50 protein-coding genes and 1 tRNA gene are annotated in these 52,653 nt (G+C 52.2%); 23 read left to right on the top strand and 28 right to left on the bottom strand.

What is annotated here, in order from left to right:
- Positions 1-56: 56 nt before the first annotated feature.
- The 7 genes from ENI00_RS00480 to ENI00_RS00450 are packed head-to-tail and all read right to left on the bottom strand — an operon-like array spanning position 57 to position 6,200.
- Complete coding sequence (locus ENI00_RS00480) at positions 57-575, bottom strand: DUF2878 domain-containing protein (protein WP_304097217.1); 519 nt, start codon at positions 573-575, stop codon at positions 57-59.
- The gene (locus ENI00_RS00475; protein ID WP_304097215.1) at positions 572-1,846 is read right to left on the bottom strand and encodes an SAM-dependent methyltransferase; all 1,275 of its coding nucleotides are present in this window, start codon (positions 1,844-1,846) and stop codon (positions 572-574) included. Before ENI00_RS00475 ends, ENI00_RS00480 begins: the two co-directional genes overlap by 4 nt.
- Positions 1,834-2,718 (bottom strand): DUF1365 domain-containing protein, encoded by an 885-nt coding sequence (locus ENI00_RS00470; protein WP_304097212.1) that lies wholly within the window; start codon positions 2,716-2,718, stop codon positions 1,834-1,836. Before ENI00_RS00470 ends, ENI00_RS00475 begins: the two co-directional genes overlap by 13 nt.
- Positions 2,719-2,720: 2 nt before the next feature.
- On the bottom strand, positions 2,721-3,986 hold the full coding sequence (locus ENI00_RS00465; RefSeq protein ID WP_304097210.1) for an NAD(P)/FAD-dependent oxidoreductase: 1,266 nt from the start codon (positions 3,984-3,986) through the stop codon (positions 2,721-2,723).
- Complete coding sequence (locus ENI00_RS00460) at positions 3,983-4,783, bottom strand: SDR family NAD(P)-dependent oxidoreductase (RefSeq protein ID WP_304097207.1); 801 nt, start codon at positions 4,781-4,783, stop codon at positions 3,983-3,985. The genes ENI00_RS00465 and ENI00_RS00460 overlap by 4 nt, the downstream gene beginning before the upstream one ends.
- Complete coding sequence (locus tag ENI00_RS00455) at positions 4,780-5,247, bottom strand: nuclear transport factor 2 family protein (RefSeq protein ID WP_304097204.1); 468 nt, start codon at positions 5,245-5,247, stop codon at positions 4,780-4,782. Before ENI00_RS00455 ends, ENI00_RS00460 begins: the two co-directional genes overlap by 4 nt.
- Entirely contained in the window at positions 5,244-6,200 is a 957-nt protein-coding gene (locus tag ENI00_RS00450) for an acyl-CoA desaturase (protein ID WP_304097220.1), read from the bottom strand. Before ENI00_RS00450 ends, ENI00_RS00455 begins: the two co-directional genes overlap by 4 nt.
- A gap of 117 nt (positions 6,201-6,317) precedes the next feature.
- Between ENI00_RS00450 and ENI00_RS00445 the strand changes: the two genes are divergently transcribed.
- Positions 6,318-7,406: an NAD(P)/FAD-dependent oxidoreductase gene (locus ENI00_RS00445; RefSeq protein WP_304097202.1), complete on the top strand. Its 1,089-nt coding sequence runs from the start codon at positions 6,318-6,320 to the stop codon at positions 7,404-7,406.
- Here ENI00_RS00445 and ENI00_RS00440 read toward each other — a convergent pair.
- Positions 7,396-8,880, bottom strand: a complete 1,485-nt coding sequence (locus tag ENI00_RS00440; protein ID WP_304097199.1) for an HD domain-containing protein — start codon at positions 8,878-8,880, stop codon at positions 7,396-7,398. The two genes, ENI00_RS00445 and ENI00_RS00440, sit on opposite strands and share 11 nt — an antisense overlap.
- A gap of 113 nt (positions 8,881-8,993) precedes the next feature.
- Between ENI00_RS00440 and ENI00_RS00435 the strand changes: the two genes are divergently transcribed.
- The 6 genes from ENI00_RS00435 (at position 8,994) to ENI00_RS00410 (ending at position 13,480) form a co-directional block, all read left to right on the top strand.
- Positions 8,994-10,214 (top strand): PP2C family protein-serine/threonine phosphatase, encoded by a 1,221-nt coding sequence (locus ENI00_RS00435; protein WP_304097196.1) that lies wholly within the window; start codon positions 8,994-8,996, stop codon positions 10,212-10,214.
- 14 nt (positions 10,215-10,228) lie between these two features.
- On the top strand, positions 10,229-10,720 hold the full coding sequence (locus ENI00_RS00430) for an STAS domain-containing protein (protein WP_304097194.1): 492 nt from the start codon (positions 10,229-10,231) through the stop codon (positions 10,718-10,720).
- A gap of 63 nt (positions 10,721-10,783) precedes the next feature.
- A complete protein-coding gene (locus tag ENI00_RS00425) occupies positions 10,784-11,851 on the top strand; it encodes an NAD(P)H-dependent glycerol-3-phosphate dehydrogenase (protein WP_304097189.1) in 1,068 nt (355 codons plus the stop codon).
- Positions 11,852-11,876: 25 nt separating this feature from the next.
- A complete protein-coding gene (gene sixA / locus ENI00_RS00420) occupies positions 11,877-12,326 on the top strand; it encodes a phosphohistidine phosphatase SixA (RefSeq protein WP_304097187.1) in 450 nt (149 codons plus the stop codon).
- 33 nt (positions 12,327-12,359) lie between these two features.
- Positions 12,360-12,926 (top strand): DUF1285 domain-containing protein, encoded by a 567-nt coding sequence (locus ENI00_RS00415; RefSeq protein ID WP_304097184.1) that lies wholly within the window; start codon positions 12,360-12,362, stop codon positions 12,924-12,926.
- Between the two features lie 92 nt (positions 12,927-13,018).
- Positions 13,019-13,480, top strand: a complete 462-nt coding sequence (locus ENI00_RS00410; protein WP_304097182.1) for an FKBP-type peptidyl-prolyl cis-trans isomerase — start codon at positions 13,019-13,021, stop codon at positions 13,478-13,480.
- A 74-nt stretch (positions 13,481-13,554) separates the two neighbouring features.
- Here the strand turns inward: ENI00_RS00410 and ENI00_RS00405 are convergent, their stop codons facing one another.
- Positions 13,555-15,207: an electron transfer flavoprotein-ubiquinone oxidoreductase gene (locus ENI00_RS00405; protein WP_304097177.1), complete on the bottom strand. Its 1,653-nt coding sequence runs from the start codon at positions 15,205-15,207 to the stop codon at positions 13,555-13,557.
- A 540-nt stretch (positions 15,208-15,747) separates the two neighbouring features.
- Between ENI00_RS00405 and ENI00_RS00400 the strand changes: the two genes are divergently transcribed.
- From ENI00_RS00400 to ENI00_RS00360, 9 genes are all read left to right on the top strand, one after another.
- Positions 15,748-16,497, top strand: coding sequence for an electron transfer flavoprotein subunit beta/FixA family protein (locus ENI00_RS00400; protein ID WP_304097176.1), 750 nt, complete (start codon positions 15,748-15,750; stop codon positions 16,495-16,497).
- Positions 16,497-17,438, top strand: coding sequence for an electron transfer flavoprotein subunit alpha/FixB family protein (locus ENI00_RS00395; protein ID WP_304097173.1), 942 nt, complete (start codon positions 16,497-16,499; stop codon positions 17,436-17,438). The genes ENI00_RS00400 and ENI00_RS00395 overlap by 1 nt, the downstream gene beginning before the upstream one ends.
- A gap of 107 nt (positions 17,439-17,545) precedes the next feature.
- Entirely contained in the window at positions 17,546-18,388 is an 843-nt protein-coding gene (locus ENI00_RS00390; RefSeq protein ID WP_304097170.1) for a putative RNA methyltransferase, read from the top strand.
- 236 nt (positions 18,389-18,624) lie between these two features.
- Positions 18,625-19,866 carry a saccharopine dehydrogenase family protein gene (locus ENI00_RS00385; RefSeq protein ID WP_304097165.1) on the top strand — a complete coding sequence of 414 codons (1,242 nt, stop codon included), beginning with the start codon at positions 18,625-18,627 and terminating at the stop codon, positions 19,864-19,866.
- Between the two features lie 14 nt (positions 19,867-19,880).
- Positions 19,881-20,504 carry a class I SAM-dependent methyltransferase gene (locus ENI00_RS00380; RefSeq protein ID WP_304097162.1) on the top strand — a complete coding sequence of 208 codons (624 nt, stop codon included), beginning with the start codon at positions 19,881-19,883 and terminating at the stop codon, positions 20,502-20,504.
- Between the two features lie 139 nt (positions 20,505-20,643).
- Positions 20,644-20,730: transfer RNA gene (locus ENI00_RS00375), tRNA-Leu, on the top strand.
- 217 nt (positions 20,731-20,947) lie between these two features.
- Entirely contained in the window at positions 20,948-21,985 is a 1,038-nt protein-coding gene (locus ENI00_RS00370) for a nucleoid-associated protein (protein WP_304097159.1), read from the top strand.
- Positions 21,986-21,987: 2 nt separating this feature from the next.
- On the top strand, positions 21,988-23,493 hold the full coding sequence (locus ENI00_RS00365; RefSeq protein ID WP_304097155.1) for a hypothetical protein: 1,506 nt from the start codon (positions 21,988-21,990) through the stop codon (positions 23,491-23,493).
- An 85-nt stretch (positions 23,494-23,578) separates the two neighbouring features.
- Complete coding sequence (locus ENI00_RS00360) at positions 23,579-24,427, top strand: HNH endonuclease (RefSeq protein WP_304097153.1); 849 nt, start codon at positions 23,579-23,581, stop codon at positions 24,425-24,427.
- Here the strand turns inward: ENI00_RS00360 and ENI00_RS00355 are convergent.
- From ENI00_RS00355 to ENI00_RS00340, 5 genes are all read right to left on the bottom strand, one after another.
- The gene (locus ENI00_RS00355) at positions 24,402-25,643 is read right to left on the bottom strand and encodes a hypothetical protein (protein ID WP_304097151.1); all 1,242 of its coding nucleotides are present in this window, start codon (positions 25,641-25,643) and stop codon (positions 24,402-24,404) included. The two genes, ENI00_RS00360 and ENI00_RS00355, sit on opposite strands and share 26 nt — an antisense overlap.
- A 972-nt stretch (positions 25,644-26,615) precedes the next feature.
- The gene (locus tag ENI00_RS18680; RefSeq protein ID WP_414674183.1) at positions 26,616-26,822 is read right to left on the bottom strand and encodes a helix-turn-helix transcriptional regulator; all 207 of its coding nucleotides are present in this window, start codon (positions 26,820-26,822) and stop codon (positions 26,616-26,618) included.
- 111 nt (positions 26,823-26,933) lie between these two features.
- Positions 26,934-27,794 (bottom strand): hypothetical protein, encoded by an 861-nt coding sequence (locus tag ENI00_RS00350; protein ID WP_304097148.1) that lies wholly within the window; start codon positions 27,792-27,794, stop codon positions 26,934-26,936.
- 69 nt (positions 27,795-27,863) lie between these two features.
- Entirely contained in the window at positions 27,864-28,625 is a 762-nt protein-coding gene (locus tag ENI00_RS00345; RefSeq protein ID WP_304097144.1) for an OST-HTH/LOTUS domain-containing protein, read from the bottom strand.
- 182 nt (positions 28,626-28,807) lie between these two features.
- Entirely contained in the window at positions 28,808-30,007 is a 1,200-nt protein-coding gene (locus ENI00_RS00340) for a tyrosine-type recombinase/integrase (protein ID WP_304097141.1), read from the bottom strand.
- A 440-nt stretch (positions 30,008-30,447) separates the two neighbouring features.
- Here ENI00_RS00340 and ENI00_RS18830 point away from each other — a divergent pair, with 440 nt between their 5' ends.
- A complete protein-coding gene (locus tag ENI00_RS18830) occupies positions 30,448-31,341 on the top strand; it encodes a hypothetical protein (protein WP_304097138.1) in 894 nt (297 codons plus the stop codon).
- A gap of 186 nt (positions 31,342-31,527) precedes the next feature.
- Here ENI00_RS18830 and ENI00_RS00330 read toward each other — a convergent pair whose 3' ends face one another.
- Positions 31,528-31,665, bottom strand: coding sequence for a hypothetical protein (locus ENI00_RS00330; protein ID WP_304097135.1), 138 nt, complete (start codon positions 31,663-31,665; stop codon positions 31,528-31,530).
- A gap of 117 nt (positions 31,666-31,782) precedes the next feature.
- On the opposite strand from ENI00_RS00330, the gene ENI00_RS00325 reads away from it, so the two are divergent.
- The gene (locus ENI00_RS00325; protein WP_304097132.1) at positions 31,783-32,565 is read left to right on the top strand and encodes an enoyl-CoA hydratase; all 783 of its coding nucleotides are present in this window, start codon (positions 31,783-31,785) and stop codon (positions 32,563-32,565) included.
- Here the strand turns inward: ENI00_RS00325 and ENI00_RS00320 are convergent.
- The 3 genes from ENI00_RS00320 to ENI00_RS00310 are packed head-to-tail and all read right to left on the bottom strand — an operon-like array spanning position 32,562 to position 34,765.
- Entirely contained in the window at positions 32,562-33,059 is a 498-nt protein-coding gene (locus ENI00_RS00320) for a DUF192 domain-containing protein (RefSeq protein ID WP_304097129.1), read from the bottom strand. The two genes, ENI00_RS00325 and ENI00_RS00320, sit on opposite strands and share 4 nt — an antisense overlap.
- On the bottom strand, positions 33,059-33,820 hold the full coding sequence (locus ENI00_RS00315) for an ABC transporter permease (protein WP_304097127.1): 762 nt from the start codon (positions 33,818-33,820) through the stop codon (positions 33,059-33,061). The genes ENI00_RS00320 and ENI00_RS00315 overlap by 1 nt, the downstream gene beginning before the upstream one ends.
- 12 nt (positions 33,821-33,832) lie before the next feature.
- Positions 33,833-34,765, bottom strand: coding sequence for an ABC transporter ATP-binding protein (locus tag ENI00_RS00310; protein WP_304097124.1), 933 nt, complete (start codon positions 34,763-34,765; stop codon positions 33,833-33,835).
- Positions 34,766-35,007: 242 nt separating this feature from the next.
- Here ENI00_RS00310 and cls point away from each other — a divergent pair, with 242 nt between their 5' ends.
- Complete coding sequence (gene cls, locus ENI00_RS00305) at positions 35,008-36,438, top strand: cardiolipin synthase (RefSeq protein WP_304097121.1); 1,431 nt, start codon at positions 35,008-35,010, stop codon at positions 36,436-36,438.
- Here cls and ENI00_RS00300 read toward each other — a convergent pair.
- The 3 genes from ENI00_RS00300 to ENI00_RS00290 are packed head-to-tail and all read right to left on the bottom strand — an operon-like array spanning position 36,435 to position 39,441.
- Complete coding sequence (locus tag ENI00_RS00300; protein WP_304097116.1) at positions 36,435-37,901, bottom strand: PhnE/PtxC family ABC transporter permease; 1,467 nt, start codon at positions 37,899-37,901, stop codon at positions 36,435-36,437. The genes cls and ENI00_RS00300 overlap by 4 nt on opposite strands.
- 17 nt (positions 37,902-37,918) lie before the next feature.
- Entirely contained in the window at positions 37,919-38,569 is a 651-nt protein-coding gene (locus ENI00_RS00295; protein ID WP_304097113.1) for a phosphonate ABC transporter ATP-binding protein, read from the bottom strand.
- Complete coding sequence (locus ENI00_RS00290) at positions 38,569-39,441, bottom strand: putative selenate ABC transporter substrate-binding protein (protein WP_304097112.1); 873 nt, start codon at positions 39,439-39,441, stop codon at positions 38,569-38,571. The genes ENI00_RS00295 and ENI00_RS00290 overlap by 1 nt, the downstream gene beginning before the upstream one ends.
- 220 nt (positions 39,442-39,661) lie before the next feature.
- Between ENI00_RS00290 and senB the strand changes: the two genes are divergently transcribed.
- Positions 39,662-40,648, top strand: coding sequence for a selenoneine biosynthesis selenosugar synthase SenB (gene senB, locus ENI00_RS00285; protein WP_304097109.1), 987 nt, complete (start codon positions 39,662-39,664; stop codon positions 40,646-40,648).
- Between the two features lie 2 nt (positions 40,649-40,650).
- On the opposite strand, the gene selD is transcribed toward senB, so the two are convergent.
- The 5 genes from selD to ENI00_RS00260 all read right to left on the bottom strand — a co-directional run bounded on the left by selD (position 40,651) and on the right by ENI00_RS00260 (position 46,631).
- The gene (gene selD, locus ENI00_RS00280; protein ID WP_304097105.1) at positions 40,651-42,927 is read right to left on the bottom strand and encodes a selenide, water dikinase SelD; all 2,277 of its coding nucleotides are present in this window, start codon (positions 42,925-42,927) and stop codon (positions 40,651-40,653) included.
- Positions 42,927-43,529, bottom strand: coding sequence for a helix-hairpin-helix domain-containing protein (locus ENI00_RS00275; protein ID WP_304097102.1), 603 nt, complete (start codon positions 43,527-43,529; stop codon positions 42,927-42,929). Before ENI00_RS00275 ends, selD begins: the two co-directional genes overlap by 1 nt.
- A gap of 40 nt (positions 43,530-43,569) precedes the next feature.
- The gene (locus tag ENI00_RS00270; RefSeq protein WP_304097099.1) at positions 43,570-43,968 is read right to left on the bottom strand and encodes a hypothetical protein; all 399 of its coding nucleotides are present in this window, start codon (positions 43,966-43,968) and stop codon (positions 43,570-43,572) included.
- A 116-nt stretch (positions 43,969-44,084) separates the two neighbouring features.
- Entirely contained in the window at positions 44,085-45,605 is a 1,521-nt protein-coding gene (locus tag ENI00_RS00265; RefSeq protein ID WP_304097097.1) for a bifunctional GNAT family N-acetyltransferase/carbon-nitrogen hydrolase family protein, read from the bottom strand.
- Positions 45,606-45,716: 111 nt separating this feature from the next.
- A complete protein-coding gene (locus ENI00_RS00260) occupies positions 45,717-46,631 on the bottom strand; it encodes a hypothetical protein (RefSeq protein WP_304097095.1) in 915 nt (304 codons plus the stop codon).
- 243 nt (positions 46,632-46,874) lie between these two features.
- Here ENI00_RS00260 and ENI00_RS00255 point away from each other — a divergent pair, with 243 nt between their 5' ends.
- Entirely contained in the window at positions 46,875-47,429 is a 555-nt protein-coding gene (locus ENI00_RS00255; protein WP_304097092.1) for a PaaI family thioesterase, read from the top strand.
- A gap of 21 nt (positions 47,430-47,450) precedes the next feature.
- Here ENI00_RS00255 and recQ read toward each other — a convergent pair whose 3' ends face one another.
- Positions 47,451-49,319, bottom strand: a complete 1,869-nt coding sequence (recQ, locus tag ENI00_RS00250; RefSeq protein WP_304097089.1) for a DNA helicase RecQ — start codon at positions 49,317-49,319, stop codon at positions 47,451-47,453.
- 187 nt (positions 49,320-49,506) lie between these two features.
- Here recQ and ENI00_RS00245 point away from each other — a divergent pair, with 187 nt between their 5' ends.
- Together ENI00_RS00245 and ENI00_RS00240 are read left to right on the top strand one after the other, a co-directional pair.
- Entirely contained in the window at positions 49,507-50,700 is a 1,194-nt protein-coding gene (locus tag ENI00_RS00245; protein ID WP_304097087.1) for a 1-acyl-sn-glycerol-3-phosphate acyltransferase, read from the top strand.
- A gap of 36 nt (positions 50,701-50,736) precedes the next feature.
- Positions 50,737-51,402: an alpha/beta hydrolase gene (locus tag ENI00_RS00240; RefSeq protein WP_304097084.1), complete on the top strand. Its 666-nt coding sequence runs from the start codon at positions 50,737-50,739 to the stop codon at positions 51,400-51,402.
- 18 nt (positions 51,403-51,420) lie between these two features.
- Here the strand turns inward: ENI00_RS00240 and ENI00_RS00235 are convergent.
- The coding region (locus tag ENI00_RS00235; protein ID WP_304097080.1) for a TrkH family potassium uptake protein at positions 51,421-52,653 on the bottom strand (1,233 nt) is incomplete at its 5' end.

Below are 52,653 nucleotides of genomic sequence, written 5' to 3'. Positions count from 1 at the left end.
AGGCGCCACGATAGAAGCCAGGACAACGGCTAACGGTAAACAACCGAATTTGTTCATCACGTCAACTCCGGATAAAGGGATTTGCGGGCGAATAAAAGCAGTGGGAACACCACCAGCCAACCCAGGCCAAGGGCGATCAGGGAAGCCACCAGATCTGGCAGTACGACAACCCCGATTTTACTGGCCGACCAGTAGGCGAATGGGCCGGCGATAGGCGCGAACAAGAACGCAAGAAACATTTTTCGACTGATCCAGTTCAGGGAGTGGCTCAGGGTGGTCATGAAAATAGCCCAGATTGCGACCAGCCAGAGCGGCGTAATAAGCACGGTTCCGCTTCCGTCATCCAGTACTCCAAGGTAGAACCAGAGCCCGTCCAGCAGCGCGCCAACAACCGTACCCAGCCCGACAAACTGGAGTTCGGTAAAGCGATGCTGGCTAACGAAAACGAAGTGGATGGCCAGGAAAACCAGAACCAGAACGGGCCCGAGTAGGGTCGGGTAGGCCGCACACGCAAACCAACCGATTTGGAAGAGTATAAAATTCAGTATATTACGAGCGGTTTCTGAAGCAATCATACACTTAAAAGGTTCCGCCGTTTGTTACCGGGCTTGGCAAAAACAAGCTGCGATACGCCGATGGCGCGCTCGCTGAACCCGGCTTCACAATAACTGAAGTAAAAATGCCAGAGCCTGCGGAAGGTCTGATCATATCCCAGAGATTCCAGTTGTTCGGATTGGCCCATAAAGCGGAGACACCAGTCACGGAGTGTGCGAGCGTAATGAAACCCTGTGTCTTCTGAATGGGTGAGAACCAGATTCGACTGAGCGCGTACCGATTCCAGAATGGCGCCAAACGAGGGAATAAAACTCCCCGGGAAGATAAAGCGCTGAATGAAATCCACGTTTTTAAGGGCACGCTGATAACGTTGTTCCGGCATATTAATGGCTTGAACAAGCGCGAGACCATCCGGCTTCAGCAAGGCGTTGATCTGCCCAAAATAACTGTCCAGAAACTGTGGGCCAACGGCCTCGATCATTTCAATGGAGACCAGCTTATCAAACTGCCCTGCAAGATCGCGATAGTCGTCAAACAGCAGGGTAATGCGGTCTTCAAGGCCTTCACCACGAACGCGCTCCCTGGCCAGTTCCAGTTGCTCCTTTGAGATTGTCGTTGTGGTTACGTGGCAACCATAATGCTTAGCCGCGTGCACGGCAAAGCCGCCCCAGCCGGTTCCTATTTCAATCACCCGGTCGCCCGGACTGAGTTCCAGCTTGCGGCAAATCGTGTCCAGCTTGTGCACGGCAGCTTCTTCAAGCGTTGAATCATCGTTTGGATAAATCGCCGAGGAATACATCATGGTCGGGTCAAGAAAGGTTTCGAAAAGATCGTTGCCGAGATCGTAGTGAGCGCTGATGTTCTTTCTGGAGCCGTCTTTGGTGTTTCGATTAAGCCAGTGCAGACCTTTTAGCGCGGGCTTGGTTACCCAACTGAATCGGTCTTCAAATTCGTTCATGCGGTCGATGTTACGGGTGAAAAAACGAAGCAGGGCGACCAGGTCAGGTGACGACCAATCACCGGCCACATAGGCTTCAGCAGCGCCAACGCTGCCTCCGGTGAGCAAGTCTCGCCAGGTGCTTTGGTCATGAATAATCAATTCAGCCGGCTGAAGCGTTGTGTCGCCATCTCCGAAAATCAGATCATCCCGGCCAGCTTGCTTTACGGTGAGCGTGCCGTTGCCCAACTGCCGGAGTTGCTGCGTGACCAGAGTTCTGGCGACACGGTTAGCCACAGAGGCATTTCCCTGGGGTTTGGCGATAGGATCAGCCGATGTATTCATGTTCTCCATGAGCTTACCTTACCTCGGTTCTTGTTTGTGTCGTTCGCGCTGGTTACGTCAATACCCTGATCATCGCTTCCAAGCCGATGGGCAGGGTCGCTTTTGGCCAGCTTGTCTGGGTGGGTGTAAAACGGAGCGCCTTTGAATTTCAGTTTCAGGGCGTGCCAGTAGATACCGGCACCAACCTTGAGTGCCTCCACCGGAAACCGACGCAAACTGTGATGGAGAGTATTACGTGTAAGCGGGCCTCTATGGACTACCAGCGTGGCATCAAAATGCTTTTTTCCTTCTTCCACCACGTTCATGTGAATTCGCAATTCCGGCCCCCGGAAACTGAACGTCCACTCGTAATGCTGCGCCATGGTGTTAAAAGGCGACACATGAAAGCGCTTGGTGAATGCAAACTGTTCGGTACGCCAGCCGGCAGAATTGGCCTCGCTGCCGGTTGTTTCCAGGCAGTAAACATGTCGATCGTTCCAGGGTGTATTGGTAATCTGCGCCATAATCACGGCCGGTACGTCACCGTTATTGCCGTTTTCGCCGTGCCGGTAACAAAAGTAGAAACTGACCGGGTTGAACACATAACCGGCGTAGCGCGGGTGGGTAATCAATTCCACGGCCCCGTCCGGCCGCCAGCCTGTTGCTTCCTTGACCTGTTCACGCACGGCGTCTGAAAGAGCTCCGGCTTCGGGTCGAAAATAATCTTTGCGCTTCAGCGACACCCAATTGAAGCGTTCCAAAGAAAAAAACGGGCTTATATTGGTCACTTCATTCCACTCATCTGTGTCCAGCGCCAACATGCCCGTGTGATATTCAAATTCGTGCCGAACCGGGTACAGACGCCGGTGCCGAATTGAACCTTGCAACCATTGGCTGCCCATTATCAGAGCTCCACTCCAAAATCACCCGCTACCCGAAGTGCGCTGTGCACGCCATCTTCATGAAACCCGCTGAACCAGTAGGCGCCGCAAAAGTGAGTGTGGTTCTTGTTGCCAATTTCCTCGTAGCGTTCCTGGGCTTGCACCGCGTCGAGCGTAAATACCGGGTGAGCGTAGGTAAAACGTTTGATCACCTTGTCTGGCGCAATGTCATGGGTTCGGTTCAGGGTGACGCAGAACGTCTCTGGCGCCGTGTCGAAATTCTGCAGAATATTCATGTTGTAGGTCACAGAAACCGGCTCTGTGCTGTGTTTCGGGATGAAATAGTTCCAGGCTGCCCAGGCCCTGCTGTTATCTGGCAGCACACGTGTATCCGTGTGCAGCACTACGTCATTCTCCTGATAGGGGATAGCGCCCAGAATTTCCCGTTCCTGCTCGCTGGGGTCGGTGAGCATGGCCAACGCCTGGTCACTGTGGCAACCGAAAATGACCTGATCGAATTCATGAGTCTGGTCGTTTGCCGTCACGGTAACGCCACTCTCGGTTCGGGTGACCGCTTGTACAGGCGTGTTCAGATACGTGCGTTCTCCGAGCCGCTCCATCATCGCCTTGACGTACTGGGCAGAACCCCCGGAAATGACGCGCCAGGTCGGACGATCGTCAACGGATAACATGCCGTGATTGTTGAAAAATTGCAGGAAGAAATGCACAGGAAACTGCTCAAGTACGATTTCCGGCGCCGACCAGATAGCGGCGCCCATGGGCACTATGTAGTTATTTCGAAAATACCGGGAGTAGCCATTACGATTCAGATACTCGCCCACGGTTTCTTTGCTTCGAATGTTACCCGCCACCAGGTCGGCACGAGTTTCTTTGTTGAATCTCAGAATCTCCCGCACCATGTTCAGGAACGAAAAGTTAAACAGATTTTTACGTTGGGCGAACAGCGTATTCAGGCTGGTTCCGTTGTATTGCAGACCGGTCGTACTGCTGTCCACGCTAAAACTCATAGTGCTGACTTCTGACGGCACGCCCAAACGCTCCATCAATCGCATAAAGTTCGGATAGGTCCAGTCATTGAATACAATAAACCCGGTATTTACAGGCCAGGTACGCCCACCGACATCGACATATTCGGTGTTGGTGTGGCCACCGGCGTAATCGCCTGCCTCAAAAACGTGTACCTCGTGCTCTTCAGCCAGAAGCCATGCTGCGGTGAGGCCAGACACGCCGGCACCAATGACGGCAATACGCTGACGGGTTTTACTCATTCCTTTGTTTCCTGTTCGCTGGAGCCTTTGCGGGCCATGGAAGCCGCCATACGATCAATCAGTGTCTGGGGTAAAGCGCCCAGGCATTTCAGAATCCAGGTAAAGCGTTTTGGAAAAGCAATTTCGTGATGGCCTTTGGCCAGGCCGCTGACAATGCGCTCAGCGGCATCTTCAGCGGACACCAGAAACGGCATCGGGAAATCGTTGCGTTCGGTCAGGGGTGTTTTTACAAAACCTGGCGATACCAGCACCACATCTATGCCTTCGACCGAAAGATCCGCCCGCAGGCTTTGAGCGAAATAGGCCAATGCCGCTTTTGAAGCGCCGTAGCCTTCCGCGCGAGCAAAAGGGAACCACCAGGCCGACGACCCGACAATCACCAACGTGGCGGGCAAACCTTTGGCACGAGTGCGGCGCAAGGCCGGCAACGCGATGTCGATGCAGCGGGCGGTGCCAATCACGTTGGTTTCTATGTTTTTTTCGATTACATCGCTGTTGTAGTTTGCAATGTCGATGTATTCACAGGTGCCGGCGTTGAGAATCGCCATGTTGAGATCACCGTGGGCCTCCAACGAGGGCGCGATCTGTTGCAACTCATCTTTGCTGGTGGTGTCCGCTGTCGCCACCGTAATGCGCTCCGGTGCAAGAGCCTTCAATTGTTCAAGGGGCTCGGAACGCCGCCCGGTAACGATCAACTGGTGTCCGCCACGGATCAGTGCGCGGGTTACGGATTCGCCAATGCCGGAGCTGGCACCGGTTATCCAGATGCTGGATAAGGTATCGAGGCGCCCGCTCATCCCGCGTAACCTTTAACCCAACGGATAACGCCACCAACCACGGGCAGGTTTTCATAGAGCAACTGGCCGGCGTCGAAATAATCCCGGTGGTAACAGATTTTTCCCTGTCGGATTTCCAGATGGCTTATACCCGCCACCTGTATTTCGCGCCCGCCGAGAATCCGTTTGTGGCACAGGTGCATCAGCCAGGGGATGGTGGCGAAACTGTCTTGAACCACTGCCTCTTCGAAGTCAAAGTGGCAGGAAATAACATTGGCGTAAGAGCCTGAAAAATAGTGCGTTAATGCATCAAGCCCTTCCACAGAGCCCAACGGATCCTGAAATCGGATGTCTTCGCTGTACACAGCGGGCAGCTTGCTCAGGTTGCCTTTGTCGAGTTCATTAAACAGAACCTTGAATTGTTGCAACGTGGCGGGCACCGCGGAATTCGGGTGGCCTACTTCAATGGTTGGGGCAAAGTTCATTTACGCGCCCTCCTTGTTTGATCAAGTTGACGGGTTTCTTCTTGAACCTGCTGTGGTATCGGGTTCAGTTCCCATATGATTCCCAGTTTTGACAATACCCAGAGGCCATACCACGTCATATCAATCTCGTACCAACGAAAACCCTGCCGAACAGATTGGGGCCAGCGGTGGTGATTGTTGTGCCAGCCTTCACCCAGGGTCAGAAGCGCCAGCCAAAAGTTGTTGCGGCTGTTATCCGAGGTTTCAAAACGCCGCTTGCCCCAAACGTGGGAGAGCGAATTGATCGAAACCGTTGCGTGGAAAAGTACAACGGTAGAAATGAAAAAGCCCCAAACCAGCATCTGTAAGCCGTTCGTACCAAGCCCCGGCGCCCAGGCTGCAAGCGCTTCGCCCAAACCGTAGATCAATATCGCTGCCGCGGCCGGTATCAACGAGTCAAACCGGTTGATAAGCTTTAATTCCGGAAATTTGAGCCAATCGCGAATACGGCGCTCATCGGTGGCAAAGCCCGCATCGCAGGTAAACCAGCCCATGTGCGACCACCAGAACCCGCCTTGGTGAGGGGAGTGCAGATCCTGCTCGCGATCGGAATGCTGGTGATGATGCCTGTGATGCGCAGCCCACCAAAGCGGTCCCCGCTGAGCGGCACTGGCGCCAAGCACGGCAAACCCGAACTGCGCCCGACGGCTTGTTTTGAATGTCTTGTGTGCAAAATAGCGGTGGTAGAATCCGGTAATGGCAAACATGCGAGCTATAAAAAAGACGAATGCGAAACCCACCGCAAAGGCGCTTACACCGGTGTAGAAGGCCAGCAGGCAGGCCAGGTGCAACGCCAGAAACGGGATAACTCGCACGAAATTGAAAGATCGTGAGGTAACGTCTATCTGATCCGAACCGGCATCGGAATCGAACCACCTCACAATATTAATAAACAAGTTTTGCACTCGGGTCATACCCTGATTGCCTTTTTCTCTGAATGGAACCTGAACAACGAGGCATTCGGACATTCCGGGCTCTGATGTTCAACGACTTGTACGCTCTAACCACAGTATTTGGATGCACCATAAACCATGTTTAATCAGACATTTCATACAAATGATATACGCCGCATCGCGATTGTTGGTTCAGGTATTACGGGCCTGACGACCGCCATCAAACTGAAACAACAGGGGCACGACGTAACGATTTTTGAAAAAAGTCGAGGGCCCGGTGGCAGGCTGTCCGCAAAACGAATTGTGGGCGGCTCTTCCGACGGTTCGGTGGACATGGGCGCGCAATATTTTACGGCCCGCAACCCCGCATTCCTGCCTTTTCTCACTGAGTTTGCCGGCAAAAACTCTTTCAGCACCTGGAACGGGCGGCTCGGCTTTCAAGACAAAAACGGCCACTGGCAAACGTTCCCGGAAACGCCTCGGTATGTTGGCACGCCCAGGATGACCGCAGTTTCGCGTGCGCTGTCTGCCCACGCAACCCTTATCACCGGTACTCGCATTCAAAATATGGCCCGAACGGATACAGGTTGGGCGTTATCCGGTCGTTCTGATAGTTCTGGTAGTTCTGACAGTTCTGAGAGCAACGAAAAACCGGTAGGGGAGTTTGATAACGTCATCATTACCGCTCCGCCCGCGCAAGCGCGAGATTTGCTTACTCAGAGCGATCTTCCCGAGTTGGCGTCGCAGCTTGACGACGCTGTAAGCCGAGTGCTGCCATGCTGGGCGGTCGCCGTGGCGTTCGAGGAGAATCCCTGGCCGAGCCATGAGGGCATGCGTTGCCATCATCCGGTGCTGTTCTGGGTGGCCAACAACTCCAGTAAACCGGGGCGCGCAAATTCCGAACAAAACGGCAGCACATGGTGGGTACTTCACGCCACTCCGGATTGGACGGAGCGCAATGTGGACGCATCACAAGAACAGGTAGCAGCAGAGCTGATTGCGGCATTCAGGGAACTGACAGGAACCGGGGCGGTGGTTACCGATTCAATCACCCACCGCTGGTTGTACGCCCGTTCAGAGGGCGGTGCTAAACCTGGCTGCCTTTGGTTTCCGGAGCAGGGTATTGGCATTGCAGGCGACTGGCTTGACGGTGGCCGGGTAGAAGGCGCATTCAACAGCGCCTGTAGCCTTGTGGAGGCCTGCGCGAAAAACGCAGCTAACCGCTAATCGCAGGCCCCGAATCGTGGGTGATATCCGGGCGGGCATAGAAATGGGTGATGGTTCCGTCGCTGAACTTGCTGAAAAAGGCACTCACATCGGTGATCTTTTTCAAGGAGCGTGACCGGTCAATCGGATCACGAATCAGCACTTTGATGCCGTTGAAGTTGTCCTGGATGTTAGAAAAACGAGCCCACATGGAACAGGTCACAACGTTGACCGGGTTCAGTTCCATGGCCTCCGCCAGCCAGGCGCTATGACTCGCGATGCCGGCAGCTGAAAGATCTTCCCGGGTGTCGAGGTGATTCAGCTTAACGCGATTCACAATGCAAAAAGAGAAGCTGTTGGGGCGTTGGCGCGCAACCTTCCGAAAAGCCTCCCAAAAAAAGTTGTCGGTGAGCTCGGCAAAATAGCGCATGTTGCTCAGGCAGGTATCGATCCATTCAAAGCTTTCCGGGTCTTCCAGAACTTCGTTAATGGCCTCACGCAACAGCCAGTCAAACCCCAGTGCGGTTTTGTGGGCGTAGACTTTCCGGTACATCTGATAGCGGCTGTAAACAAAATCTTCCAGCGCGCCCAGGCCTTTCTGGGTGATTGCCAGGCCCAGCCAGGGCTCTGACTCGTCCCAACCGAAACGCAGGTTGCTCAGAAGGTGATCAAGGTTGAACCCGCCAATCGTGACGGACGAGTGAAAGCCGTCACGCAGCATGTAATCGGCTCGGTCGGCATCAATTTCCCCGGAGACAATGGATGAGAGCATATCCAGCACCAGCCGCGGAATGTTTTCGCTGATCAGCGATTCCGCCTCGGCATTTTCGCCGGCAATGAACCCCCAAAACGTTCGGGCATGGCGGCAGAAGGTTTCGCTGGGCGCAACCTCTGTGGTTTCCATAATGCCTATAACGTCGAGGGCATGGAGGCCGGCGCCTTCCAGATCAACCGCCTCCAGCACATCGTGAGCGACCCGAACCGAGTAATGCTCGTGCTCGAGCTCTTCCGGCTCTGCGCTGTGATAAGCGGAGTAATCGACACCCTCCCAAAGATCGGCGAACCGGCCAGGGCGCGACATAAGCTCGCGGATTCGTTGAGCCTGGGTAAACTGGTGAGAGAAACTGGAGTGACCGCTGTCGTGCAGCAGGCAGCCAAGGCGGATGGTTTTAGCGAGATAATCAATGGCATCAAGCTGGCTGAGGCTAAGGTCGGTCTGCTCGCTGAGCTGTCGCTCCCGGAGGTAGGCGTCAATCATTGAGCGGAACATGCGCGTGCCCACATGCATCACGCCAATGCTGTGCAGGAAACGCGAGTGTGTAGCGCCGGGGAACACCAGGCTGAGAATATCGTTTTGGCAGATATTGCGCAGCCGTTGGAACAGCGGGTGGTCAATCACCTGGATTTCATGCCGATACAAGGGAATCGCCCCGTGAACCGGATCCATGATCAGCTTGTCATAAGCACCTAACAGGTCATTTACCGCTCGTCTCATTCGCAGGAATCTCCGGATTTCGCCAAACTGGCCTTGTTATATCACAGGGGCGTGCCAAAATAGGTTTCGGAACGCCGTTTTTCGTTTATCGCTGGTAGTTTAGGGCAACAGCCATGACCTCGCGCACAGGGCGCTTACTTATTCGTATACTGATAATTGATGCAGACGAGAAGGCCCGCACTGAACTTGCGCGCTATCTTCAAACGAGAGGATTCTACGTCTCTGGCTATCGCGATGTCGCCTCTGCGAGCGCGATGATTGACGATAACATGCCCGATGTTATCTTTGCAGACCTCACGCCCCCTGAGATCGAGGATCTCGCCGGACGCCTGGAAGAATCCGAAACGCCTACCCCCATCGTGGCCTGTTCAGCCACTGAGTCCAGCAATAACGTGGTTGATGCGCTTCGGGCAGGGGCTTCTGATTTCGTGCTCAAACCCTGCGGCAGGGATAAAAAAGCGCTAAGCGACGTCATTCGCAAGCTGCTTGATCGCGTTCGTTTGGGGCGCCTGAATCAGCTTTACCGCCAAGAATTGGAAGATGCTAACCGCGATCTGCGGGACGGCATCGCTGAGTTACGCGCTGATCAGAGAGCCGGGCGCAAAGTTCAACTGCGTATGCTGCCAGAAAAAGAGCAGTTCACCGGTGGTCTGTACATCGATCACCTGATCAAGCCATCTTTATACCTGAGTGGCGACTTTCTTGATTATTTTCCACTGACCGAAGACAAAACGCTGGTTTATATTGCCGACGTGTCTGGCCACGGTGCCAGCTCTGCATTCGTGACGGTGCTGCTTAAAAACCTGAGCAATCGCTTACAACGCAACCTTCGCCGGGGGTCCAGCGACGACATCCTCTATCCGGAACGATTTCTCGAGCGTATCAACTCGGAGTTACTTGATACGGGTCTGGGAAAACACGTAACAATGTTTGTTGGTATTATTTCTCTCAGCGAGCGTAAATTACACTATGCGGTAGGGGCTCACTTCCCGATGCCAGTGCTTTCCTTTGAAGACGGCGAGACGGCCTTTCTGGAGGGCAGTGGACTTCCCGTAGGGCTTTTTGAATCGCCACAATGGGAAGTGTACGAAGTTGCATTGGACAAGCCCTTTCATCTGATTCTGTTTTCCGATGGCATTCTTGAAGTCATTCGGCAAAAGAGTCTTGATGAAAAGGAACAGAGACTACTTGAACTCGTATCTGGAGGTCGTCACACTGTCGCAGCGCTTAGCGAGGCTCTCAACCTCGACGAGATCACAGAGTTACCGGACGATATCGGTATCGTGACGGTCACTGATACGATTTTAGTGTCAGACAACACGTCGTTGAAATAGTGGCAGTGTGAGACATGGTTGGTTATAAAATCCTGCAAGCTGAAAAACAGGGCATATACGTCCTTAAGTTTATTGGAGAAATCCGGCTGAACCTTTGTTGTACGCTGGACAATCTGGTTGATTCCATCACTCTGGATCCACAGTTCAAGACCGTGGTGATCGACCTCACCGAAACGGACATTATTGACAGCACCACTCTGGGTCTACTGGCCAAGATTGCCATGGCTGCCCAGAAGCAAAGTCATTTCTTGCCCACGCTGATTTCGACCAATCCGGATATTACCCGCATCATCACCTCGATGGGTTTCAACAAAATCTTCATCATTCTCCGTGAGCCCGCCTCGCGCATTGAAGAGCTCGAAGAAATACCGGTGCTGAGGGCCAGCGAACAAGACGTTCGCGATAAGGTACTGGATGCTCACAAAGTACTTATGGGGTTGAACAAGCAGAACCGGGAAGAGTTCAAGAACCTGGTACGCGCGCTTGAATTTGAAGAGCCCGGCTGAGACGCCGTGTTTTTTTAACTCGCGCCGGCCGGTTCAGATCTGATTCAAACAAACGGAATAACTATGCCTGACAAACGTGAACCCCCTGTTAGCAGGGCCAAAGAGCCGAAGCACGACGTGGCGGTTCTCGGAGGAGGCAGCTTCGGTTCCGCCATGGCAAAGGTACTCGGGGAGAACGGCCACCGGGTTCATTTCTGGATGCGCGACGAAGTGCAGGCCGAAGAGGTCCGCACAACCCGTATAAACAGCCGCTACATGCCCGGCGTGGAAATTAAGGGCGATATTCAGCCCACCACCGATCTCGCAGACGCCGTAAACAAAGCAGAAATCGTATTTGTCGCTATTCCGAGCAAGGCTTTCCGTGCCGTTATCCGTGAAAACAGCGGTAAATTTCGCGACGGTCAGATTGTTGTAAGTCTCACCAAGGGTATCGAAGCCCACGGTTTCAAGCTCATGAGCGAAATTCTGCAGGAAGAAATTCCTCGCTGTCGCATAGGCGTGCTGAGTGGCCCTAATCTGGCGAGCGAAATTGTAAGCCGCGATCTTACGGCAACCGTTATCGCCGCTAAAGACCCCGATGTACGACGCACCGTTCAGGACCTGCTGGGTTGTGAATACTTCCGTGTGTACGCCAACGTGGATATTTACGGCGTAGAACTGGCGGGCGCGCTCAAGAACATTTACGCCATTGTGGCTGGTTTGGCATCCGCCTTGAACATGGGTGAGAACGCCAAAGCCATGCTGATCACCCGAGGGCTGGCGGAAATGAGCCGTTTCGCGGTCTGTCTTGGTGCCAATCCCATGACCTTTATGGGTTTGGCCGGCGTGGGGGATTTGATCGTCACCTGCACCTCGTCAAAGAGTCGCAACTTCCGAATTGGTTATGCCGTCGGCCAGGGTCAGGAACTGGAAGACGCCGTGGCTGAACTTGGCCAGGTGGCAGAAGGGATTTACACGCTCGAGCTGGTAAAGAAGAAGGCCGAGGCAATCGGGATATACATGCCCCTTGTGCGCGGTCTGTATGAAATTCTCTACGAAAATGCGTCCATCACTGCCGTCATTAGCAGCCTGATGATGTCCGTGCAGAACTCCGACGTTGAGTTTATTCTGCCACGAATAATGACCGAGTAGCCGGAACCACCGCGGGAGATTGTTAGTGCAGCTGCTTATCATGCGTCATGGCGAAGCTGGTTGGCATTCGTTGGACCAGGAGCGAACGCTCACCGAAGCCGGTCGGAGCCAGACTGCAGAGTGCGCAGCTCGGATCGCAGCGTCGCCCTGGCGGCCAGAACAGATCTGGAGCAGCCCCTATGTGCGGGCAAGGCAAACGGCGGCGATTGTCTCGGAAATTCTGAATTGCCCGGTAGACGAGAAAGCGTTCATGACACCCGACGATGATCCGGGATTGCTTCTGGACGCCCTTCTTGAAAATCAGTTCTCACCGCTTATGTTGATTTCCCACATGCCCCTGGTCGGAAGCCTGGCTACACTTTTGGTTGATGGGCATAGACGCGGTATTCCCTTTATGACCGCACAGGCTGTCGTGCTCGACATGCCGGTGATCGGTCCTGGCTGCGCCGACTTGAAAACCCAGTTTTTGCCCTGATTGTGGTTAGATAACCCGTTTACGGAGCAGAGTATGAGCCAGAACCCGGAAAATCTCGTCGAGCAAGTGGGGGAAACGACCAAGAACCTCAACAAACCGCCGCTTGAGAATTGGCATCCCGAGCTTTCGGGAGACATGGATCTGCGCATAAGCCGAGACGGAAAATGGATTCATAAAGGCGAGCCGTTGGGTCGGGATGCCATTGTAAGGCTGTTCTCTACTATTCTTCGTCGCGAGGAAGACGATCGATACTACTTGATAACACCCGTAGAGAAATGGCGAATTCAGGTAGACGACACGCCTTTGCTGGCCCACTCTCTTGAGGTGGAGGGCAACGGAAAAACGCAAATCATAAGGCTAACCACAAACATTGGCGAGATTCTTGAGGTCGGTGACGAGCATCCGCTTGATGTCAGCACCTATGAGGACTCAGGGCAACCCAGGCCAGTTATTCGGGTTCGTCACGGCCTGGACGCCCGGCTTGTAACCGCAGCTTATTACGATCTGGCAGAACATATTGTGGAAGAAACGGTCGATGGACAGGCAGTAATGGGCGTATTTAGCCAAGGAAATTTTTACAAAATCGGGCAGGGCGGTTGAAAAGCGTTGTCATGCCCCCAGAAATGATCTTGGAAAACGTACACTATTTCCTTTAATCAATTAAACGTCATTGCTATGCGCAAGGAGATCACATGGCTCAACCTCGTGTTGTCACCATCCATTACACGCTCACCAACAATCAGGGAGAAGAACTCGATTCCTCCCGTGTAGAAGGTCGTGAGCCGTTGGCTTATCTGGAAGGTGCCCAGAACATCATCGGTGGACTGGAAAGTGCACTGAACGAAAAAAGCGCAGGCGACCAGGTAAAGGTTTCTGTAGAGCCAGCTGAAGGCTACGGCGAAATTAACGAAGAGCTGGTTCAGCCGGTTCCGCGTACGGCTTTTGAAGGCGTAGAGTCAATTGAGCCTGGCATGCAGTTCCAGGCGCAGACTCCGGGCGGCCCTCAGGTTGTTCGTGTCGTTGAAGTTAACGAAGAGACCGTCACCATTGACGCGAATCATCCGCTGGCAGGGGAAACTCTGCACTTCGATGTAGAAGTCATCGAAGCGCGTGAAGCGACCGACGAAGAGCAAGAGCACGGCCACACTCACTAGGCGTTGCTTGGCAGTATCAAAAAAACGGCTCCTTAGGGAGCCGTTTTTTTATGCCTCTTTATCCAAATCTGAACTTACATATTCGGATAGTTGGGGCCGCCGCCGCCTTCTGGCGTCACCCAGGTAATATTTTGGGAAGGATCCTTGATATCACAGGTTTTGCAGTGAACACAGTTCTGGGCGTTAATCTGGAATTTTTTGCCGTTGCCGTCTTCCTTTTCGACAACTTCGTACACGCCTGCAGGGCAGTACCGCTGAGCCGGTTCATCGTATTTCGGAAGATTTACATCCAGCGGTATGTCCGGGTCGGTCAGCTTGAGATGAATCGGCTGGTCTTCCGCATGGTTGGTGTTTGAAACAAACACCGACGTCAGACGATCAAACGTCAGCTTGTTATCCGGCTTCGGATACGTCACCTTTTTGCTCTCTGACGCAAGCTTCATTGTGGCGTAGTCTGGCGTGAGATCGTGGAAGGTAAACGGCAGGCTTCTGTGCAGAATGTTCTGCTCGAAGAATGCCACTGCACCACCCAAAAAGTTACCAAATTTGTGCATCGCCGGTGCAAAGTTACGCTCGTCATAGAGCTCTTTATAAAGCCAGCTCTCCTTGAAGCGATCGCCGAAACCGGTTATTTCCTCACCCGTTTGCCCGCTCTTCAGCGCTTCAAATACCGCTTCCGCGCCCAACAGGCCAGACTTCATTGCGGTATGAGAGCCTTTGATTTTGGAGCTGTTCATGGTGCCAGCGTTACAACCCAGCAGCAGGCCACCCGGAAAGCTCATTTTCGGTAGAGAATTATAACCGCCTTTGGCCAGCGCGCGGGCGCCGTAGGACACGCGCTTGCCGCCTTCCAGATACTTTTTAATCTCCGGATGCAGCTTCAAGCGCTGAAACTCACCAAACGGGCTCAGGTGCGGATTGCTGTAAGACAGGTCCGTAATAAGGCCAACATAAACCTGGCCGTTTTCAAGGTGATAAAGGAAGGAGCCACCGGTTGAACCCGTTTCGCTCAGAGGCCAGCCGGTGGTGTGGACAACCAAGCCTGGCTCATGCTTCGCAGGGTCTATGTCCCAAAGCTCCTTGATACCAAGGCCGTAGTGCTGGGGATCCTTGCCTTCTCTCAGATTGAAATCGCTGATCAAGCGTTTGCCCAAGTGACCATGAGCGCCCTCGGTAAACAGGGTGTACTTGGCTCTCAACTCCATACCTGGCATATAGCCATCTTTCTCGGAGCCGTCACGGGCTACGCCCATGTCGCCGGTAAGAATACCTTTGACCTGGCCGTCCTCAACGATGGTCTCGTAAGCAGAAAAACCCGGATAGACTTCAACACCCAATGCTTCAGCCTGCTCGGCCAGCCACCGGCACAGGTTACCAAGGCTGATGATGTAATTGCCGTGGTTGTGCATGTTTTTCGGCACAAAGGCGTTGGGGATTTTAGAGGCGTTTTCCTGACTTCTCAGCAGAAAAATATCGTCGCGGGTAACCGGAGTGTTCAGGGGCGCGCCTTTCTCTTTCCAGTCCGGAAAGAGCTCATTAAGGGCAGTCGGTTCAAAAACGGTACCCGCCAGTATATGAGCGCCAATTTCTGACCCTTTTTCCACCACACATACGGTCAGTTCTTCGCCGGCTTCCAGCGCCAGTTGCATCACACGGCAAGCCGCCGAAAGGCCAGCAGGTCCGCCGCCGACGATAAGAACATCAAACTCCATCGATTCGCGTTCCACCTTGGTCTCCTCAAACATTTTTAATGAATATTATGCGCCCGCAGGCTTATTTTTCAGGGTGATTATTATACCGTTATATGCACCCATAAACGACTTTCCTTCACGGGTGATTCCGCCCCTTTTGTTTCGAAAGGATACCGTATTCGACTAGTCAAACAAACGTTTGTTTGAATTTTACGGCGATTTTCAGCATTGTCGATGAACACCAAAATCCTTCGTAGTGACCTGATTTAACGATATTATTCATTATTTGAGATCAGATGTAAGCCTGCCTGTTTGCTCAACAGACACGCATAGCATGTCCGGCTGGACTATTGACCCACCAAAATTTTGCCTTCAGTATTGATCCGCCGTGACGGATGGCCCCAGTGCGAGGCCGCTGTTTGTAACTTTCGCTCAGGTTACCCATAATTCCTGTATCCTGACGAGACGAAATAATCAAACAAGCAATTAGCATGCTCCGCAATTCGCCTGTACAAGGCCAACGCGCGAGTATCTTGATTGAGAGTCATTAACCCATTGTAGAAGAACGAGGAATCTATGAAGGTTCTGGTCGCTGTAAAACGAGTAATCGATTACAACGTAAAGGTACGCGTCAAGCCGGACAATACCGGTGTTGATCTCGCCAACGTAAAAATGGCAATGAACCCGTTCTGCGAAATTGCTGTTGAAGAAGCGGTTCGCTTGAAAGAAAAGGGTGTTGCTAATGAAATCGTCGTGGTTTCCATTGGCCCCAAGGCGTGCCAAGAGCAAATTCGTACTGCTCTGGCGCTGGGCGCTGACCGTGGTATTCACGTTGAAACCGATGAAGACGTCCAATCTCTTGAAGCAGCCAAACTCTTAAAGGCTGTTGTAGAGAAAGAAGAACCACAGCTCGTCATTCTCGGCAAACAGTCCATCGATTCTGATAACAACCAGACGGGGCAGATGCTGGCAGCGCTGACCGGTATGGCTCAGGGCACATTTGCTTCTGAAGTCGTTGTGGATGGCGAAAAAGTGAACGTTACCCGCGAGGTAGACGGCGGTCTTATGACCGTTTCCCTTAAGCTGCCGGCTGTCGTAACAACAGATTTGCGTTTGAACGAGCCGCGCTATGCGTCTCTGCCAAACATTATGAAAGCCAAAAAGAAGCCGCTCGACGTTATGAGCCCGGCCGATCTGGGTGTTGAAATCACGCCGCGCCTGACCACGCTGAAAGTTGAAGCACCGGCAGCCCGTCAGGCAGGTGTAAAAGTGGCCGACGTAGCCGAGCTGGTCGATAAACTGAAGAACGAAGCGAAGGTGATCTGATGAGCATCCTTGTAATTGCTGAACACGACAACAGCAGCCTTAAGCAGGCGACCCTGAGTGTTGTAGCGGCTGCCAAAGCCATCGGCGGCGATATCGATGTATTGGTTGCCGGCGAAAACTGCGGCGCCGTTGCGGAAGCAGCGTCCAAGGCCGAAGGCGTGTCGAAGGTGCTGGTTGCCGACAATGCCGTCTATGGGCACTTCCTTGGTGAAAACCTGGGTGACCTGGTTGCTGAACTGGGAAAAGGTTACAGCCACATCCTGACGTCTGCCGGTACCACGGGTAAGGACTTCATGCCGCGCGTTGCGGCGCTGCTCGATGTTGCTCAGGTATCCGACATCATTCGCGTGGAGTCTGAAGACACGTTCGTTCGCCCGATCTACGCCGGTAACGCTATCGCAACGGTTAAAGCCGGTGACAGCATCAAGGTTATCACCGTGCGCCCGACAGGTTTTGACCCGGTGGCAGCCGACGGCGGTTCCGCTTCCGTAGAGCAGCTGGACGTTGTGAAAGACGCAGGCCTTTCTACGTTTGTCAGCGAGCAGAAAGCCAAATCTGACCGCCCGGACCTGGCCAGTGCCGGTATTGTTATCTCCGGTGGCCGTGGCATGCAGAACGGCGAGAACTTCAAAATGCTGGAGCAGGTTGCTGATCTGCTGGGCGCCGGCATGGGTGCGTCCCGTGCCGCTGTTGACGCAGGCTTTGTGCCGAACGACATGCAGGTAGGCCAAACCGGTAAGATTGTGGCTCCGCAGCTGTATGTGGCGGTGGGTATTTCCGGTGCCATTCAGCACCTGGCCGGCATGTCGGATTCCAAAGTGATCGTTGCGATCAACAAGGATGAAGAAGCGCCGATCTTCCAGGTTGCCGATTATGGCCTGGTAGCGGACCTGTTTGAAGCCGTGCCGCAACTTGAAGAAGAGCTGAAGAAAGTTCTGTAACCTTCTCTTGAGCTTAAAAAAAGGCACCTTCGGGTGTCTTTTTTGTTGCACAATCATAAACTGTGAATATAGCCCCACAACCATTCTGTTATGACGGACACACTCCAATGACCATCAGCCCGTTCGAAGCGCTTGCCTGTCCACTCGACGGCTCTGCGTTGCAGATCAGCAACAGGAGTTGGCAATGCGCTCACGGACACAGTTTTGATACGGCGCGTCAGGGGTATGTGCATCTTTTGCCGGTTCAGAACAAACGCTCGAAAGACCCGGGCGACAACAAGGAGATGGTCGCGGCGCGCCAGCGCTTCCTGAACAGGGGGTTCTATCAACCCATTGCCGATGCCGTCAGCCGAACCGTATGTCCTGAAAGTTCCAGCGATTCCTACCTGAGCTGCCTGGACGCCGGGTGCGGAGAAGGCTACTACCTGCGCTGTCTCGCCCAACACGCATCGACAGCGACACACTTATCCCTCATGGGGCTCGATATATCCAAGTGGGCCGTATTGTCAGCCGCTAAACAGGACAAGAATCCCGCCTGGGTAGTCGGGAGCAACGCCAACCTGCCCGCACGCCCGGAAACGCTGGATCGAGTGCTGTGTCTGTTCGGCTTCCCCGTTTATACGGAGTTTGCGCGGGTGCTGAAGCGTGGCGGAGAAATCGTTCAGGTGGATGCAGGGCCAGACCACTTGCGAGAGCTGAGGGAAATAATTTATCCGGAGCTCAAAGAACCCCGACAATTAAAGGGCACAGCGCTCGATGGGTTTATAAATCTGGATACACACACGGTTCGCTATAGCCTGATGCTGCCCGATAAAAGCTCGATCGCGGATTTGCTTGCCATGACACCGCACTTGTATCGCGCCAATGCGCAGGGCCTGGCCCGTGCCGCAGAGCTTGAATCACTCACCGTGACGGTGGAGGCCACGCTCAGGCGCATCAGAAAGATCTGATTTCAATGCCAGAGCGTTCCGCTCCGGGAATAAATCTCCTGCCGGTGAAGACCTCCTGAACAATCAATGGCGATTTTTTAAACAACACCTACACTCAGAGCCTCCGGGCTCCTTTTCCCCGCACTACCTTTAAAGTCGAACGCACGTTCAAACCTGTTAAGATTGGCCTGACGTAATTCCCCAGCGCACGTTGATACGCGCCAATTTCCATGGATCCTCCAAAAGAAGGTCAGGCTATGACTGATTCAGCAGAAACCACCTACGACCTGGTTGTCTTCGGTGCCACCAGCTTTGTCGGCCAGATACTCACGCGTTATCTGTTTGACGCCTACGGTGTGGCTGGCGAGGTGAAATGGGCCATTGCAGGACGGTCGGAGGCTAAACTCGACGAGTTAAAATCGGGTTTGGGCGCCGATGCGAGTGCGTTGCCTGTGATTTTGGCTGACGCCAACGACCACCTGGCCCTGAAAGCAATGTGTGAGCAAACCCGCGTGATTATCTCCACGGTTGGACCTTACGCGTTGTTCGGGGAGCCGCTGGTAAAAGCCTGTGTAGAAACGGGCACCGACTACTGTGATTTAACCGGTGAAGTGCAGTGGATTCGCCGCATGGTTGAGCGCTATGAAGACCAGGCCAAAGCATCCGGAGCGCGCATTATTCATTGCTGCGGTTTTGACTCCATTCCGTCGGATATGGGGGTTTGGTTCTTGCAGCAGCAGGCAGAAAAAACGTTTGGCGAGCCCTGCCAAGACGTGCGAATGCGGGTAAAAGTCGCCAAGGGAGGCATTTCTGGCGGCACAGTCGCGTCTATGATGAACGTGGCCAAAGAAGCCGCAGCTGACCCCAAACTGCGCAAGGAGCTGGCCAACCCGTTCTCTATTTGCCCACCGGAACATCGCTCAAAAACGCGGCAGCCAAGCTTGAAAGGCGCTGAGTTCGATAAGACATTTGATGTTTGGCTAGCGCCGTTTGTTATGGGGGCGATCAATACCCGCGTGGTGCACCGCTCAAACGCAATGCAGGGCGCCCGTTACGGCAAAGAATTCACCTACGATGAAGCCATGATGGCGGGTCGCGGCACTAAAGGCCGTTTAACGGCTTACGGCATCACGGCAGCGTTGGCGAGCTTCTTCACCGCATCCGCGATCAAACCAACGCGCTGGGTGGTTGAGAAGTTTGTACCCCAGGCCGGTGAAGGCCCAAGCCCGGAAGCTCAAAAGTCCGGGTTCTACGATTTGCGCTTTGTAGGGCGCACCCAGGATGGCAGAACCATGATCACAAAAGTGACGGGCGATGCTGACCCAGGCTACGGCTCTACCAGCAAAATGCTTGGCGAAGCTGGCATGTGCCTCGCGTTCGACATTCCCGCCGATCAGCCGGGCGGTTTCTGGACACCCGCATCGTTACTGGGCAGCAAACTGATGGAGCGCCTGACAACAAAAGCCGGGCTGACCTTTGAGTTAGTTGAAACCCGCTAGAGCAGGGCGATTGCATGAGCTTTTACGAAGAACGCATTCTGCCGCACATTATTGATCGTGCCTGCTCTATGGGGCAGGTTATGAAATTGCGCAGCCAGCTCGTGCCGCTGGCCAAAGGCCGCGTGCTTGAAGTTGGAATGGGCTCGGGTATTAACCTTGCGTTTTACAACCCGAACACCGTTGAGATGGTTTACGGGCTTGAACCTTCGGAAGGCATGCGACGCAAAGCGCAATCAAATTTGAAACGCTCATCGATGCGTGTGGAGTGGCTAGGCCTGCCAGGGGAACAGATACCTCTGGACGACAACAGCGTGGACACGGTACTGCTAACGTTCACGCTGTGCACCATTCCCGACTGGAGCACCGCACTGCAGCAAATGAAACGCGTACTGAAGCCGGGCGGCGAACTTCTGTTTCTCGAACACGGCGAGGCGCCCGAGGAAAATATCCGTAAGTGGCAGCATCGGATTACCCCCGGCTGGAAAAAGCTGGCCGGTGGTTGCCACCTGAATCGCAGTATTGCCGACCTGATCCGAGATGCGGGGTTTGAGCTGACCGAGCTTGAAAATTTTTACCTGCCTGGCGCACCGAAAATAGCCGGCTATATCTATAAAGGGATCGCAAAAAAGCCGGCCTAAGCCTTTCTCCGCGCAGATACCAAGGGCAGGAGCGACCCCAAGACCCTCTCCGCCGCAATCAGGAGCCACCTGATGGCGTTTTGAATTGCGTTATCACCCATGGCCTTATACAATTCTGCCCTTCAAAACCTCCCCGAATGCTCCGGTGGTGGAATTGGTAGACACAAGAGACTTAAAATCTCTCGACCCCTGGGTCGTGCCGGTTCAATTCCGGCCCGGAGCACCATATAAAACAGCATCTTATGCTAGTTCTCGCCTAAAGCCCTTTGTGATAAATTTCAAATGTAGACGCTATGTAGACAGCTTGCGATCGGAATCGTTGATACGCATCTAGCACTTTTGCATTTGCGAAATAGCAATCATGATCCCTCGTATGGCAAACTCCGTGGATAAGCATACTAGCTAGTTGCTGAATAACACGAAAATAATAGACAAGGACGGATATGGAAGGCCTCAAGATTGACCAGTACTCGCTTCACCATTTAGATGTTCCTAGCGAAACCGCAACTAGCGTTTCTTTAGACAAAGCTCATAAGGACCTAGAGGAATATGTTGTTGATTTGGTGCAAGAAATATTAACTTTGAAACGTGGTCGTTTCTTCGAGTTCTCCTCTAAAACGGAAGAAGTTCCCGCTCGTATCTTAAAGATGGGGACTGACGATGAGTGGTCTGAGCACGCCGACATAGTGGCAAAAAAACTCATTCGTGAGGAAGTTGATCGCCAAAAGAAAGTGGAGGGGATCGCGGATATACGAAAGGGCAGCTTGCTTCAGGTCTATGCTGAACACAATTCGGGATCTTTGATCCTTTTTATAAAAATCGACCATGAAAAAATCGTTGATGCCAGTGCTCTATCGATTCGTTCTGGGTTACCTGTAAAGAAAGATAGGGTTCAGAAATCTTGTCTTGCAAGATTTTCCACAGCTGACGAATTGGAAGATTTAATTATATCTGACAGCAACTCAACAATATCCGAGTACTGGTGGAAAAACTTTTTGGCATGCAAAGAAAAGCAATCTTCGAAGACGAACACCAGTAATGCATATGTTAATATCGATAATTTGTTAAGAAGACGGCTTAGAAAGAAGTTTCCTGCAGACTATCACTATCTGAAAAACGATCTAAACTCTTATTTTGCCAATAATGATGGTTTTGTTTTCCAGGAGGTAGTCGATTTATTCAGTAACTATAAGCCTGAAAATAAAGAGCTTGAGGCGAAGATGCCGGAAATTGTTTCCAGTCTTGAAAAGCTTCCTGAGGAAAAAAACTTCGATAGGCAATTTGATCTCGAAACAAGCGGTATTAGGTCGAAAATTCGGCACAAAGTTCACTTAGCGGAGAATTTTGAGCTTCGGCTTAATGGTGATGTGCCGGATCTAGACGATATTGTAGATACTGGCTCGGATGATAAGGGAAAGTTTATTAAAATTTATTCTGAGTCCGGGTATAGAGAATTTTATAAGAAAAAAGAAGATAACTAAAAATGAGCCTTATAAGTTCTTGTTTGAGATTGCTGTCTAGTTCCTATGGAAAGATTTCTGTAGATGAGAACTTTGTAAAATATGATGGCGAGTTCTTATTGAAAGATCATTATCTTTTAGATGATGCATCTGATAACTTAAAGGCCCTATTTGCGGATCAACCTAAAACCCAGGATCGATTTACTCTTAAATTTTCTGTGGGTATAGAGGATCCAGTTGTCATCGATCCTCATGACGCCGAGTCTATACGAGATAAACTAGATAATGTTGCCGATGCTCTCACGCGTATAGAAGACGGTGAGCATTTTCATTTAACTATTAGGGTAGATAAAGCCTTTTCTAACGACTCGTCTCTGACGGTCACTTCAGTATATTCTCAGGACGATTTTTCTAAATATCTAAGCAATCTTTCTCTACAAGAGGCGCTAGAAAAGTGGAATAGGTTCTCGGACTGTAATGGAGTGGTGTTTAAGGTATGGGACGACGTACCTTCTTTTCGAACGAATAGTTTTTTATTTGTTTCTGCATATCAATTTCATGAATCCATCGCTAACAATAATCTGAATCGAGAGGCAAAAGAGTTAAGAAAGTCTCGAATTGATAACCGGAATCGTTGCTCTCATTTCGCAAATGCTTATTTAATTAGCTTGATTCCAGAAGATTTTTATTTGGTAGGCAGTTCAGGAAACGATGAAATTGATAAGCACTTTAATATATTGTGTTCTGCTTTGTCGGTAATATTCCTGGCTGACATTACTTCAGTTGATAAAGATGCCCTAAATTATACGCTTAAGGGATATAAAACTTTCTCATCTGCGGTTAAGCCCGATGGCAACACTCCTATATTTTTAAAAGAATTGTTCACTATTTATGAGTGGACGTATGGCGCCGGTAATTTTGTCGATAAAATTGGTCTTGCTAGAAATGTAATTACACTGCATTGCCCTGGCGACGAAATTGCCAACATTGAGGAATGCGCAGCTCTTTCGATATTTTCAGCTTACGAAATTTATCTCAAAGAAAACGTAAAGCAGTATATCGATGTCAAAAACAAGATTCTCGACTTTGTACATTCACAATCGGACAAATCGAAGGATCTTGTCAATGGCATGTTTTCGACGTTAAAAAGCACATTTTGGTCTATAATTACATTTTTCATTTCAATATTTCTTCTTAGGGTTTTAGTTCAAAAAAAACAGACCCAACTGATGACCGAAGAGGTTTCGTACGTTGCATTCGCGTTAATAGCTATTTCATTTATTTACTTGATTGTTTCGGTTATAGAAGTAAACCGCGATAAGCACAGACTTTTAAAGCGGTATGATGATATAAGACTTCGATATACCGATATTCTTAAAGCGGACGATATTGAGAGAATTTTAGGCAAAAGTGACCCTAAGGCTTCTGAAACACAGTTTATCGAAAAACAGCGGAATTTATTTGTTTTTACCTGGGTTGCTTCAAACATAGTCCTGTTGATTTTGGTTTTCGTTCTCAGGTGCGTGTAGAAGTATTTTATTTATGTTTTTGTTTATTATAACGCCACCGTGAGTGGAGTTATAAGATTACTATAATACAAGGTTGAGGTGGGAAATGCATTTTGAGGTGGGCAAGGAATACAGCCGAAAAACTGATATTCATGGACGATTCGGAGGGCAGGCCCAAGGCGGTATATCCACGCCAAAAAATTATCCGGCGATTTTCCTTTTTACCTCAGAGACAGGCGCGCAGCACGGGTACCGTGATGAATATCGGGAGGATGGTGTTTTCTGGTATACCGGTGAGGGTCAAACCGGGGACATGAAGATGGCGTCTGGTAATAAAGCCATTATGGAACACTCGCGCACGCAGAAGACCCTTCACCTTTTTGAATATGTAAGGAAAGCTGTGGTTAGGTACATCGGCTCCGCTGAGTGCTTGGGATACCACGAAGAAATCCGACCAGATCGTGAAGGCAGCGATAGGATTGTATTTGTTTTTCATCTTGATGTTGATTCCGTTCCTGATCCCGTGGGACATGATCTTACAACGAGCGACCCACCTCAGATCGGGTCGCTGAAAACTCTCAAACTAAAAAGTCTCGATGAACTTCGGAACGCTGCTCTCGCCAAGAAACCTAACACACAAAGCACAATTGAGCGGCGGTATGCTGCATTTTTTCGGTCTCAGGCGATAAAGCTTTATGCTTTGGCCCGTGCTAAGGGAGTTTGTGAGGGGTGCAAAGAGCCGGCTCCGTTTCAGTCAAAGATGGGTCCCTATCTTGAGTGTCATCATTTATATCGGGTAGCTGATGGTGGCCCCGATCATCCGGAAAATGTGGTTGCCATTTGTCCGAATTGCCATCGACGCGCTCACTATGCTCAAGATGCTATTTCCTTTAATAAAGAGCTGATGAATATTGCCGTTCAAAAAGAAGCTAGCTTTCAAAGCGGTTTGAAATAGTACAGTTATTGACAGAACTCCAAGGAGATCTCACGTATGAAGGTTGAGCCTTTGCTTCAGCAATAGGCGACGAAATACGGCTGTTCTCCGGCTCGTCTGCGGGGTCCCATCCTCGATAATCACCTTCGAGGTCGAACTCACCCGATTCGGCTTGTTGGTACCAGGCAGCAAAATCTTCCGCGCTGGCGTTGAGGCGCGACCCGTTCCTTCGCAACAACTGATTCTGCCGCCATTGTTTCAGCCATAGGCTTTCCTGCGGTCGCTCTGACCACCCTTGGCGATGGGCCCAGGTTATGAATCGGTTTAGCTGTTCCTGTCTTTTAAACACGGCTCCATATTTGCTAACTCTTGGTAAAAGTGCGATCTCACGCCGTACCTTTTCAAGCGCGTTGCCGATGGCTTTGCGCTCGTGAGGTTGTGCTGCGAGGATCTGGACTACCTTTCCGGCTCTTACGCTAATATCACCAGTTAGCTTCTTTTTCAGGTAATCACGACGCGCTATTTTAGGGCCGTGTTTGGTATTCCATTTCTCGTGTGCTTCAGCCAGGAGCCATCCCATGAGGCCAACCTGGTGCCGTTCGCATTCAATCCAGCCGGGCGCCCTGGCTCTGGTACTTATGCCGTAACGGTTGCCTCTGATGTCTCCTTGATCGGTTTTGCCTTGAGCTTTGCTTAGATAACCCGCCGCCTTTGCTACATAACCCCCGGCTTTCTGCGGATCCTTGATTTTCTCCAAATGTGCGAACCCGTGACCCCATAGTTTTTCAAGTCGAGCGGCCCAGGCGTCAAAGTGACGAAAGTCTACGCGCCATTTCATCATTAAATGCACGTGGGGGTTCTCTCCCAGGTATTCGCCGGTTTCCGTGTCGATCCGGTCGGGATTCTCAGCTACCCATAAATACGCCAGGGGTTCAGGCTCAAATTTTATCGGGGTCGCAACTGCGTCGAACTGGTCACCCTTCAATGCCGGGCGTTTTTTGGCTACGCACTTTCGGGAACCGGCAACTTTCACCGTTTCGCCCTGGTCATTCTGATACTGCCACCCGCGTTGATACATTTTATTTGCGGCTTCGAAAAAGCGGCTTGCCTCTTTTTGTACTGACCATTTCCACCCCATTTTCAGCGGCGTATACAGCGCGCCGCTTTCCTCATGCCGAATTTTTCCGGCTTGCTGGTTTATTTCGGCAACGTTATACCGTGGGGTTTCGCTTTCCAAATCATAGCGTACCCCAAGTGGGCCCTGTTTGGCCCTGGCGGGCTCTGCGGGTATTACGGGAAAGCCGGATTCATTGGCCGGAAACATTGGAACCATTACGCGGCGCCCAAGTTTTTCGCGGGCGTCCTGGCTTAACGTTAGGGTTGCGAATGTGGAAAAACCGCCACGTTGGCAGGCCATAAAATAACAGGCTTCCGATATTTTACGGGCCCCACGTTCTGTGAGCATCGAGGTAATACGATCCCCCGCGTTGTCCGGGGTCTGTGCACCGGCTCCCGGCCTGGTTTCCATCCTTATCCGGTATTCACCAGCCCAGTCACGACGCTCAATAACGGTCCACGTGCCCGCCTGATCAAGGTCACGTGCGTATCCAGGCTTCGCCTTTTCCAACTGTATTGGTACGGGCTTGCACCCGTGAGGTTTCCGGTTGAAGAATGCCCCTGTCAAACCTGGGAAACGGTCTGTCGGACTTTTCGTCGCCTTGACTAGCCTATAGGCTTCAGCGCGCCTTTGGCCCACTTCCGCCTGGCGAGCAACCCGCTGCTCCTGAAGTTTGAGCTTTAGCTCTGGGTGTACCCGATCAATAAATGGTCCGTTAGATCCATCAAAAAACCGGGCGGCAGATTCCTGCGCCCGGTTCAAGGTTTCTTGACTGGTATAGCTGGGTTTCATGTCACACCTTTTCTGATGCTTTAGGACCAATAGCATTGTGTTCGGAGTGAAGTTTATAAGGCTGGAACTCAAGTACCCCCGAACCTATTAGGTATCGGTTTTGGGGTTCATCAGGTACCGTACCTGACGCCAAACCCCTTGGTATTACCGGGGTCCGACCTTCTGCCATAGGTACCCATGACCTAATAGGCCATTCAGTACCTAAATGGGTTTTCAAACTTTGCGGGCGCTTTTGATCCACAAAAAAATGAATATTGAGGATAATGCTCAACATTAACGTACCGAGCATGGTCAAACCCCTCATAGCGACACCGCCACATGGGATGTTGAACGGCGGACCTGGTTTTCAATGAACTGGTTTAGGTCATCCAGACGATATCGAACCGCTCGACTCCCGACCTTTATGAAGCGAATACGTCCGGTGTAGCAGCGATCCCGCTCAAGAAAGGCGCAACTTACGCCTAAGAACTCAGCGGCTTGTTTGGTATTGAATAGGGCTGTGTGCATGGTGTATCTCCATTCGCGTTATTTGACGTTGGAGAGACTTTGCGGGTTTCGAGGTAAGCAGAATATTCCCGCCTGGCTCAGACGGGAGGTTAGCAGTGTCAGACGGGAGGTTTATTGGCGGGCAGGGCGGCCGCCTTTTTTCATTTCTTTGGGGCGCGGATCCAAGTCTTTGATCCATTCCCGGACTGTCTTATCACCGTCGTAGTATTTTCCGCCGCCAATATTCTTGATTGACGGATCGCGGATAAGGTCAGCAATGGTTCGGTCTGGGCTTGCAAGCCATAGCTGGGCTGCAATCTCACGACAAAGGAGCCGGTGCTTTTGCTTGGAGTCCAAGCGAGACCAGAAGGCATCAATATCATCTCGTTTCATTCGAGCGGCGCGGTTACGGACGGAATCGCCTGAATTGCCGGTTTCCAAATATCGTTGATGATCCTGTTGTTCCATTTCCGAAAACCAGAAGGAGGCCAGGGGCGCGCCACCGATCTCACAGAGATGAAGTACATCCGACCTCAATACATGAACCTTTTCGAGGTCAGCCTTTCGAAACACCCTCTGGTCGAAACACAGAGGGAAATCCTTCACCGCCTCGTCGTGCCGCCGAGTCCAGTTCGCCGAGAAATCTTCGTAACGCTCCTGGCGTTCGTCCTCGCTCAGACCATTGGCTGATTCGGTTGACTGAAGTCTCTGTGTTGTACAACCGTCCGTTATCTGCCCCGTCTCTACTTCTGAATCCATGAGTTCTGGAACAATAAAATCATCAAAGCTCGGCAAGGACTTCAGGCTTTTGCGAACCACCCCTTGGGGTGAGCAAACGAAGAGCTCGTGGGAAAATTGCAGTCGGGTGATGGTGCGAAGACTGTCTTGAACGATTAACGGCAAAGCCTGTGGGTCTGTTGAGTTGGGGTCATAGCCGTGCCACCGGTGGGCGACCTCCCAGACACTCAGGTGATCTATGACGGAATGCAGCATCGAATTGTCCTTACGGTTCGCAGATGAGAGCAATCTGGTTAGGTTTGAATTGCCGTTAAAGGGATGGTGTCACCGGCTCCTGAAAAAGGTCATGGAAGTTGCTTCTGGATCCCGCTTCCGGCGGATATCAAATAGACCCGACGTATGGAGCAGGTTCCGCCAACTGACGCAGCCGTGGGCTTTGGGAGTAAGGTCGGGGTTCTGATTCTTAATGACTTCAATGGCGAGCGCCAGGTCAGTCCATCCGTCCTTAGTGAGCATGGATTCTGCGCGCATCAATTCTCCGACGATACGGGCGTTGGGCCAGTCAATATCGTCTCCGGGTAAAAAGCCAAACTTGAACCATGCTCTGATCTGAGGCGACTGGAGCATATCCTTCAGGGCGGACATGCCGCTTACCCTCGCTTGATCCCAACCCTGGAGCCGTTTCATATGGGACTTGAGCATTTCCTGCACTGTTTCGAGGTGAGCGATAGCCTGCTCGCAGGAATCTTGGTCAGTCAGAGGAAAGCGCTGCAGAAAGTGATGCACCAATTCATTCCTCGTGGCGACAAGATAGGCTAAATCATCCAGTAACGTCTGACGCTCCTCTTGGCCTACAATCAGGCTCATTCTCGTCTCAAACTGAGGCAGCACGGGCTCTGGAAGTGGATGATCATTTGTCGCCGGTTTCAACTCAGCTTCGCTCTTCGTCAAGAAATAGGTGCCCGTGAAGTCGCCTATCAATTGCCCAAGGGTCTTGCTGCTGTAATGGGACTTTCGTTCCAGCAGGTTCGTTTCCCATGTCTCTGTGTCACCACTGAGCACCAACAACGAAAGAAACCCTTTCATTCCAAGTTCGTATCGTTGGAGGTTAAGCACGCACCGGCCCATGAGGTCGAAAACGTGCGTTCTGAGTTCCTCAGTCGTTTTATCGTGCTGATCAGACAATGTTTTTACCCCACCTTCTTTCGGTTGTATGCCTATCCATTTAGTCTGACTTCATCAGTGAGCAGCGACTGCAAATTTTAGCCTCAAACATGATCGTCCAGTTTGAATTGAGCTTCAAAAAAATCCGTGATTTTCTGCATAGGCAAGCGCAGACGTTCCACATTAAAAATGATGTAACCGTCCGTCACATCGTTTTGATCTTTATGATTCATTAACCGTTTCAGGGCGTAGGCCGGAATGTCGAGACGTTCTGCGGCAGTAATAAAGGTGCGTCTCAGATCGTGCAGGGTGAACGTCACACCGGACAGGTCGCACACGCGCTTGATCGCCGTACGGGGCTCTGAGAGGTGCCCACGTTCAGCATCGCTCGGAAACACATAAGGGCTTTCTTGCTCTTTAAATCGACGTTCCAGCAGCACTTCAATGGCATCGCTGAAAGGTAACCGATGAACGCGCCCGTTTTTGGTCTCAGTAATCGTTAGAGTTTTGTCTTTGAAATCCACCTGTTTCCAGGTGAGGGTTGCCGCCTCAGTGCGGCGTAGTCCAGTGAGCAGCACCAGATGCAGATAGTCTCGGGTAGTTTGCGTGTTCAGTTGCATCGTGGCTTCATACCAAGCTTTGAGCTGATGATCTTTAATCAGGCTTTGTCGGCGCTCCACTTTGTACCAGGCGCGCTGATGGCTCAGCACATCTACTGGATTTGCCACCAGAAAAGGTTTGCCTGATGCATCCTGATACCGTTGTAAGGCGTGATTGAAAACGGCCCGTAGAATCCGCATGCCATTATCAGCCCGAGCAGGGCTGCGCTGTCCGTATTCCGTATGGCGACTCAACACCATATCCCGGTTGATGTCCTTAAGGGCTTTGCTTTGCCAATCCTTGAACATCTCCCGCATGGAACGGTTGTAGTCGTTGAGCGTATTGGGCTTCAGGTTTTTACGGGTAGCCAGGTAATCATCAAAAGCGTCTTTTAACGTGATGCGTTGCGCGCGTTGTTCCTGAACTTCACGGATCGGGTCTATGCCGGTTGCGACTTTACCCAGAAATTTCTGGGCTTCCTTGCGGGCCTGTTCCAGCGTCAGGTTGCCATATCGACCGATAGTTTTACGCTTAACCCTTCCATCCACTCGTTTTTCTACGATGAACGATTTGGCTCCGCCACTGGTCACCCGTAAACCAAAACCCGAGATGACTGAATCCCGATAAAACGCCTGGCTCGATTTACCATCCGAACCGATCTGGGGCAGGGGAACTTTGTCGATAAAGCTCTTGGTAATTCTCAAGGGTAGGGCTCCACTCGAATTCGCCGGAAAGTCTCTTGTGTCTTAATGTAGACACTATGTAGACAGAATCGGTCAAATTCTAGCGGATTTCTTCAAAGAACTGCAAACATCGATTTCTAGGAAATCTTCATAGAGTGCTGTTTTGTATGGCTTATTAAAACAATGTCAAATTTCTTCAAAGAAGGGCGCTAATAACTTAAAATCTCTCGACCCCTGGGTCGTGCCGGTTCAATTCCGGCCCGGAGCACCATTAAAATCAATGTGTTTGCAGCGTTCATTTCTTCTTCTATTCGCTCGACCCGTGTAGACGCTTCGAATCGGCAATAAGCCACAGCAGTACTATTGCGCTGAACCACTTACTTGAAATACTAGCGTTGGTCTGAATTTAAATCGCTCCGCAGCGGAAACTGGTGCGTTATCGTGCGCAAGGAGGCTGACCTGTGCGTGCCAGTCCAAGACGACCGGAACGCTGCCTTCTGCGCTTCGCTAACTTCTTGAATATTCCGATCGCTAATCTGTGCTATAACAGAGATATCGTTTTTATTAAAGGTAAGCATATGTTGAAGGGAGTAAAGCAAACTGCGATCGGAATTTTGGCGGTATTTTCGGCGCTCACGCTTAGCGCTTGCAGCGGTGGTGGTGATAGCGGTGGTTCTGGCAGTTCAGCCACTGAGCTAAAGTCAGGGGTATACAATATAGGTCGGTTATTTTCGAACGGCTCCACCAAGGAAGGCCTTAGTCTTATCAGTCCGACGGGTAAATTTGTTGCGAACCTGGACAAAGCATCTTTTACTTTCGGTAATATAAGTTTTTCTGCTTCTGGAGATATTTCCGGGACGATCGATGAATTCATACTGGGCCCCCCTTGGAAGATAACCAGCGGAAGCTTGTCCGGGCAAGTCGTATCTTCAGATGAGGCGAATTTACGCGCTCAGAAAGACAGTTTATCCACAAATAGTGTCCTTCTACGAATTCCCGCATCGAGCGACACAGGCCTAACATTAGAAAAGATTTCTACGACCTATAATATGTCCGATCCGGGTAAAGACCCAGTGATAACAATAGCGCCCGATGGTGCTATCACGGGAGGCACGGGAGTCGATCAACGTGACTGTGTTTTCAACGGGCAAGTCACCATACCTGATGAATCCACTAATGTTTTTGAGCTGACCTACACTGCTTCACTCTGTGCCAATGATCCTGATGAAGACGCACTGGGCAAGGATCGAGACGGCGAATTTTCAGGTCTCGGCACGTATAACGCTTCTGAAGGCGAACTCCTGTTTTACGCCCGCAACAAAGTAGTCGCGTGGAAGTTCTTAGGCACTAGATAATTGCCCCCAATTGCTTGCTGTAACGCATTCTACGTGCAGCAAGCATTGTTCTTCTTTATCGGTACTCCCCGAACAAACTTATGTATTCTTCCCGGCTTTCAAGCTCGCCATTTAGGTGATGTTCTTCCTCTGCATGCAACGCAATAGCAGTTAATACTCCGATCAGGCAGCGGAGACTGGTCGCCACTAATCCTGATTTGGCAGCGGCTGAATGCTGTTAATATCGCCTGTAGGCACTGCTGGATCGTCAATTGCGATCACGTAGATGCCTCCGGCGATGATGGCGATTGCGATAATTGTCTTGAGAAGGTTGGAGTTGAACATGGGCTTTCTCGCCTCTGAGGTTGAAGGGTGCTGACGTCACGTCGACAGTCTGGGTATCTTGTCCGATACTGAAGGCCTTCCGATAGCGCGGATATCCGAGATACGAGGTAATGGTTGATGACAGATCTGCTGACACGCAATACGAACGATAACGGCGTTACCACGCTTACCCTGAATCAGCCTGACCGGCGTAATAGCCTTTCGATGAGCATGCTTGATGCGCTCTCTGACGCGCTGACGCACATTAAAACCGATGACGCTACGCGTGTTGTGGTTATTGCGGCGGCGGGCAAGGTGTTTTGTGCCGGGCACGATCTCAAAGAGATTCGCGATCAGCTTGATACCCACGAATTTCAACTGGCGCTGTTTAAGCGGTGCAGTGAGGTGATGCAGCAGATTGTGAATCTGCCAAAGCCGGTGATTGCCAGGGTGGCGGGTGTCGCCACAGCGGCTGGGTGTCAGTTGGTTGCCAGTTGCGATCTGGCGGTGGCAGCCGATTCTGCGCGTTTTGCCACGCCAGGTGTCAACATTGGGCTGTTCTGCTCAACCCCTATGGTCGCTTTATCGCGCAATGTATCCCGCAAGCATGCGATGGAAATGCTGCTCACCGGCGAAATGATCAGTGCAGGGCGCGCCGAGCAGCTTGGGCTGGTAAATCGAGTTGTTGAAGAGTCACAGCTGGATGAAGCGGTATACGCCATGGCGCGCACAATCGCTGAAAAATCGGGCCACACGTTAAAAATCGGAAAGGATGCATTCTATAAGCAGGTCGAGATGCCGTTGGCCGAGGCTTATGAATACACATCCGGAGTTATGGCGGAAAACATGCGTGCAGACGATGCGCGCGAAGGCATTTGTGCCTTTCTGGACAAGCGTAAGCCTGAATGGAAGGACAGCTAACGCCCTTGGCAGTTCTGTTGTCCTAATCTGAGATAATTGCCTGTGCTAATGCCGTTGGCCTCGTAAAATCCGGCGTTCATTTCGACGGCAGACACAAACTCAACTCCGGCAGGGTAGCTTGGGCATTCGGCTCCGTTGGTTGATGTGCAAGGTTTCATCTGCTGGATGCTGCGGATTTCGCCATCGTTACTCAGGTAGGCGATATCCAGAGGTAGGAGGGTTTGATACATCCAGAAGCCGTAGTGCGCGCTTTGCAAAGCCTGATACTGAAACAACATGCCCGAATCGGCACCGAGGGATTTTCTTCCCATCAGCCCTTTGCGCCGTTCCTGCGTTGACGTTGCAAGTTCAAGGTTCACGTTCACGGTGTTGGCGCCGGTCACGAAACACCCTTCGACAACCGGCAGGCCGGAGGAAGGTTCTGCAGCCCCGGAGCCGGCAGAACACCCGGCTAACAGGGCTGAAAAACACAACAAAACGCCGCGAATCGCCATCAGGTACGCAGCCGGTATCCGGTTTTGAAAATCCACCAGATGCCCGTCATGCAGGCCGCCAGAAAGAGCATAATCATGCCTGCGCTTACACCCACATTAACATCAGAAACACCGTAAAATGCCCAGCGAAAAGCGCTGATAAGGTAAACCACCGGGTTGAACAGGCTGATGGTTTGCCAAATGTCGGGCAGCATATCAATGGAGTAGAAGGTGCCGCCCAGAAACGTCAGCGGGGTCACGATCATCATGGGGACAATCTGGAGCTTCTCAAAACCGTCGGCCCAGATGCCGATAATAAATCCGAACATGCTGAATGTGACTGACGTCAGTATCAGAAAGGACAGCATCCAGAAGGGGTGCAGCACGCTGTAGTCCACAAACAGTCTTGCGGTGGCCAGAATAATCAGGCCCAGGATTACCGATTTGGTCGCCGCTGCGCCCACATAGCCAAGCACCACTTCTACATAAGACACAGGTGCCGACAGCACCTCGTAAATCGTGCCGGAAAATTTCGGCATGTAGATGGCGAACGACGCGTTGGAGATGCTTTGCATCAGCAAGGAGAGCATCACAAGCCCCGGGATGATGTAGGCCGCGTATTCAATGTTATCGATATTGCCCATGCGTGAACCAATGGCTGATCCGAAAACAACAAAATACAGGCACGTAGAGATCACCGGCGAAAGCACGCTTTGCATCAGTGTTCGGCGCATGCGCGACATTTCAAAATTGTAGATGGCTCTAACACCGTAAAAATTCATGTCTCTCTCCCGTTAGCCGGTGGCTTGTTCATGCACCAGGCCGACAAAAATCTCTTCCAGGGAACTTTCCCGGGTGCGCAGATCGCGATACTCAATGCCTATATCCCCGAGGGTGCGCAGCAAGCGAGCCACACCGGACTGTTCCTGTTGCGAGTCAAAGGTGTAAATCAGTTCATAACCATCGTCTGAAAGCTCAACAGACTCCGCAGCAAGTTCGGAGGGCACGGATTCGAGTTTGTGCTGCAACTGCAGACGAAGCTCTTTTTTGCCCAACTTGCTCATCAAAATGCTTTTTTCTTCCACCAGAATGATCTCGCCCTGGCGAATAACCCCGATCCGATCGGCCATCTCTTCGGCTTCTTCGATGTAGTGGGTGGTAAGAATGATGGTTACTTCGTCTTCCCGAAGCTTACGCACCATCTCCCACATGTCCCGGCGCAGCTCAACATCAACGCCTGCCGTGGGCTCGTCCAGGAAGAGTATTCGTGGCTCATGGGAGAGCGCCTTGGCAATCATCAGTCGGCGCTTCATGCCGCCTGATAGGGTCATGATACGGTTATTGCGCTTGTCCCATAGCGACAGGTCTCTTAGCACCTTCTCGATGTGTGCAGGCTTGGGGGCCTTACCGAACAGCCCCCGGCTGAAGGAGACCGCATTCCACACGGTTTCAAACGAATCGGTGCTGAGCTCCTGCGGCACCAGACCAATGGTTTCACGGGCCTTGCGATAATCTTTAACGATGTCGTAGCCACCGGCTACCACTTCACCGGTCGACATGTTGGCAATGCCGCAAATGATGCTGATTAACGTGGTTTTACCCGCACCATTGGGGCCGAGCAGAGCGAAAATTTCGCCCCGGCTTATTTCCAGATTGATATTCTTCAGGGCCTGGAAACCGCCCTCATAAACCTTGTTGAGGTTCTTAACGGAAATATCCGATTGCACGGCAGTGTCCTGTTTCTGAGAGTAGGGCTGAGAGTGGGGCACAGTTCAAAGCGTCGTATTTTCTCATGTCTGGCGCCAGTTTAGAAACCTTTGCCTTAAGACAGATAGTGTCCATAATGCCCCTTCAGCATTAAATGGGTGTGGGTATCTTACGAACGATTGTCGTTGTGGGTTTCATCGGGGCCTGATTTCGGCCGTTATGTTCGGTCCCCACTGGTTTACTATTCTCAAAAGGGAGCCTGATGACCTTCATACTGGCACTTCACACTCTTTTGGTTGTTACCTTCACCATTCGAATTCTTCTGCGCGATGACCTGTCGCCTCCAGGGCGACTGGCATGGTTTATCGTGCTGAATCTTTTGCCCTATTTTGGCAGTGGGATTTACTTTCTGTTCGGCGAAACAGACCTCGGTCACCGCGCCGATAAGCGGCATAAAGAAGTCTTTGAAGAAATAAAAGCCAAAGCCTCCTGGTTTATGGGCGAGGCGGCCAGCACAGAGACGTTGATCGAGGCGGTTTATCGACCGGCTTTTCGCTATGCGGGCTCTATCAACGGGTTTCATCCTTCTACGGGTAACACCGCTGAGCTGATGGCAGATGGTAACGACACCCTTGCCAGAATGATCGCAGACATAGATGCAGCCACCGACCACGTCCACGTGCTCTATTATATCTGGTTTGATGACAACACCGGCCGTGCTATTGCTGAAGCGCTGATCCGAGCGGCGCGGCGAGGTATCACCTGTCGGGCCATGGCTGACGGATTGGGATCGCGACTGTTGATAAAGTCCTCATTATGGCAACGTATGAACGACGCCGGTGTTCATCTTGCGGTTGCGCTGCCACTGAAACACCCGATCAGAACTCTCCTGACCAGCCGACTTGATCTGCGAAATCATCGAAAAATAACGGTGATTGATTCCTGCATCACGTACTGTGGAAGCCGCAATTCCGCAGACCCGGAGTTTCAGGCAAAAGCGAAATACGCGCCCTGGGTGGATATCATGCTCCGGCTCACGGGGCCCGTTGTGGTTCAGAATCAGTTGCTGTTCGCCAGCGACTGGATGCAGGCAACGAATAAATCCCTGGACGGCATTCCATTATCTTCCGAGCGCGCCGAAGGCGGGTTTCCTGCTCAAGTGATGGGCGTTGGCCCCACCGAGCGCCATGGCGCTACGCCACAGCTCTTTGCCAATTTGATCGCCTGCGCGCAACGTGAACTGACCCTGTCGACGCCGTATTTTGTGCCTGACGCCACGGTTCTGGAAGCTCTGTGTTCGGCTGCCCATCGCGGTGTTGCCGTCTCATTGATATTTCCCAAAGTCAACGACAGCTGGATCGTCGCTGCGGCCAGCCGAAGCTACTACCATCGACTGCTTGATGCGGGCTGCATTATCCACGAATTCAAAGGGGGGCTTCTTCACGCCAAAACCCTGACCATCGACGGAAAAATCAGTTTGATCGGCTCATCAAATCTCGATTTGCGCAGTTTTGATCTGAACTATGAAAACAACATTCTGTTGCAGGACAGCGCAACAACTCTGGCAATCGAGGCGCGTCAGCGAACGTACATAGACCGCTCCGAGGTTGTTACCTTGCCCACGGTTCTGGCCTGGCACTATCACTCAAGAATCTGGCATAACGTTATCGCAACGATTGGCCCGGTTCTTTAGCAGGTCGGCATGGTTTGCAGGGCAAGTTTGCGGCGAATATAACGCCCGAGGGTGTCTACGCCAATATTGAGCAGGGCCGTTACCAGAATCAGCACCATGGCGCGGTCAAACCGGATATTCTGAATGGCGCTGTCGACGTAGAACCCCAAGGTGTAGATGCCAAGAATACCCAGAATGGCCGTTTCCCGCATAATGATTTCCCAACGGTAAAATAGAAACGCCAGGAATGAGCGATAAACACGGGGCACCAGTTCCCAGCTGTACCGGTTGAATCCTTGAACCGTATCGGAGCGCAGCTCAATGGAGCTGGTTTGCCGACCAATCAGATGGCCAATAATGCCACCGTTATGCAGCGCCAGCGCAACGATCGCAGGCAGCATGGAGGGCCCCCAGAGCTGCAGCAGAATATACGCCAGAATGTACTCAGGCGTGGATCGTGTGATTACCAGCAAAACATGCCCGGCACCACGCCGAATGGGCCCGCCGAAATGATTGGAAATCAACGGGAAAGCCAATAGCGAAAGAATGCCGGTCGCCACCAGTGCAATTTGGGTGAGCACAATGGTGTTCCAGATACCCGGCATGGCCTCGTTGATCATCAGGTCACTCAGCCAGGGCATCAGGCCCGTTAAGCCATCACCGTTGCGCAAAGGCGCCGGCACAATGTCTTCGGTGAAAAAGCGCTGCACGTTACCCCATACAATGGGTAATCCCTCACCGAGAAAGAAGGGCGCTCCCAGTACGTATATGGGCAGAAGCTTGGGCCGCACCCACAGCGGCATGGTCGCAATCAGCACATAAAACAGGATCAGCATAGCGCCGGCGTCGGAATACAGCCCTTGCGAGAACGACGCTTCCAGATAAAAACCCAGGGTTGGCAAGCCAACGAAACCAAGTATCGCGCTTGAACGCAGGCCACACTCTAGCCTGTAGGCTGTATAGGTGCGCATCTTTACCCAGCAGTCGGGGATGCGCGCATAGAGAAACGCCGTTATGTTTCCCGTGCCCGGCGGCAAAACACGACCCGGTTCAGGGTCGGCTTCTTCCAGAATTTCTGAATACACCTTGGCAAAAATTCCGGCGTAGGGGATGGCAATGGCCAACACGCCGGTGAGCGGATGGAAGCCGAAAAACTGCAGAAATATCAGCGCCCAGAAAAGCTCGTGAATAGCGCGAATAAACGCGCAGAACATCCGTACCGGTAAAAACCGGTAAACCAGTGCCAGCAGAAAACCACAGATCCCGCCAGACACAACCCCCACAAACGCAAACGCGACCGTTCTCAGCAGCGCGGTCATAAGGCCTTCGCTGCTGAAAAAGTTGGGGGTTACAATTCCGAGGAAAAAATTGCCCAAATCTTGCCAGGGATTTGCGGTGGTGATGGCAATATCCGCAAAAAATAACCCGACCACGGCAATGGCGAGGAAAATGAGGCTGGTGCGAACCGTTGGGGAAGAGAACATGGAACGGGACGAGTTACCTAGTAAAGAGACATGATGTCTGAGACTGAAAGATGCTCGCTAGGCCGGTCAAGTGCAACCTGGCCATCGTGTATGCCAACGATCCTGGTGCAATAATTTAGGGCCAGTTCCACGTCATGCAGAGCAATAACGCTGGTTGTGAACCTGTCTCTGAGGTGTGTCATGACCGAATTGGCCATGGGACCATCGAGTGCGGAAACCGGCTCATCGGCCAACAGCACGGGCGCGTTGCGATAGAGCGCCCGGGCAATGGCGACGCGCTGGCGCTGGCCGCCGGAAAGAGAGGCTGCCGGAATCCAGAGCTTTTCTGTCATTCCCAAAGACTGAAGCAGAGAATGCACTGCTTCCCGGTCTTTCGAGAAAGGGCGGGCGAGCGTTAACGTGTTGTACCAGGTCGAATGCCTATCCAGTTGCCCCATAAATACGTTGTGGAACACCGACAAGGCATTCACCAGGCCCAGATCTTGTGGTATCAGGGAAGACTCCCGATTAACCCGCTCGTGAATCAAGCGAATGAGCGTCGATTTGCCCGCACCACTTTTACCCACCAGCGCAATCTTGTCGCCGGGGTTAACTTGCAGCGACAGCGGGCCAATAACCCGCTTGCCGCCGAATGAGGCCGTAAGACCCAAAAGATTGAAACCTTTCATCAATCGAGAATTCCAATCTCTTCCGCTGTTTTGCGAATCGGTTCATAGTCATCATCGGACGCAGGAATAAACCCGGAGCGTGGAAAGCTTTCCAGCAGCGCAGGGTCTTTGAGGTTCAACAACGCGTCGGTCACTCGTTGCTTGAAGCCCTCACCGAAGCGCTCGTTTACGTCACCACGAATTGTCCACTGATAGTCAGGGTAGGCGGGTGTTTTCCAGATTACCTGCACGGAATCGGTATCAATGCTTCCATCGCCCAATTCTTTATTCCAGACCTGGAAATTGAGCGCGCCTACGTCGTACGTGCCGGCTTCCACCAAACGAAGGGTGCGGGTGTGATTGCCGCTAAAGCCAACGCGCGAGAAGAAATCTTCGGGCTTTTTACCAAAGGTGTCCCGCAGATAGAACTCAGGCATAAGGCGGCCAGAGGTTGAGCCTTTGGACCCGAAGGTGAAGGTTTTACCTTGCAGTTGATCCTTCAGATCTGCCAGCTTGTCTGCGGGCTTGATACCGGAATTGGTGTTGGCGATAAAATACGTTTCGAATGCTTCGTCTTCAACACCCTGGGCGATGGCTTCGGAACCCGGCACCAACCTGCGAGCTTGCACGCCGGACAGTCCGCCGAACCACGCCAGTTGTACCTGGTTGTTACGAAACGCTGTAATCGCCGCCGCATAGGATTTGACCGGAATGTAGCGCACGTCAACGTTAAGTTGCTCAGAGAGGTAATCTGCAACGCCACTAAAACGCTCAACCAGCTTGGTTTGATCTTCATCCGGAATTGCCGTGAATACGAAGGTTTCCGCCGATGCCGCAGTGGTAAAAAACAAAACGCTGGAAAGCACGAGTTTCCGTATAAGATTAGAGGCCATTTGAATTCCTTGATGGTTTGTACGATGAGTAAACAGAAAGGCCGCAACCCTTTTTACAACTGCGGATTGCTTTCACATCTGCGGATTGCAGGATACTCTGATTTTATTTAACCCTGAACAGCTATACGGATTGCAGGTTTAAATAGGTCAGATATCAGGGCGCGATTCCCGTTAAATTCCATTCGAGCCCTGTAAGGGGCTTTTTATACCAAAGAGCATTATGGATATTATTATCTGTACACCTGCGGGCGCGGGCTCAAAAGCCGGCAACAGGGCCACCGCAGAACGCTGGGAAACGCTGCTGGAACAAGCGGGGCATAACATATCGGTTGTGACGGATTACCATGGCGAACCCTGTGATCTGTTCCTGGCCCTTCATGCCTGGCGAAGCCATGATGCCATTCGTGTGTTTCGAAATGCTTATCCATTCAAACCGTTGATTGTGGCGTTAACGGGAACAGACATCTACCGCCACCAATATGAATACCCCGAACAAACCCACTATTCCATGCACACCGCTGACGCATTGATCGGCCTGCATGAGAAGGTTGGCGACGATATTCCTGGTCGATTCAGGGAAAAGCTGGTGACGCTTTTTCAGTCTGCCGATACGCCAGCGCCTCACAACACGAGCGCAACATCGGCATCGCCGTATTTCGAGGTGTGCGTAATAGGGCACCTTCGGGAGGAAAAGGATTCTCTTCGGGCTGCCATGGCGGCCCGGCTGCTTTCATCTGAATCACACCTTCGCGTTTCCTGTGCCGGCAAACCTCACGATACACATTGGGAGCAACTCGCGAAACAGGAGATGCAGCAGAATTCACGATTCAGATGGCTGGGCGAATTGGAAAAAACCGACATCGACAAGCTAATGGCCAACAGCCAATTAATGGTTATCAGTTCAGTAATGGAAGGTGGGGCGAACGTCGTGTCGGAAGCCTGTCGCGCCGGCCTGCCGGTTATCGCGTCTGATATTTCCGGGAATATCGGATTGCTGGGGGCAGACTACCCGGGGCTCTATCCGGTGGGCGATACTCAGGCACTCTCTGAACGGCTGGCCCGGGCTGAGAACGATCCGCAGTTTCTGAGCAGCCTCCGTGAGCATGTAACAACGCTTGCTGGACAATTCACGGCAGAAAAGGAGCGAGCATCCCTGGAACAGGCGATCGCACTTGCGATGCAACGCTGTTCCGGGATTAGCGCCTGAGCTCACTCTCTCAGAGTAATGGGTTCAATCGGTCCGCTTTCATCCTGAGGCAATACCCGTCCGATGATGGCGGTATGGGGATAACCCAGGGCTTTGAGTTCGCGGACACAGTCTTCTGCCTTGTCTGCAGAGACACTTGCCAACAAACCGCCTGCCGTTTGCGGATCGAAAATCAACGGATAGCGAGGGTGTTTTACCCACTTTTCCTGATCCCGAATACCACGGCGCAGGCGTATATTCGCCGGCTGGAGTGAACTGAGAATGCCCGCTGCGGCGGTTTCTTCGGCTCCCGGCAAGATGGGAATCGCAGAAAGGTCAAGCTCGGCATCTACGCCGGAAGGCCGGGTCATTTCAACAAGGTGACCAAGCAATCCAAACCCTGTGACATCCGTGCACGCTTTGGATCCAAAGCTCCGAAGGCAGTCTGCAGCTTTCTTGTTGGACTGCACCATGGACGCAAGCGCGGAATCAATCCAGCGGCCTTTAGCGGCCAATTGGGCGTGAGCCGCAAACAGTGTTCCGGTGCCGATGGGTTTGGTGAGAATCAAAACATCACCGGCTTGTAAGCCGCCTTTGCTCATCACCTCATCCGGGTTAATCAGGCCATTCACTGCGAAGCCCAATGCAAGCTCTTGGCCTTCGCCGGTATGACCGCCTACCAGAGCGCAGCCTGCTTCATTCAGCACCTCTACCGCGCCAGACATCATCTGATAGAGCACATCTTCTACTTTGGACTCAATACCGTAAGGTATGGTGGCCACTGCGGTAGCGCTCTGGGCCTCTGCGCCCATGGCGAAAACATCACCCAGGCTGTGATTGGCAGCCACGCGGCCAAACGTGTAAGGATCGTCAATAAACGCCCGGAAAAAATCAACGGTATGCACCACGGCTTTTCCCGGCGGTACCCGCAGAACAGCGGCGTCGTCCGGGGCGTGCAGTCCGATAAGAATATCGTCCCGTTCAATGGGCTTGAGTTCACTCAGCGCCCGTGAAAGTACGGTGCTGCCCACTTTGGCACCGCAGCCACCGCATCGCATGGCAACGGCGGAAATGGCTTGAGACGCTTCCTCCGGATTTTGTGCTGCGGCTGTATCCGGCAACGCCGCGCCTGTGTCCATTGGTGGCAGGTCGGAGAATTTCTGCATGAAGCGCCGGTCAATCCAGTCCTTCCAGCGCCATACGGAGGCACCGTCGAACTGCATATCACCGCGAGACGCAACGGCGTATTTATCCCCGGTGCTAATCAATGCCAGCCATGTTTTCTGGGGCTGAAAATCCTTGGGTGTTTTACCCAACGCCAGGCGCTTCAGGTTATCCGCCAACGGCGGCCCCTGGCGTACGGCAAATACACCGGCTTTTTCACGTGGGTGATTGGTGACATTGGCAATGTCGCCCGCCGCAAAAATATTGTCGTCGTTTTCAACCTGCAAGGTGTCTCGTACTCGCAGGAACAGCCCGTCATCCAGGGCTAACCCCGTATCCTTCAGCCAGCCGGGGCCGCCAGCCCTGGTTACCCAAAGAACCTCGTCTGTTTGCAAGGTTTCGCCGGCGGCCGTGCGCAACAGCCCTTCGCTAACCTTTTCCACGGGAGAACCAAGGTGTAGCTTAACGCCACGCTCAGAAAGAGTTCTCTGGAAAACGTCCCGCACTTTGGCGTTGTGGGTGGGAAGAATCTCATCGGCGGCATCGAACAAGTGAAAGTGCAGTTGGCCGGAATCCTGACCGCGTTGTTCCAACTCGTTTTTCAGCCGGTACTGCATGGCCAACGTCAGCTCGACGCCGCCTGCACCCGCCCCGACAACACCGATCGTAAGCGGGCCAACGTGATTTTCGATACGAGTTAAAAGAGCGAGCCAACGGTTGTTAAAACCGGTGATTGGCTTCACGGGCACGGCGTACTCCAACGCGCCTTCAACGTCATTTACTCGTGGCGATGAACCGATGTTGATTGAGAGAATGTCGTAAGGCACGTCAGGCCGGCCTTTGCAGATCACGCGTTTGGAAGCGCGATCAATGCCGATGGCTTCCGCTCTGTAAAACCGCGCGCCGGCGTATTCCGCAAGTCGGCTCAGATCGATGTGTACATCATCGTAGCTGTAGTGTCCTGCCACGTAGCCTGGCAGCATTCCGGAGTAGGGTGTGTGGGTGTCGCGGCAGATAAGGGTCAGGCGCACGCCGGGAACCGGTTTCATTGCAAACCGTTTGAGTACCCCAACGTGGCTGTGCCCGCCGCCAATCAGGACAATGTCCCGTAAAACAGGCTGGTCAGGTGTTCGCATCAGTTAATTTTCTTCGCTTCTGTCGTGAGTTGATCAAATCCCTTGATGCTTGAGAAAGTATTCAGTTTTTCCTGATCAGCCGCCGATGGGTCAGCAATCTGATCAATAGAGGTAATCCCGGCATCTTTCATCTTTTTGGCCGTAGCCGGCCCGATACCTTTTACCAAGGTGAGGTCGCTTCTGTCAGCTGGCTTTTTGGCCACTGACTTTTTCGAGGCCGCTTTTTTTACGGACGATTTCTTGGCGGGCGCTTTTGCTTTGGCGGATGGCGCTTCGCGATTTTCTTTTTTAATGTCTTTTTCAGCCTTGCGAATGTCTTCTTTCGAGGCCACTCCCAGGCGTTCAAGTATGTTGGTTTGCAGTTCGTGGAGATCGTCCAGGCGGCGCTCAAATTCATCATTAAAGCGTTTCATTTCCCGCCCGCGCAGATCATCAAACTCTTTCAAAAGTTTGCGAACCGGGTCCTGAATCTGGTGTTGAAGCGAATCGAACTGCTTCAGCGCATCACTGATCAGGCCCTCAATCTGGGATGACGTTTTCTCAAATTCCTTGTTGACCTTCTTTACGATCTTATCAACGCTCTGTTTGGCTTTTTTAGCCATGGCATTGTCTCCTTGCAGAAAGATAAAACGAGTACAGGGATCAGGCCATTTGCCGTAAACCGAGCATAGAGCCTGGGGAACGTCGTGATTTCAAAGACTGCTTTTTGGAAAGCACCTCTCTGATACGTCGAAGTTTCTCTTCAATAGCAACGTCGCCGTCAGATTTCAGATCTGCAAAATCAATCGAATAAAAAAAGTTGCTGCAGTGTTTTCTACGTTCAGTAATCAGCCCCGACACATTTTCTGCTCGAATTTTATCGAACGGCATATCCATGATCAGATCGAGCAACACCGTATCGCCGGGGTTAAACATTTTGTCGGTCTTCATAACGCAGCCGTAGGTGTCCAGCTCAAAAAGCGCGGCTTCAACCCGTTCCTTGCGGAAAAGGCCGTGCCGAACTCTGAAACGGGCAACAAGATCGGGCAACGCTTCCTTCATGAATACTGAGTCTCTTCAGAAGATGACTTGATATTGGTTAAACAATAGACACTGACCAACGCTTTTGCAACGCTGTCAGTGCCATACGGTAAGCCTTTGACGCAGATCGTCAGCATTTAATGGGTGATAATTTCGTACATATCCGTTCTGCGATCTTTGACGTTGGTGACTGACCCTTCGTTTCGCACCAACGTGAGCTTTTCCAGATCCATATCCGCAAACATGATCATCTCGGTGTTGGGTGTGGTTTCTGCCAACACGGCATCGTGAGGGAAGGAAAAGTCTGACGGAGAGAACACAGACGATTGGGCGTACTGCACATCAAGGTTTTCCACCTTGGGCAGGTTACCGACGCTGCCGGTGATCACTACGTAGCATTCGTTCTCAATAGCTCTGGCCTGGGCGCAGTGACGGACTCTTAAATAACTGTTTTTGGTATCTGTCCAGAACGGCACGCAGATAATATCCACGTCTTTGCTGGCTGCAATTCGCCCCAGCTCAGGAAACTCGATGTCGTAACAGATCATGATCGCGACTCGCCCTGCGTCTGTATCAAACACCTCAAACTTGTTGCCGCCTTCCACTACCCAATCACGGCGCTCGTGCGGTGTAATGTGGATCTTACGTTGCTCATCCACTCGGCCATCACGGTGGCACAGGTAAGAAACATTGTAGACCCGGTCATTTTCCAGCAGCGGCATGGAGCCAGTCACAATATTAATGTTGTAGCTGACGGCCATATCAGACATGCGATCCCGGAATTGCTGGGTAAACCCGGCAAGAAAACGGATAGCGCGGGTCTGGTCTACCTGGTCAGTCAGGCCCATCAATGGCGCGTTGAAAAACTCCGGAAATAGCGCAAAGTCACTTTTGTAATCAGACAGCGCATCCACGAAATACTCAACCTGTTCAAGTACTTCTTCAACCGATGCGAATTCGCGCATCTGCCATTGCACGGCGCCCATGCGAACCTGGGTTTTTTTGACGTTCAGAACCGAGGAGGGCGGGGTGTACAGAATATTCCGCCATTCCAGCAAGGTAGCGTACCCCAGCGATTTTTCGTCCTCCGGGAGGTATTTGTGCATCAACCGGGTAACCTGAAAATCGTTGGACAGCTGAAAGCTCAGAATCGGGTCGTAAATGTCCCTGCGATCAACACGGTCAATGTATTCAGCCGGCGAGTACTGATCTGAGTATTTGAAATAGCCAGGTATGCGGCCGCCTGCGAGGATCGCCCGCAAGTTGATTGATCTGCACAGCTCTTTGCGAGCTTCATACAATCGCCGTCCGAGGCGGTAGCCGCGGTATTCGGGGTGAATGAACACGTCCAGCCCGTAAAGGGAGTCGCCTTTCGGGTTGTGCCTGATTTGCTCGTTCCGCTTGATCAGATCGTCATAGGTATGGGGGTTGCTGAACCGCTCGTACTTGACGGATACGGTGAGTGCTACCGCAACCAGCTGCCCCTTATCCTCAATACAGATCTGTCCATCCGGGAACTGTTCCACCAGGGCTTTGATCGTGTCCTTTGGCCAGGCTCCGCCAATGTCGTCGTAAACCCGATCCATCAGAACCTGCAGTTGTTCGTAATCATCAAGTGTCAGGTTGCGAAGGTTAAGATGCAGTTCTTCATGAGCCATTCAACGGGACTCCTATAAGCGCAAGTGTCAGGGCAATTGCTGAGATGGGAATGTAATCGTAGAGAGAGTTTATCAGAAGGCGTTGCAGAGATCGCACAAGCTGGAGAAAAGTCAGCGACCAAGCAACTCAAGGCGCCAGCGCAAACTGTTCAATGTCTGGCGCCCGACATTGTCCAATTCATTGTTCAGAAACGGGTTGTCCAGCACAATCATCGTGCGTTTTTCCAGATTAAGGGCGTCTACCGCTGCGCCGTAATAACGCCGCAGAAAATCACCAAAACTGCCATCTCGGATAGCCCGCTCCATGCCCAGTTGCAATCGATGGGCAATAAGTAAATCATCCGGCCCTACAAACAGGTATGAGGGCATAGGGTAAGCCAACACCAGTTTCGGCTCTATAACCAGGTTCGGGTCATTCTCAATTGCCAGATCGTACGCCACCTCGCTGACGCCCCTGGCAAAACAATCAAAGCGATTTTCCCTTAGCATCCCAAAGAGTATTTCGTAGCGTGGATGGGTTACAACGGTGATCTGGTTTTCTCTCAGTATCGAGGTGTCTGGCCAGTGTGCACCCTGGCCAATTCGAATACCCCGGTTTCGAAGATCTGCAAGCGAATGTATGTCCTCGAATAACGGGAGATTCTCTGGCTCCACAACGCACACACGAAAACCCAACAGTCCGCCATCCACGGGAACGGGGATGGGTGTGAGAAAGGACTCGCGCTCTGCCGTTGCTGCCACATTGATGATATCCACCAGACGATTATCACCGCTTTCCAGTTCACGCAGAGCGCGCCCTTGGCTCAGCTCGGCGCTTCGCAGAATGCGGAACTCGCCGTATTCGGGCGTTTTTGCCAGTGCAAGACTAACCAAGGCATGAATTGCCGGGCTGTCGTAATTCCGGTACCACAGTAAATAGTCTTGCTGAGGGGGATTTAGCGAAACGCTTGAAACACCGGAGGCGAGGGCACTTTGGGACGCCAGCGGCGCCCATAAAAGACCGAGCAAAAGGCCCAAAGAAGCCACGCGCCTGAGACGCCTTAAAATACACAGTGAGCCATCGTGGGCGTATCGCAATTGCCGAATCCTTTAGCGGGTCTTTTTGAATCCATTCCTGCAGCCTGAAAACAGGGAGCTTTCCCAACGTCCTTACTTTAGTTCAGAATGAATTGAGAGAACGTTAATCCTTCAAAAATATTGTAAAAGAGTGTTGCGAAGTGTCGGAGCCATTGTAATCATCTGTATCAACCAGAACGCAGGGACTGAACAATGGCCTTAATTGACCGTATTATCGGCGCGACAGGGCGGTGGGTTTCGGCCACGGACCCCAGTGCTACATTGGCGCAACCGATGGCGTTGCTAAAGAAAGCCGGGGGTTATGCGGCGGTCAATCGGATCATAGGGCTTTCCATTCCGTTCGCTCCCCGTAACGGCTTCCGAGTTGAGGAGATTCGCCCGGGTTATGTGCGCGCTCGCATTCAGATCAAGGGTAACAAGAATCATTTTGGCAGTCTGTATGCAGGGGCCTACTTTCTTGTGGCGGAAATTCCCGGTGGCGTGCTGACCCTGTTTGACCTTGGCCCGGCCTATACGCCGATTTTGAAAGAAATGACGCTTCAGTTTTTGCAGCCAGCCAATTCGGATGTCACGGTAGAATTTTCATTGACGTCTGAGGATGTGGCGGGGATTCTCGCGGATGCCAACGCTACCGGCCGAGCAAAATTTACGCTTGAAGGCGAACTGCGCGATCTTGAAGGCAATCACGTTGCTACGTCCGTCGCACAGTACCGGGTTCGTAAAAAGGGTTTTCAGCCTGGTGCCTGAAGCAAAGCGCGAGGCCTTGCTTTACAACGGATTCAGCCCGGCAATGGTGGCCAGGAAAATGTCACCGTACTTCTCCAGTTTTGCCGCCCCAACGCCGCTCACGCCTGCAAGTTCATCAAGCGTTTTTGGCTTGCGCTCAAGCATGTCAAACAAAGTGGTATCGTGAAAAATAACGTAAGGAGGCACTCCCTGTTTGTCCGCAAGCTCTTTGCGGCATGCTCGCAGGGCGTCCCAGCCAGCGTGGTCTGTAATCTGATCTTTAACAGCGCTACTCGACCGGCCACCTGAGGAACGACCCGCTGATTTTTTGACCACCGGGTCTTTGCGCAACTCTACTTTGTGCTTGCCTTTGAGCAATGGCCGACACTGCTCGGTTAACTGCAAAGCGCCATAACCTTCCGGATCTGCTCTCAAATAGCCATTGGCCACCAGTTGGCGGAACACAGATTTCCACTCGCTTACGGAAAGCTCAGTGCCAATGCCGTAGGTTGATACCTGATGATGACCTGATTGCATAACCCGATCGTTTTCCGAACCGCGCAGCACATCAATCAGGTAGGTAACGCCGAAACGCTGACCGGTTCGAAAAACACAAGACAGTGCTTTTTGTACCGCCACTGTGCCGTCCCATGTTTCTGGCGGGTTTAGGCAGGTATCGCAGTTGCCGCAAGGCGTCTCGAGCTCGTCACCAAAATAGTTGAGCAAAACCTGCCTGCGACACTTTGTTACTTCGCAAAGGCCCAGCATGGCATCCAGCTTTTGCCGCTCCACCCGTTTGAAGTGGTCGTTCCCTTGCGAGGCCTCGAGCATTTGCCGCAGTTTGATAACATCTTGCAGGCCGTAAACCATCCACGCAGTCGAAGGCTTGCCGTCGCGGCCGGCACGGCCGGTTTCCTGGTAATAGGCTTCCAGGCTTTTGGGCAAGTCCAGGTGCGCCACAAAACGCACATCGGGTTTATCAATGCCCATGCCAAACGCGATTGTGGCCACGATAATAACCCCGTCTTCCCGCAGGAAGCGCTCTTGATTGCGAGCACGATCTTCGGAGGGCAATCCTGCGTGATAGGGCAGTGAGGTGTAGCCCTTCTGCGCCAACATCTTTGCCGTGGCGTCCACTTTATTACGGGACAGGCAATAAACGATGCCGCAGTGATCTTCATGTTCAGCTTTTATAAAGTCAAGCAACTGCTTGTTTGCATTGGTTTTCGGCGCTATTCGATATTGAATGTTCGGCCGATCAAAACCGCTGATAAAATGTCGTGCTTCGGTCAGAGACAACCGTTCGGCTATTTCCTTGCGGGTGCGCTCGTCGGCCGTAGCCGTCAGCGCGATCCGGGGAATGGCCGGGAATTCGTTCGCGAGAACGGCCAGTTGGAGATAATCAGACCGGAAGTCGTGCCCCCACTGGGAAACACAGTGCGCCTCATCAATCGCAAACAACGAAATAGACGCATCGTGCAGGAGTTCGAGGGTACGGGGTTGAATCAACCGCTCCGGGGCGCAATAAAGCAGGTCTAACTCGCCCGTGCTCAGCGCGTATTCTGTGGCGCGGGCCTGTTCAAAATCCATGGTTGAGTTCAGAAACGCGGCTCGCACGCCCAGCTCACGAAGTGCCGCAACCTGATCGTGCATCAAGGCAATCAGCGGAGAAATTACGATGGCAGTGCCCGAACGCACAAGTGCAGGCACCTGATAACAAAGCGATTTACCACCGCCTGTAGGCATCAGAACCAACGCATCGCCGCCGGAGACGACCTCGTGGATAATCTCCCCTTGCAGCGGGCGGAAGGATTCGTATCCAAACACCTGGTGCAACACTTGCTCTGGGCTTCTGCCCGAGGTTGTTGGCCGATGGGCAGAAAGCTGTTCAAAGTCCTGATCGGGATACATAGAATAACCGGTTGATCGCGAAGCTGAGGTAAAATCTGGTGGTGGATCATACCAGATCCAGCACAAGGAATGGCCGAAGAGACTGCCTTTGGGGAGGCAAAGCCAAGGAAGAAACGATACAATATCGCCACTTTCAGCTACCGTTTCTCGGCTCATCATAATTGTTACTAACAATAACAGGGCATTCATGCAGGAATTTGACACCATCCGTCCCTATTCGGACGAAGAAACAGGCCCCGCAATCCATCGCCTGGTTAACGATCATGAATTTTTGAACACGGTGGGGCGCTTCAAGTCGCCGGCTCTAGCGCGCTGGGCACCCGCGATTCTGCGTGTTTTCACTCGTCGCTGGCTGTTGAAGCGTTTTGGTCATTTTGCAAGGGTGGATGACTTGCAGGCGGGGCTTTCCGGGTATGTTGGTGAACTGATTGCAAACACCACCTCGCGCGTTACCACCAGCGGCATCGAGAGCCTCAGCAAGCAGGGCGCGTACCTGTTCATTTCCAATCACAGAGACATTGTGTTTGACCCCATGGTGGTCAACTACCTGTTGTTCCGCAATGATTTGCGCACCACTCGAATAGCGATTGGCGACAATCTGCTCGCAAACCGCGTATTTGCTGAGATGATGCGGCTGAACAAGAGCTTTATCGTTCGCCGTGATATGACCAGCCCACGGGAAATGCGTGACGCGTACATTACGCTTTCCGGGTTTATCAATCACAGCATCCTTAATAATGAAAACATCTGGATAGCCCAGCGCGAGGGGCGTGCCAAAGATGGTCTGGATTTTACCGATCCTGCGATCATCAAGATGTTTTACATGAGCTGCAAAAAAAACGGCCTGAGCTTTGCTGAGGCGATGAATAAACTGCGTATTGTTCCTGTTTCCATATCCTATGAGTACGATCCGTGCGACGGGGATAAAGCCCGCGAACTGGAAACCAAAGCCCGGGCCGGCAGCTATAAAAAAGCAGAAGGTGAAGACACCGAGCAGATCATGAAAGGCCTCACGGGCTTTAAAGGCCATGTCCATGTGCACTTTGGTGCTCCAATCACCGATGCACCGGAAAGCGCCAAAGATCTCGCGGCAGGGATTGATCGGGAAGTGCACGCAAATTACCACCTGCACGCCTCTAATCTTGTGGCCTATGAGATGCGAGGGCTTCATCAGCAGGGCATTAACGGATTAGAGGCCGTTCGCAACTCAGTCGTGACGGCACAAAACTTGTCTGCTGAAGACGTGGAGGTCGCCCGGACAGAAATGGAGCGAAGACTGGAAGCTTGCGATCCCGCTATTCGCCCTTACCTGTTAGACATGTACGCCAACCCGGTTCAGACCGCGCTGGATGCACATACCCTACGAAACGTGCCGGATTAATCCGGATAATCCCCCCATAGAGCAATGAGGCAACGCGTGCAGGATCTTCAGTATATTGAGGTAGAAACCCGGGCCAATCCGACGGCCGCCGTTATTTGGTTACACGGCCTCGGCGCCAGTGGCCATGATTTTGAACCGGTTGTACCGGAACTGGGTTTGCCGGACGACGCTGCGGTACGTTTTATATTTCCGCATGCGCCTAACCTGCCGGTTACCATCAACGGCGGCATGACCATGCCTGCCTGGTACGATATCAAAGCAATGGATATTGACCGGATTGTGGATACCGACCAGCTCATGGAGTCCGCACGCGCGGTAGGCAAGCTGATTGATCGGGAAATCGAACGCGGGATTCGTTCCGAAAACATCGTTATTGCAGGGTTTTCACAGGGCGGGGCGGTGGCTTACGAACTTGGCCTGACCTACCCGAAACGGCTTGCCGGCATTCTCGCGCTCTCCACCTACTTCGCCACGGCGAAAACGGTCAAGCCTGCAGAGGCAAATTCAGCCATTCCAATCAATATCTACCACGGCACCTCTGACCCAATGGTGCCTGAGGCGCTGGGCGTTCGCAGTGTCGAAGCGCTCAAGGAAATGGGCTTTGAGCCAGCTTATATGACCTTCCCGATGGAACACAGCGTGTGCCTGGAAGAAGTTCAGGAAATTGGACGGTTTATTCGCAAATACGCTCTAAAGGCATAAAGACAGAATCACCGGTATTCAGCTACGCCAGAATGCCGGTGAAAGCACAATCACCACGCTCAAAATCTCCAGGCGCCCCATCAGCATGCCCACTGCCAGAATCCACTTGGCTGGATCGGGCAGGGGCCCGTAATTCCCCGCAGGACCAATAATGTCACCCAATCCTGGCCCAACGTTCGTCATGGCCGCAAGCGCGCCCGATAGTGACGTAACGAAATCCAACTGCATCGCGGCCAGCGATACCGTAATCAACAGAAGCGTCAGCAGAAAGATAAAGGTATAGGCGATCATCGACGCAATAATATCGTCACTGACTGCACGGCCGTTGTAGTTACGGGTCAATACAGCGCGGGGATGTAACAAGCGGATAAGCTGCTCACGAAGCACAATCATCGATAGCTGAAACCGGAATACCTTCATGCCACCCGCGGTGGAACCGGAGCAACCGCCGATAAACATCAGGAAGAAAAACAGCACAAACGCCAGCGGCCCCCAGGCTGAATAATCTTCTGACACGTAGCCCGTGGTGGACACGATGGAGGTAACGTTGAACAAAGTGGAAATGTAATTATGAACGGGGTCAAAAGGCACTGGCGAGACAGCCCATCGATAGAGGGTCAGCAATGCGGGTACAACAAGCAGTATGCTTAAAAACGCTCTGACCTGTTGATCCCTGAACAGCACCCAGCGTTGCCCGTGGAGCTCCCGCACAAACAAAAAGAAGGGCAGACTGCCAATCATCATGAAAAAGGCGGTTTCCACAAGAATGAGATCGTTGAACTTGCCCATGGACAGATCGGAGGTGGAGAAACCGCCAGTAGAAATACTGCTAAGCCCGTGATTGAACGCATCAAACAGCGTCATTCCCGATAGCCAGTATGTAAGAACGGCCGTGGTGGAAAATGTGAAATACACAAGAAGCAGTCCACGGCTGAGCGTTTTCATTCGTGGAAGGGCTTTATCAGTCCATTCAGACGATTCCGTAGCAAACAGCCGCATACCGCCAACACGCAAAAAGGGCAGTACAGCCACGAACATACCGATAATTCCGATTCCGCCTATCCAGTGCAGAATCGATCTCCAGAGAAGAAGGTCTTTGTCCATGGTGTCCAGGCCGCTGAACACCGTTGCGCCGGTGGTAGTGATGCCTGAGGTGCTCTCGAAGAACGCATCCGCCAGGGAAATGCCAACGTCACTGAGAAAAAAAGGAAGCGCGGAGAGCAGGGCAATAAGAAACCAGGACGACACCGT

This window comes from Marinobacter antarcticus, assembly GCF_011049865.1.
In the GTDB taxonomy this organism is placed as follows: domain Bacteria; phylum Pseudomonadota; class Gammaproteobacteria; order Pseudomonadales; family Oleiphilaceae; genus Marinobacter; species Marinobacter antarcticus_A.
This window is presented reverse-complemented; position numbering and strand designations above follow the sequence as displayed.

Bases quoted from the DNA above. Each gene is read 5' to 3' on its own strand.
- ENI00_RS00435 (WP_304097196.1), top strand. From the start codon at position 8,994: ATGACCTCGCGCACAGGGCGCTTACTTATTCGTATACTGATAATTGAT.
- ENI00_RS00255 (WP_304097092.1), top strand. From the start codon at position 46,875: ATGGCCTTAATTGACCGTATTATCGGCGCGACAGGGCGGTGGGTTTCG.
- ENI00_RS00460 (WP_304097207.1), bottom strand. From the start codon at position 4,783: ATGAGCGGGCGCCTCGATACCTTATCCAGCATCTGGATAACCGGTGCC.
- ENI00_RS00370 (WP_304097159.1), top strand. From the start codon at position 20,948: ATGGAAGGCCTCAAGATTGACCAGTACTCGCTTCACCATTTAGATGTT.
- ENI00_RS00450 (WP_304097220.1), bottom strand. From the start codon at position 6,200: ATGACCCGAGTGCAAAACTTGTTTATTAATATTGTGAGGTGGTTCGAT.
- ENI00_RS00400 (WP_304097176.1), top strand. From the start codon at position 15,748: ATGAAGGTTCTGGTCGCTGTAAAACGAGTAATCGATTACAACGTAAAG.
- ENI00_RS00295 (WP_304097113.1), bottom strand. From the start codon at position 38,569: ATGAAAGGTTTCAATCTTTTGGGTCTTACGGCCTCATTCGGCGGCAAG.
- ENI00_RS00480 (WP_304097217.1), bottom strand. From the start codon at position 575: ATGATTGCTTCAGAAACCGCTCGTAATATACTGAATTTTATACTCTTC.
- ENI00_RS00360 (WP_304097153.1), top strand. From the start codon at position 23,579: ATGCATTTTGAGGTGGGCAAGGAATACAGCCGAAAAACTGATATTCAT.
- ENI00_RS00245 (WP_304097087.1), top strand. From the start codon at position 49,507: ATGCAGGAATTTGACACCATCCGTCCCTATTCGGACGAAGAAACAGGC.
- ENI00_RS00385 (WP_304097165.1), top strand. From the start codon at position 18,625: ATGACTGATTCAGCAGAAACCACCTACGACCTGGTTGTCTTCGGTGCC.
- ENI00_RS00380 (WP_304097162.1), top strand. From the start codon at position 19,881: ATGAGCTTTTACGAAGAACGCATTCTGCCGCACATTATTGATCGTGCC.
- ENI00_RS00470 (WP_304097212.1), bottom strand. From the start codon at position 2,718: ATGGGCAGCCAATGGTTGCAAGGTTCAATTCGGCACCGGCGTCTGTAC.
- senB (WP_304097109.1), top strand. From the start codon at position 39,662: ATGGATATTATTATCTGTACACCTGCGGGCGCGGGCTCAAAAGCCGGC.
- recQ (WP_304097089.1), bottom strand. From the start codon at position 49,319: ATGTATCCCGATCAGGACTTTGAACAGCTTTCTGCCCATCGGCCAACA.
- ENI00_RS00275 (WP_304097102.1), bottom strand. From the start codon at position 43,529: ATGGCTAAAAAAGCCAAACAGAGCGTTGATAAGATCGTAAAGAAGGTC.
- ENI00_RS00430 (WP_304097194.1), top strand. From the start codon at position 10,229: ATGGTTGGTTATAAAATCCTGCAAGCTGAAAAACAGGGCATATACGTC.
- ENI00_RS00390 (WP_304097170.1), top strand. From the start codon at position 17,546: ATGACCATCAGCCCGTTCGAAGCGCTTGCCTGTCCACTCGACGGCTCT.
- ENI00_RS00465 (WP_304097210.1), bottom strand. From the start codon at position 3,986: ATGAGTAAAACCCGTCAGCGTATTGCCGTCATTGGTGCCGGCGTGTCT.
- ENI00_RS00320 (WP_304097129.1), bottom strand. From the start codon at position 33,059: ATGGCGATTCGCGGCGTTTTGTTGTGTTTTTCAGCCCTGTTAGCCGGG.
- ENI00_RS00365 (WP_304097155.1), top strand. From the start codon at position 21,988: ATGAGCCTTATAAGTTCTTGTTTGAGATTGCTGTCTAGTTCCTATGGA.
- cls (WP_304097121.1), top strand. From the start codon at position 35,008: ATGACCTTCATACTGGCACTTCACACTCTTTTGGTTGTTACCTTCACC.
- ENI00_RS00290 (WP_304097112.1), bottom strand. From the start codon at position 39,441: ATGGCCTCTAATCTTATACGGAAACTCGTGCTTTCCAGCGTTTTGTTT.
- ENI00_RS00445 (WP_304097202.1), top strand. From the start codon at position 6,318: ATGTTTAATCAGACATTTCATACAAATGATATACGCCGCATCGCGATT.
- ENI00_RS00475 (WP_304097215.1), bottom strand. From the start codon at position 1,846: ATGGAGAACATGAATACATCGGCTGATCCTATCGCCAAACCCCAGGGA.
- ENI00_RS00345 (WP_304097144.1), bottom strand. From the start codon at position 28,625: ATGAAAGGGTTTCTTTCGTTGTTGGTGCTCAGTGGTGACACAGAGACA.
- ENI00_RS00455 (WP_304097204.1), bottom strand. From the start codon at position 5,247: ATGAACTTTGCCCCAACCATTGAAGTAGGCCACCCGAATTCCGCGGTG.
- ENI00_RS00315 (WP_304097127.1), bottom strand. From the start codon at position 33,820: ATGAATTTTTACGGTGTTAGAGCCATCTACAATTTTGAAATGTCGCGC.
- ENI00_RS00415 (WP_304097184.1), top strand. From the start codon at position 12,360: ATGAGCCAGAACCCGGAAAATCTCGTCGAGCAAGTGGGGGAAACGACC.
- ENI00_RS00270 (WP_304097099.1), bottom strand. From the start codon at position 43,968: ATGAAGGAAGCGTTGCCCGATCTTGTTGCCCGTTTCAGAGTTCGGCAC.
- ENI00_RS00395 (WP_304097173.1), top strand. From the start codon at position 16,497: ATGAGCATCCTTGTAATTGCTGAACACGACAACAGCAGCCTTAAGCAG.
- ENI00_RS00440 (WP_304097199.1), bottom strand. From the start codon at position 8,880: ATGAGACGAGCGGTAAATGACCTGTTAGGTGCTTATGACAAGCTGATC.
- ENI00_RS18680 (WP_414674183.1), bottom strand. From the start codon at position 26,822: ATGCACACAGCCCTATTCAATACCAAACAAGCCGCTGAGTTCTTAGGC.
- ENI00_RS00330 (WP_304097135.1), bottom strand. From the start codon at position 31,665: ATGTTCAACTCCAACCTTCTCAAGACAATTATCGCAATCGCCATCATC.
- ENI00_RS00425 (WP_304097189.1), top strand. From the start codon at position 10,784: ATGCCTGACAAACGTGAACCCCCTGTTAGCAGGGCCAAAGAGCCGAAG.
- ENI00_RS00410 (WP_304097182.1), top strand. From the start codon at position 13,019: ATGGCTCAACCTCGTGTTGTCACCATCCATTACACGCTCACCAACAAT.
- selD (WP_304097105.1), bottom strand. From the start codon at position 42,927: ATGCGAACACCTGACCAGCCTGTTTTACGGGACATTGTCCTGATTGGC.
- ENI00_RS00350 (WP_304097148.1), bottom strand. From the start codon at position 27,794: ATGCTGCATTCCGTCATAGATCACCTGAGTGTCTGGGAGGTCGCCCAC.
- ENI00_RS00265 (WP_304097097.1), bottom strand. From the start codon at position 45,605: ATGGCTCATGAAGAACTGCATCTTAACCTTCGCAACCTGACACTTGAT.
- ENI00_RS00300 (WP_304097116.1), bottom strand. From the start codon at position 37,901: ATGTTCTCTTCCCCAACGGTTCGCACCAGCCTCATTTTCCTCGCCATT.
- ENI00_RS00325 (WP_304097132.1), top strand. From the start codon at position 31,783: ATGACAGATCTGCTGACACGCAATACGAACGATAACGGCGTTACCACG.